The sequence below is a fragment of the Chitinophaga sp. NPDC101104 genome, assembly GCF_050277495.1.
Lineage (GTDB): Bacteria > Bacteroidota > Bacteroidia > Chitinophagales > Chitinophagaceae > Chitinophaga.
The window spans coordinates 3,547,453-3,605,123 of record NZ_JBNNSF010000001.1 but is presented as its reverse complement, the minus strand read 5'-3'; the positions used below and the strand labels follow the sequence as shown (position 1 = coordinate 3,605,123).

The following is a 57,671-nucleotide window of genomic DNA, read 5'->3' as shown; positions in this document are numbered from 1 at the left end:
TCATGATGGCGTTGGCCGCCGGGCTGTTCTTTAAAATGGAATGGTGCTGGTAATCGTGATAAATAACGAACATCCGGACGATCAGCAGGCCAGAAAGTACACTGAACGCGATCCGCAGACCCAGCCACGGCACCGCAACGGTAGCGGCGAGCGAGGCAATGAGCAGGCATAGCGTAGACAAAGTGTACCACCAGCTGAGGGCACGTTTTTCCTGGGCAAAAGGCTTGGTGGCCAAAATAAGTTGTTTTCCTTCTAACATCACGATATTTTAAACTGTGGCGGGTTCCGGTTTTCTCTTGTGTTTCCAGCGGCGGTGCGACCAGAGCCAGGTGGCGGGCTGGTCAACGATGTCGGCTTCCAGCCGTGCGGTATGAAGCGTGGTGATGTTTCCCGGCGCCTCCTGCGCGGGAGATTCCACCAAAACTTCAGCGGATACGGAATAGTAACCGCGTTTGGTCCGGGTAACGGACACATATACCACCTGGTAATTCATTTTCGACGCGATCCTTTCCGTGCCCGTGAACACCGGCGTGTCCTGGTGCAGGAAATTCACCCACTGGGCAGTGTCCGGCCTGGGGCTTTGGTCGGCGATCAGCGCCGTGGCGTTGATTTCTCCCCGGAGTTTCACCATTTCGCGGAAAGTGTCCTGCATGGCGATGAGCTTGGTGCCGAAGCGCGTGCGCATCCTGTACATCAAACCGTCATAATGCTTGTTGGCCAGCGGATGGTACACTACGTACAACTGCTGCGGGCACAAAATGCTGAACGAATTGCCCGCCCATTCCCAATTGCCCTTATGCCCCATTACCAGTACCACGCTCTTGCCTTCGGCATGCAGCCGCTTGAACAGCGCAACGGTTTCGGGCGTGAGCGCACAATGGCGCAACATGGCGGCTTTACTGATGGTCAGGGTTTTGAAGGTCTCCAGGAAAAGGTCGCAGAAATAACGATAGAAATCACGACAGATCCGGGCGCGCTCTTCCGGCGATTTGTCCGGAAAGGAATTCGCCAGGTTTTGCAGCACAACTTTCTTACGATAACCCACTACGTAGTACAGCAGACAGAAAAATACGTCTGACAAACCGTAAAGGAGCGGAAACGGAAGGATACTGATGAAGTAAACCACCGGCAATAAAAGGTAGTAGAGAAGAATACTCAAAATGGCACAAGTTGTAGGTTGCGATTAAATTGTGAAATTACCTCCCTTAAACTGAATTAAGTAATACTTTCGTGTGATAGACATGATAATATTGTGTTAAAATTGTACAAATCACGGATTTCGACGTGTAATAATTGCAACATTTATTGCGTTTACACCTTCGCTACCGCCGGATATTTTCAATTTGTCTAGTATGATAACGGATATTTTTGATCCGGCCCCTATCCAAAAAAAAATTATTTTTAGCTATTCGCCTTTCCAGATCATGAAAAAATTAGGATACTCCCTGTTCTCTTTACTGCTCGCGGCATTCCACGCTTTCGGCCAGCAAGACGCTAAACTTTCTCCCCGCCAGCTCCGCGACGATCTCGCGTACGTCAAACAACAGATTTATAACGTGCACGCATATCCTTACACGGAAATCGACAAGGCCGCATATGAACGGCTTTTCACGGAGATCGATAACAGCCTGACGGATTCCCTCACCGCCACGGCCTTCATGAAGAAGATAAAACCGCTTTTCGCCCGGCTGTGCGACGAGCACGCCCAGGTATCTTTGCCCGACAACCTGCTGGAAACGCCCTACCGGAGCGGCGGCGCATTTCTGCCCATCACCCTGGCCTTCGACGGGAAAAATTACCGGATCGATAAGATACTCAATGAAGGAAGCCCCCTTCAATCCGGAGACCTCATCACCCAAATAGACCTCATTGACATCGATAAACTGGTGGAACGTTCCGCCGGCTATGCTTCCGGGTATCCCGAACAGCGGTTGGAAAAAGCCCTCAAACAATTCGGCTACCTCTACACCTGGACGCTCCCCGACGCCCGCTTCCATTTTAAAATAACGACCCGGAACGGGAAAACGGTCCGCCTGGCCGGGGTTTCCGCAAGTACCTGGAAAGCCGAGCTCGACCGGCAATCCGGATGGAACGTGGAATGCAAGGATTATGTGTATTATGAAAAGATCGGCGACGCCGGGTACATCAATGCCTGTTCCTTCAACGTCCCGCACCAGGACCTCGACGCCGTCCAGCGCCGGATCGATACGATATACGAACAAGTGAAAGCCGATGCCCCGAAATACCTTTTCATCGATGTGAGCAAAAACAGCGGTGGACAGTCGGTCGTAGGCAACATGCTCATCGACGGGTTCAGCGGAAAACCGTACCGCGGGTACAGTGTAGATTTCAGGCGGAGCGAATCTTACATCAAGCTCCTGAAATCCTGGGGCATGGATGCGCCCGACTATTACAAGGCCGCCAAAGAAGGCGACCTGATCCATATGGGCGGAGATAACGTCAGGCCCGGGGAAAGGCCGGGACGCTTTGCCGGCAAGGTGTTCATCGTGGTAGGCAACGGCACTTTCAGCAGCGCCATGATGTTCGCGACGATCATCAAAGACAACCAGCTGGCCACGATCGTTGGGGAAACGCCTACGCTCGGGCATCCCAACAAATTCGGGGAAATGTACAATACAGAACTGCCAAATACCAAAGTACGGCTGCTCTTCGGCGTGAAAAGGTGGCTGCGGCCCAGCGGGGAAACGGAGCACAATCTGCTTGTGCCCGATCTGCCCATTCCGTTGACCGGCGATAAGGCGCAGCTCATCAAACGAATTCTCGACAAACAGGAAACCGGGACAACGGCGTCCGCACCGCAGCGGTGAGCGTTAAAATTGCAACAATGTTATTATAATAATCAGTCATCCCTTGGCAATTTGCGTTACTTTTGTTCCAGTGAGAATCATCGCCCTCATATTGAGCATCGTGATCCTGGCATTCAGTACCACTACCTGCAGCGACGAGCTGGCCGGCCATGTGACTGAGTCCAGCGGTTATCAGCTGGCGGATGCGGGAACGGAGCACCACGAGCATATGGACTTCTGCTCGCCGCTCTGCGCCTGCGGTTGCTGTGCGGCGTCCGTCATTCTGCCGATGGGGTATCTGATCCCCGTTCAATCCGACCATTCCGCTTTTCACTACTCCGAAATGCCCGCCGGCATCATTACCGATGTTTCCCCGGCAGTTTGGCAACCTCCCCAGGTTTAATTTTCTAACCAACAAGTTTGTATTTGCCGGCACCGGCAATGTGTGATCGTGTATCCGTCAACTTTCGAAGTGAAAACTTTGTTTTGGCGTTAGCTTTCCGTGACGTTGGTGCCCGTTTGCGCAGGGATGTGCTTCGATCTTTGACCGGATGCCGCTGCGTACCCCGTTTTATTCATCGATTTATTGACTATGCTCAACAGAATTATCCATTTCAGTATAAAGAACAAGCTCATCATTGGCCTGTTCACGCTGGCGCTGGTAGCCTGGGGCACCTGGAGCGCGATGCACCTGCCGGTGGATGCCGTGCCAGACATCACCAACAACCAGGTGCAGATCATCACCCAAACCCCTACTCTCGCCGCCCAGGAAACCGAACAACTGGTGACCTATCCTATCGAACAGAGCCTGGCCAACCTCCCCGACCTGGTGGAGATGCGCTCCATTTCGCGGTTCGGGCTTTCGGTGGTGACGGTCGTTTTCGACGATGAAGTCGATATTTATTTCGCGCGGCAGCTCATCGGCGAAAGATTGAAAGAGGCGGAAGAAAATATCCCCAAAGGCATCGGTTCCCCGGAACTGGCGCCGGTAAGCACGGGCCTGGGAGAAGTCTATCAATATATCCTGCACCCCAAAAAAGGGTCGGAAAACAAATACTCGGCCATGGACCTGCGCACGATGCAGGACTGGATCGTGGCGCGCCAGCTCTACGGCACCAGGGGCGTTGCGGAAGTGAACAGCTTCGGCGGGATGCTCAAGCAGTACGAAGTGTCCGTGAACCCGGCGAAGCTGAAAGGCATGAACGTCACCATCGCCGAGATCTTCAACGCACTGGCCAAAAACAACGAAAATACCGGCGGCGCCTATATCGATAAGAAGCCCAGCGCCTATTTCATCCGCGGCATCGGGCTGGTGGGCAATATGGAAGACATCCGCAACATCGTCGTGAAAACCGTCAACGGTATTCCCGTGCTGGTGCGCGACGTGGCGGAAGTGAAGCTCGGCAGCGCCATCCGGTACGGCTCCGTGACGTACAACGGCGAGAAGGAAGTGGTCGGCGGCATCGTCATGATGCTGAAAGACGCCAACAGCGCCGAAGTGGTGAACCGTGTGAAGGAGAAACTCGTCACCATCCAGAAATCATTGCCGGACGATGTGGTGGTGGAGGCTTTCCTCGACCGGACAGACCTGGTAGACCGCGCCATCAGCACGGTGAAGACCAACCTCATCGAAGGGGCGTTGATCGTGATATTCGTGCTGGTGCTGTTCCTGGGTAATTTCAGGGCGGGCATTATCGTAGCGTCGGCCATCCCGCTGGCAATGTTGTTCGCCCTGGGCATGATGCGGCTTTTCGGGGTGAGCGCCAACCTCATGAGCCTCGGCGCGATCGATTTCGGGTTGATCGTAGACGGAGCGGTGATCATCGTGGAAGCGACCCTCCATCACCTCGGCCTTCGCAAAACCACCCACCGCCTCACCCAGGCGGAAATGGACGAGGAAGTATTCGTGTCTGCCTCCAAAATCAGGAACAGCGCGGCTTTCGGGGAAATCATCATCATGATCGTTTACATCCCGATCCTCACGCTGGTGGGCATCGAGGGCAAGATGTTCAAGCCGATGGCGCAAACCGTGGCCTTCGCCATCCTCGGCGCGCTCATCCTTTCCCTGACCTACATCCCCATGATGAGCGCCCTCATCCTTCCCAAACAATTATCCCGCAAGAAGAATTTCTCCGACCGGATGATGGACTTCTTCCACCGGTTGTACCGGCCCGTCCTCGATTGGGCGATCCGCTTCAAAGTGGCCGTGGTAGCGGTAACGGTAGCTGTATTCATATTGACGGTCATGCTTTTCAACCGGATGGGCGGCGAGTTCATCCCGCAGCTCGAAGAAGGCGATTTCGCTTTCCATTGCATCCTGCCGCAGGGAACATCGCTGTCGCAAAGCATCGAAACCTCCATGCAGGCGAGCCGCATCGTCCGCCAGTTCCCCGAAGTGAAAATGGTGGTGGGCAAAACCGGCAGCGCCGAAGTGCCCACCGATCCCATGCCGCCCGAAGCCACGGACGTGATGATCCTCCTCAAGCCCAAATCCGAATGGACGACCGCCAAAACCTACGAAGGCCTCGCAGAAGCGATGCTCGAAAAGCTGGAAGTGATTCCCGGCGTGTTCTTCGAATACAACCAGCCCATCCAGATGCGGTTCAACGAACTGATGACGGGCGTCCGGCAAGACGTGGCGGTAAAGATCTTCGGCGAGAACATCGATACCCTCGCCGCCCTGGCGCCCCGGGTGGCGCAGGTAGTGCAATCGGTACGCGGTGCTACCGAGCCCCAGGTCGAGAAAACGACCGGACTGCCGCAGATCACCGTTCAGTACGACCGTGCCAAGATCGCGGCGTACGGGATGAACATCGCCGATATCAACCAGACCGTCCGCACCGCATTTGCCGGTGAAACGGCGGGCGTGGTTTTCGAGAACGAAAGGAAATTCGATCTCGTGGTGCGGCTCGACAGTGCCAGCCGCTCTTCCATCGACGATGTGCGCGATCTCTTTGTGCCCTTGCCCAACAACAACCAGGTGCCGCTCTCGCAGCTGGCGGATATTTCGTTCCGCGAAGGCCCGGCGCAGATCAGCCGCGAAGAAGGCCGCCGGCGGATCGTAGTGGGCTTCAACGTGCGCGACCGCGATGTACAGAGCGTTGTAAAGGAAATCCAGCAAAAGCTGGCCGCAGCGAATATCCTGCCCGAGGGGTACTATTATACTTACGGCGGCACGTTCGAAAACCTGCAGGAAGCTTCCGGCCGGTTGATGATCGCCGTGCCGATCGCATTGGCATTGATATTTATGTTATTATATTTTACGTTCCGCTCCGTAAAGGAATCGGTGCTGATTTTCACGGCCATCCCCATGAGTGCCATCGGCGGCGTGTTCGCGTTGCTGCTGCGCGGGATGCCGTTTAGTATTTCCGCCGGTGTAGGGTTTATTGCATTGTTCGGTGTGGCGGTGCTGAACGGGATCGTGCTGATCAGTACGTTCAACCAGCTGGAAAAGGAAGGCGTTTCCGATGTGGTGAAACGAGTGATCGAGGGCACGAAGATCCGGTTGCGGCCGGTGCTGATGACCGCCATGGTAGCCTCGTTCGGGTTTTTACCGATGGCATTGTCGAGGGGCGCGGGCGCGGAAGTGCAGCGGCCTTTGGCGACGGTAGTGATCGGCGGCCTCGTTACCGCTACTTTCCTCACATTAGTGGTGTTACCTTTGTTGTACATCCTCTTTTCCGGCAGCTGGAAGTGGAAGCTCCCTTCTGCCGTGGCCACCATCGCGGTGCTGGGGCTGTTGATGTTCCCGCGGGGCGCATCCGCCCAGGATCCCGGTAAACGGATGGGGATCGGTGAAGTGATGGGAATGGCGCAGCAGAACCAGCAATTCGGCATCAACGCCGCACAGCTCAATAAAGCCAACGTGCAGGTCAAATCCGCCGGGATGCTGCCTAAAACGGGCGTTTTCGCGGAGAATGAAGACCTCCGGCCCACAGACCATACCGGTATCCTGAAAGTCGGCATTACCCAGGCCATCGCCTGGCCAGGGCTTTACAAGGCCCAGAAGCAGCTATATGCCGAACAGGCGCGGTACTTCCAGGCCAACGGCGCATTGCTGGACATCTCCGTGAAGCGCGACATCCGGCAGGTATATTATCAGCTTTGGTACCTCAGCGACAAGGAAAACCTCTTCCACCAGCTCGACAGCATCTACAAATCCATGTCCGACGCCGCCGTGCTCCGCGTGAAAGCCGGTGAGAACCCGGGGCTGGACAGTATTTCCGCGCAGGCGAAGCTGCGCGAGCTGCAGGCACAACTGGCGCAGGTGAAAGACGATATCACGATCCAGCAGCAATCGCTCCGGCAGCTACTGAATACCGGCGAGTCCATCCTTCCCGTGGCGCAGCCGCTGGAGAAACTGGCGTTTACTTACGCGGTGCCGGGCTCCGACAGCCTGCATCCCACGCTGGCGCTGCAACAGCAGAACGTGAACATCGCGTCGGCCGGTGTGGCGGTGGCGAAAAACGAGAACAGGCCGGAGTTTTCCGGCAGGTTCTTCAGTCAACGGTTGTATGGCGTGAACGATCCGTTCAGCGGTTTTTCGGTGACGGCTTCTGTGCCGCTTTTCGGCATGGGCGCGTATCGCAACAAGGTGCGCGCAGCCCGTGCAGAGGCGGATGTGCAGCAGAAACAGCTGGAATACGACCGGCAGGTGTTTACGACGCAGCAGGCGCAAATGATGAAAGCCGTCGAGAAAAACGGGCGTATGCTGGCGTTCTACGAAGCCTCCGGGCTGAAGCAGGCCGATCAGATCATCGGCGCCGCTACTCTCGCGTACCGTTCGGGTGAGATCAGCTTCGCGGAACTTTCGCAGTTCATGACGCAGGCCATCACCATCCGCCAAAACTACCTGGACGTGCTCAACAGCTACAACCAGGCCGTTATCCAGTACAACTACTTCAATAATCTGTAAATATTCAAGCTTGCAAACTATGAGCAGCAAAATCATTATCTCCCTGCTTTGCGCTGGCGCCCTGTGGCTCGCCGCCTGTTCGCCTTCCCCTAAAAAGGAAGCGGAAAAGGAAACTGCGGGCGAACACGAAGAACATGCACACGAAAATCCCAATACCGTTTCGTTTACGGCGGAACAGGTCAAATCCATCGGGCTGACCACCGGTTCGCTGGAAACCAAACAGCTCACGGCATCCCTGAAAACGAACGGCGTGCTGCGCGTTCCGAACCAGAACAAGGCCATCGTCAATTCCCTGTACAGCGGCGTCATCCGTTCGCTGCTCGTGCAGCCGGGGAATCCGGTGAAAAAAGGACAGGTCATCGCCACCATCGGCAACCCTGCCTTCGCACAATCACAAAGTGAATACCTGACAGTGCAGACGCGGATCAAACTGGCGGAGCAGGAATTGAACCGGCAGCGCGAACTGACGGCCGGTAACGCCGGTGCGCTGAAGAACCTCCAGGCGGCGGAAGCGGAGCTCAAAACCCTGCAAACCCAGCAATCGAACCTGGGCCAGCAGCTCCGGATGATGGGCATCGAACCTTCGGCAATCTCCAACGGGAAACTGGTGTCGGAACTGGCGGTGCGCAGCCCCATCAGCGGCGTAGTGAGCAGCGTGGGGGTGCAGATGGGCAGTTATGTGGACCTGACGTCGCCCATCGCGGATATCGTCGACAACAGCCAGCTGCACCTCGATCTGTTCGTGTATGAAAAAGACCTGTCGAAGCTCCGCAACGGCCAGGTGATCCATTTCACGCTGACGAACAACCCCGGAAAGGAATACGACGCGGAAATCTTCTCGCTCGGCTCTACGTTCGAAGGCGAAGCGAAAGCGGTGTCCGTTCACGCGAAGGTGAAAGGCGACAAAACCGGATTGATAGACGGGATGAGCATTACCGCCATCATCAGCCTCGAAAAAGCCAGCGTGCCGGCCGTGCCTACGGAAGCGATCGTGAACCACCAGGGACAGGATTTCGTTTTCATCGTGACGGATGCGCACACGGAAGATGAGCATCACGACGAAAAAGACCACGGGCATTCGCACGGCGAAGGCGAAGCGCACGACCATAAAGAGGAAAAGCCCGCCGCCACCGGCGATGGCCTTACGTTCGAGAAGATACCCGTCGTGAAAGGCACTACAGACATCGGTTATACGGAAATTACCCTGCTGAAGGAAATCCCCGCCAACGCGAAAATCGTCGTGAAAGGCGCGTTTTTCGTGCTGGCGAAAATGACGAACAAGGGAGAAGCCCATGCGCACTAGCGCGTGGCTTCCCGGATTACATGACTTTAACAGCAAATCCCATGAATGAATCGAAACCGGCTGCCGTAGCGGCTAAGGAAGAATCGCACGAAGGGCACTCGCATGGCGGGGCATTCGGGAAGAACACGGAACTGATCTTCTCCCTGCTTTGCGGGGCGCTGCTGGGGATCGGCTTCGTATTGTCGCGGTTTGGGAACGCTCCGGATTTAGTGCCGATGGTGCTATATATTGGCGCGTATTTCTTCGGCGGTTTCTATACCGCGAAAGAAGCCGTGCAGACCATCGCCAAAGGGAAGTTCGAGATCGATTTTCTCATGCTGGTAGCCGCCGCCGGCGCGGGATTCCTGGGCAGTTGGGCCGAAGGCGCCTTGCTGCTGTTCCTGTTCAGCCTCGGGCATGCGCTGGAACATTTTGCCATGGAGCGCGCCCGCAAATCCATCGCCGCATTGTCTGACCTGGCGCCTAAAACGGCGCTGCTAAAACAAAACGGGGATACGAAGGAAGTGCCGATCCATGAACTGAAACTGGGAGACGTGATCGTGGTGCGCCCGAATACGAAGATCTCCGCAGACGGGTTCATCGTAAAAGGCAGCAGCAGCGTGAACCAGGCGCCCATTACCGGCGAAAGCATGCCGGTAGACAAGAAAGCCGCGCCCGACCCGGAGATGCCCGTCGAAAAGGCGGCTTCGCTGGACGCGGAATACAAGGTATTTGCGGGCACCATCAACGGCAACGAGCTGCTGGAAGTGAAAGTGACGAAGCTGGCGGCGGATTCTACGCTATCGCGGCTGATCAGGCTCGTCAATGAAACGCAATCGCAAAAATCCCCCACGCAGCTGTTCACCGATACATTCGAGAGATTCTTCGTGCCTGCCGTCCTCATCCTCGTAACGGCGCTTTGCTTCGCGTACCTGGTAGTCGACGAGCCCTTCAGCAAAAGCTTCTACCGTGCCATGTCGGTGCTCGTGGCCGCAAGCCCCTGTGCCCTGGCCATTTCCACGCCCAGCGCCGTGCTCAGCGGCGTGGCGCGCGCGGCGAAAGCCGGCGTGCTGATCAAGGGCGGCGGGCCATTGGAAGACCTCGGCGCCCTGGAAGTGCTGGCTTTCGATAAGACCGGCACGCTCACGGAAGGCAAACCCAAACTGACGAAGATCGTTCCGCTGACGGGCATGTCCGAAACGGAATTGCTGAAGATCGTGGTGGCCGTAGAATCCCTCAGCGATCACCCCATCGCAAAGGCGATTTCGCGGGACGGACGGGAACGGCTGATGGATGAACCGATCCCACCCGCGCACGACCTGGAAGCCGTACTGGGCAAAGGGATCAAAGCCGCCCTGGGCGATGATGCGATCTATATGGGCAACATGGCGCTGTTCCAGTCGCTCGACGATGCCCCGCCCGGCGCATCCGTCGCGGAGAAGGTCTCCGCTTCCGAAAAGGAAGGGAATACAACGATGCTGGTGCGCCGCAACCGGGAATACATCGGCATGATCGCGGTGATGGACACCCCGCGCCCGGAAGCCCGGCAGGCGCTGCAGGCGCTCAAGGCCGCAGGTATCCGCCGGATGGCCATGCTCACGGGCGATAACGGGGAAGTTGCAAAGGCGGTGGCGGAAGCTGTGGGCGTGACGGACGTATATGCCAACCTGTTGCCCGAGCAGAAAGTGGAAGTGATCCAGCAACTGACGAATGACGAAAGTAAGATAGCGATGGTCGGCGACGGCGTGAACGACGCGCCCGCCATGGCGAAAAGTACGGTGGGCATTGCCATGGGTGCCGCGGGCAGCGATGTGGCGCTGGAAACGGCAGACATTGCGCTCATGGGCGACAAGCTCTCGCTCCTGCCCTTCGCGATCGGGCTGAGCCGCCAGGCCCGCAAGATCATCCGGCAGAACCTGGTGATCAGCCTTGGCGTGGTGGCGGTGTTGATCCCGCTCACGATCCTGGACATCGCGTCTATCGGCCCGGCAGTGATCGCGCACGAAGGGTCTACGCTGGTGGTGGTGTTCAATGCGCTGCGGCTGCTGGCTTACAAGTGGGGCCAACATGGGCCGGAAAGTCAGCCGAAATAGCAGCTGCACGGTACACGTAGCAATAAAAGGAGATTTTTCCTGCGTTGACTATAGGAGGAACGAACGAGAAACGAACAAGAGACGAAGGAAAATACCGTCAACCTACTTTTTTTAAGGATAATTATCTTGATGGGACATAATTTGCCGGGAATGCCTGTGCAAATCAAGCCGCACTGCATCTTCATCCCAAAAATCCCTATGTTTTTCTCCTGTTTTCGGCCCATGTTTGTGACGGTGATGATATTATGGCTGACCCATCCCGCCCTTGCCCAGGCGCCCCGTTTTGCGTCGGACAACCCGATGCGCTCGGGGTTGGATTCCGCGGTGGACCAGCGCGTACAGCGGTATTTGAAGGATGAGCGGGCGGTGGGGCTTTCTCTGGGCATCCTCATCAACGATAAACCCTATTTCTACAATTACGGTGAAACCAAAGTGGGTAATCACGAGCTTCCCACGGAAAATACGATCTATGAAATCGGTTCCATCACCAAGACCTTTACCGGCATTCTGCTGGCACAAGCGGTGCTGGACGGGAAATTGGGGCTGGAAGACGATATCCGCAAATACCTCCCCGGCCAATGGCCCAACCTGGCCTTCGAGGGAGTCCCCATCCGGGTGAGGGACCTCAGTAATCATACGGCCGGCGTAACGCGGATTTTCCGCAACCTGTGGGACCGGCCCGCATATGATTCCCTCAATCCCCTGCACGACTATACCCGCGCCATGCTGTACGAAGGCCTTCACGCGATGAAGATGGATACGTTCCCCGGGAAAATATCTTCCTATTCCAACATGGGCGTCGCTTTACTGGGAACAATGCTGGAAGACGCCTATGGCCAATCCTGGTTTGCGCTGGTGTCGAAAAACATCCTGCAGCCGCTCGGCATGAAAAGCACCCGCATCGACGTAACGGGCGTTCCCGCCAGCGCCATCGCATGGCCGCACAACGACCGCCGGGAAACGGTGCCCCTGTGGGATATGGCGTACCTGCCGGCTATGGGATCGCTCCGTTCCACCATCCGCGATATGATGGCGTACCTGCAGGCCAACAATACGGCTGCTTCCCCGGCCATCGCGCTGTCCCATCAACCCACTTATACATCTGAAAAGGAAAGCCTGGGTTTGAACTGGTTCCTGCCCACTTCGCCGGATGGCCACCCCATGCTTGAACATGCCGGGGGAACAGGCGGCTCCCGCAGTTCGCTGGACTGCTTCCCAACCCTGAAATCCGGCTTTATCATCCTCACGAACAGTCTCGCCAACCGCAAAGACCTTGAGAAGGAACTTGTAGCCTTGGTGACTGAAAAGGCCCGTCCGTAACATATCCGACACTAACTGCACAACGAAAAAAGGTGGCGCTGTGGCCACCTTTTTTTATGGACCGGACCGCAGGCACCGGCCTATTCGGGTACTTATATCGTGTATAGTAATGACCGGCATTTTCGTGTAACCGTTGCCGGTGCGGCATTTACAGGGAATCAATAACTTCTGGTTATGGGGGATTGCAATTAGTCATTTCCTTTCTATGCAATTGCAATACATATTTGCAACACGGAAATCAGGAAATAAGGAAACTGACCATTCGACACGGCGCCGTTTGTTGACCATTCTTTCAGTGACCCACCTGCAATTGTATGCAACAAAAACGCAACCATGATGATGAAGCATTCTTGGCTGCCGGGCTCGATCCTACTGATCGCCACGATCGTTGCCGGCAGTGAATACGCAAAAAGCCACAGTAAACAATTAGCGATCGACCGTGAAATCGCCGCCTACAAAGCCTCCCTGCCTGCAGACACCGTCTGGAGGGGATGGAACAAATACCAGATCCCCCGCGGCACCGAGCACGGAGAACTGATATGGTACGGCGCGCAGCTTATCGAAAACACATCGAAGTACCTGGGCCCCGAGGGCACTGTACGCCGCATCACCAACGGCATGAATTGCCAGCATTGCCACCTCGCAGGCGGCACCATTCCCTTCGGCAACAACTTCGGGAAAGTGGCCGCCACCTACCCCCAGTTCCGGGCGCGCAACAACGGCGTGCAGTCCATCTACGACCGTATCAACGATTGCCTGGAGCGAAGCCTCAACGGTTCCGCGATGGATAGCTCCACCCGCGAAATGCAGGCCATCAACGCCTACATCCGCTGGCTGGGCGAAGATCTCCCGAAAGGTACCGTGCGCGGCGGCACCCGCCTGGCGAAGCTCCCCTATCTGAAACGCCCTGCATCCCCCGCCGCCGGGCAACGCGTTTACAGCGCCAACTGTCAACGCTGCCATGGCGCAAACGGAGAAGGCCAATTCAACGCTGATGCATCCGGCTACACCTATCCGCCCGTTTGGGGGCCACACAGCTTCAACGACGGCGCCGGCCTTCACCGGCTGGGCAATATGGCGGGTTTCGTGCGGAACAACATGCCCCACGGCGTCGATTACCACCAGCCATTGCTGACCGTCGAGGAAGCGTGGGACGTAGCCGCGTTCATCAACAGCCAGCCCCGTCCGCATAAAGATCAGCGGGCGGATTGGCACGACATTGAAAAAAAGCCCGTAGATTACCCGTTTGGCCCGTATGTGGATTCCTTTACGGAGGAGCAGCATAAGTACGGTCCGTTCGGCCCGATAGAGATCGCGCGGGAAGTTTGGAAAGCAAATCATCACACATCAAAATGAGAATTATGAAACAATTGGCAATGCTCTTCCTGGGTTTCGGCCTGTGTATGGGAACAGCGATGGCGCAGCAGGAAAATTCACCCGTTTTGCAGAAGAACGCGGCGTACACGGGCGCTAAGGCGAACGGCAAGAAGTACCGTGTCGTTTATCAGCTCGACAGTAACGAACCGAAGATCATCGAAAAAACGATCCGCAACATCAACAACGCCCTCACCGACCCCCGCCTCGCCGGCAAGCTGGAAGTGGAGCTGGTGGCCTTCAGCGGCGGTACGGACGCCTACCTGCTGTCTGGCAAATACCTGGAACCGATCAAGGCATTGGCGGAGAAGGGCGTTATCGTTGCCCAGTGCAGCAATACCCTCCGTGAACGCAAAATAGACCGCAACCTGTTATTCGATTTCATCGCCCTCATTCCCAGCGGCAACGGCGAACTGATCATCCGCCAGGCGGAAGGCTGGGCTGTCATCAAACCATAAAAGAAAAAACCATGCGAAAATACATACGGAAAATAACGGCGGCCGCGCTACTGACGGCCGCCGAAGGCCACGCCTTTGCCCAGGAATACCGGTTCGATCCGCCCTGGAACACGCCCCCGGAAAGCAAAGTGATGTTCACCGTGCCGGGCGTAGACAATGTGCCGGATCTGTTCGGGGACATCAACGATCCCCAGCTCGTGATCTTTTTCGCGGGGAACCAGTTTATGGTGATAGACGATCTGCTGGCGGCTTTCAAAAAAGCGCATCCGCAATACCAGCGCATTTTCGCGGAAACCCTCCCGCCCGGGATCCTCGCCAGGCAGATCGAAGGCGGATCTATCACGATCGGGAATATGCGCATCACCCTGCAACCCGACGTTTACACCGCCGGTAAAACCCGCATCGACCAGATGGCCGATAAATTCTCGGATACCGTTACCTACGCTTACAACAAACTCGCCATCATGGTGGCCAAGGGCAATCCCAAGGGCATTCACGGATGGAAAGACCTCGCCCGCAAAGACGTCCGCGTGAGCATGCCCAACCCCGCCTGGGAAGGGATCGGCCGGCGCATCGAGGAAGCGTACGTGAAAGCGGGCGGTACCACGCTGAAAGACCGGATCATGAAAGATAAGGTGGCAGACAGTTCTACTTACCTGACGCAGATCCATCACCGCCAGACGCCCATGCGCATGCTGTACGGCACCAGCGATGCGGGCCCGGTCTGGTATTCGGAAGCGCACTACCAGCGCATGATCGGCCACCCGGTAGAGATGGTTACCGTGCCCGACCAGGAAAATATCAGGGCCACTTATATGGCCGGACAGCTGAAAAACGCGCCCCATCAACAGGCGGCAGCGGATTTCATGCGGTTCCTGACCAGCGAAACCGCCCGGGGGATCTACCGGAAATACGGATTTACGTCGGGAGGACAATGACCCGAAAACAGCAAAGGGAGCCGCGTTGGCTCCCTTTGTCATTATTTTAACCGGTGACGGATTACTTGGTCAGTGAAGCGGATGCTTCGTCCAGCAATGCTTTCGCTGCGTTCAGTTCTTCGTTCCAGCGGGTGTTTTTAATGTCGCTCAGTTTGGCGATCGCGGTCTGAAGGGCTTTCAGGCGTGTGGTGTCGTTCTTTTCTTCGAGCTTTTTCTTCACGATCTGGATTTTCTCATAATCCTGGATGCCCTCGATCATGCGCTCGTAACGGATGGAGCTGCGGGCCTGGGGGTACACGATGTACGTGTCGCCTGCAGGCCATGTCCGGAACCGGGATTCCACCAGCGGATTTTCCACCCAGGAATTGAATGCCCAGCGCAATACGCCGTCGTACCCCGCTGCTTCGGCATACCAGCCCATGTAAGCGGATTCCGCGGGCGCGGAAAAGGTGAACTGGTTGGGGAAGCGGTTGCCGCAGTAAACGTAGAACGTCGTGTTCAGGCCTTTGGCGCGGCGCTCCGCGAGGTCTTTCGGATCGATGGGGTGCTGCACGGCCGTGCTTACGTTATCGCTGTTGGTGTAGCGTTTGTAGGTTTGCTGGTTGTCGGCATACGCAACGCCCAGTTCCGGTGCCACTTTGGCGATGAGGTCGAACGCGGCGCCCATTTCATCTTTATTCCGCTCGTCCAGCGCGATGTTCGTGATGTCCAGCCATCCTTTCTCTTTGAGGTGTTTGGCGAAATCTTTCAGGAACGGTTCCCACATTACCCGGAAAGTTTCGGTGCCGGGTTTGGCAACTACGTCGATGAACCTGCCGGTTTTTGCGTCTTTATAATGGATTTCGTTGTTCCAGGGCACGATGGAGTAGCAGTCGATCATCTGGCGGATGCCGAGGTCCATCATGAAGGAGATCCACCGGTCGAACACGCGGTAGTCGTACGACCAGGCGCCGTTCGCTTCTTTCGTCCAGATGATCATATCGGCATATGGATCGAGGGTTTGTACGTGCCAGGGATCTTTGTTCAGCGTGGCGGTGATCACTTTCTGCCCGGCGTCGGCGAGCATTTTCATCTGCGGTTTCATGGCTTCGAAGTGTTCGTCGCTCCACATGGGCAGGTTATTGACACGGGCCACGGCAGAGGGGTGCTGCCATTGGTCGAGGTGGAACTTCCAGTCGGAAGCTGGCGGCAGCACGAGGTCGATCACCTCGAGCGCGATGCTCAGTTCCTGTTTTTTGCCTTTGTCGGACGTGATGGCGACTTTAGCGGAATAGGTGCCTTTGTCTGCGTTCGCCGGTATGTCTATCGTGATCCAGACCGGGCGGGTTTTGTTTTTCTCGAGGCTGAAGGACGATAGATCGTCCAGCATATCGGGCGAAAGCGATGCCGGGAAGTCGCCGTTCTTGCGATAGCCGCAACCGGGGCCGTATTCGTCGGTCATCACGTACCTTTCGAACCGCGCGTACCCGATGGGCCCGAGTTGCTGGCCGTTTTTGGAGACGAAATCGCCTACCTGCACTTTCACGTTGGGAATAGAATCGCCCGTCCACAGTACGATCTGTGCGGAAATGCGCTCGCCTTTCCAGCCTTTGAGCTTGATGCTGCTGGAGGTTTTTACTGCGGGCACCTCAGATTTGGCGTATCGCTTGTCGAGCGAGGCGAAGGAGGCGTGCAGACCGGATTTTACGGAATGCCAGGCCGCTTCGTTGACCTTAACGGGGTCCGGCGCTTCGATGAATGTTTGTCCCTTATCCCATTGCTGCTGGCTGTAACCTGCTGTGGCCACCGCTGTGAGGGCGCCGAAGCAAATGAATCGGTACATCTGTCGTCTTGCGTTCATTAGATTAAATTGGTAAATAATTGGATGAAGTTTCGTTTAAAGCTAATAAAACTTGTTTTTTATTGCAATTGATTTCGATTGGCGGTAGGATTTTGCCGATGAGCGCAGATGGTTGGGATAAATTCCCGGGCATGCATCCGCTGTAAAGCATTAAAAAAGCTAACTGCCGCAAAGACAAAGCATAGTTAATACGGCCATGCCCGGAGTGTCGCGGAAAATCCTCACCTGCTCATTCCCCTGCTGTTTGATTGATAAACTTAATATGCAGGTTTACAGTTAATTGCAGCTGCAAGCCCGCCGCTGGTACTGTTTTCGCGGTGACTATTCCATCCACCAATACGCAAGCTTATGTCTGGTTACCACGAAAACAAGGAATGCATCGATCTCTGCCTGCAATGTGCGGCCGTTTGCAACCACTGTGCGAGCTCCTGCACGCAGGAACCCGATGTGGCGCATATGGCACGATGCATCCAGCTCGATATGGAATGCGCGGCCATCTGCTACGCCGCCGCACAATTGATGAGCCTTGGCAGCAGCCAGGCCACCATGATCTGTACCATTTGCGCGGATATGTGCGAAGCCTGCGCGGATGAATGCGAAAAACATGATAACGAGCATTGCCGGGAATGCGCCCGTATTTGCCGGCGTTGTGCGGAAGCCTGTCGTGCCATGAACGAACGGTAGGATGAAATAGCCCAAATTATTGTCGTCCTCCGGTTGCTTCACCGTTCCACCATCCGGTTCAGCGCGAGCAAATCCTGGATCGCATCGCCGATGGTATTGTTGAAATAAACGAATACTTCTTTCCCCTCCCGCCTCCAGGCACGGATTTGCCGGCATCGGAACCGCAGGTGCGCAGGGCCATACCCGCCTTTGTAATCACCCGCAGGGCCATGAAATCGCAGATAAACGAATGGCGCCGCGGGATTCAGTCGCTCGTTGGCCGACCGCGGCATATCGTGCAACACGATGCTGCATCCCATGTTATCCGCCATGGCAAATGTTTCTGCGTTATACCAGGACGCGTGCCGCAGTTCCAGTGCGATCTTCCAACCAGAACCTTCCGTCTGTACCAAATGGATCAACCGTTCGATTTTCTGCAAATGATCCACCCCGATCGACGGCGGCAACTGTATCAGCAAACAGCCCTTCTTCTCCCCCGCTCCCGCGATGGCCTGCATAAAACGATGCACGTCTTCATCGCTGTAGGCCAGGTCTTTCACATGCGTGATGCCGCGCCACAGTTTGAAGGTAAATGTGAAATACCGGGGAACTTCTTCCACCCAACGTTTCACCGTGCCTGCCATGGGAACGGTGTAAAAAGAACGGTTGATCTCGATACTGTTGAAGAGGGATCCGTAATATGCCAGTCTTGTTTTATCACGGAATTCCGGCGGAAATGCCTGTTTATTGGGGACGGGCAGCACAAGGCCGCTGGTGCCGGAATGGAATTTTCCTGTCTGCTTTTCCTTCATGACGGGCTGGTTTGTAGGGAATTGCAGCAAAAAGGGTTCCGGAATGAAAATCGTCATGGGAATGGAACAGCGGGGGCTTAAAAATCCGCATAATCCCTGGTACCCGTCAGCTCCGCCCACCGGGCCGACAACAGTTTCGCATAGTCCAGCGCCGGCAATCCATATGTGCCCAGTGAATACCCGTCGTTGGCTTCCACCAAAAGCGTTTCGCCCTTGTCGGTTACGCCGAAATCGAGCGCAAATGCTTTTGGTGCGTTCTGGTAACTATGCAAGGCGTTCTCAATGACGGCCGGGTCGAAATGCAGGCGCCAGTCGCCGCGGTAACGGCGGACGTCGAGAATTGTACCATACCGGACGAAGCATCGCCACTCCGCCAGGAAATGAACGGGCTCGGCGCAGAGAATGTCCATGTCTTCCTGGTAATCGTAACAGCCGATCAAATCCCTTTCGCAGGAAATCAACTTTCCTGTAAAGGACTTCGACCGGTGCAATGGTTTGATGAAAATGTTGAAAGATGGCCCTTTCGCCACCGTATGCATCGTGGAAACCCAGATCTTCCGGCCCAGGAACGCCTGCAGGGAATCGGGATAGTCCAGCGGAGCGGGCACTTCGATATTGAACTTCCGCAATGATGCATGCACATCGCTGATATTGCCTACCACTACATTGTCTGGTTCGTTATCCGCAATCGCCGCCGCATCCCTGAAAAATACAGTTTCCCATCCTAATTGTTGAAAACCATCATAAGCGGCAAATGAGTTGGAGTTGGAACATTGATGCTGTGCGGCAGTCTGGATGTATGCTTTCATGCCGCTAAGATAATGATCCTCCCTTTTGCATTCAATGTATCAACCCCTCCAGCCCAGGCCTGTTCATCAAACCGAGGAATACCGTCCTGTCGATCGTTTCCATCGCACCACTGCTGCTCCGGCGGAATTGCCGGCCGTTGAGGAAGGGGAAGATCATCGCCAGCGTATCGTCCGGCATCCCGCGGATCGTTTCCTGCACCACGGTATCGATCGTTATACCGGGCCGTTCGTTTTGCAGGAAAGCCCAGGCATGGCCGTCTTCCACCATGAAGATGTCCCGCAGCAAGCGGTTCACATGCATGCGCTGGTCTGCCCGCAACAGGAGCCCCGTGAACGTATGGGTGGCGTCCATGATGAAAGTGTGCGTGGATTCCTGCTCGTATTGCCCCCGTTCGTTGAAACCGGTGAGCCGGCTCAGGGTAAACGTGCCTGCTGTGGCGTAGATGCTGGAGCGGAGTTGCGGATCGTCGGCCGTCATGATCTGGTCGTTCTGCGGTTCGAAAAACACGTAGGAATGAATGTCTGCGGGGTTGTCGGCGATCTGTACGGCGTTGAAGGCATGTCCCGGAACGGTGGCGATGAAAATGGTGATGTGGAACTTCTGCGGCACGGTGCCCACGTCTATCTGCGCGAGCGACGACATCCGCGCCGTCGTGGCTTCGTCCATCCTGGCAGCCGATGTGTACCGGGCGTACATCTGCGTGGCAAAGCCCTGGCAGACGTTCTCGAAAGTCTGCAGCGCGGTAGCCGTAGCTTCGCAGCTCCCGCCCGAACTGGCGCCGCCGGTGCGGTACGGGCGGCAGTTCGTTTGGTCGAAATGAAGGATGAACCGGAGGAAATTGATCTTCGCGGAAGGGCCGTTCAGCACGGGCCAGATGGGCCTGCTGTCTTGCCAGGCCTGCACGGTAGCGGAATAATTGCGGGAAGTCCAGGCGTCGTGGTTCAACACGTACACAGGGTCGCTCAGGTGATAAACGATCTCGGCAGTGGATAGCCCGTCTTCATCCGTTAACCCGTGCGAGCGGCGGTATTCTTCCGCGATGCCTTCATGCATGGCGCCCGTATCTTCCGGAACGCGCTGCAGCAACTGGGCTTGTGGCGCCACCGGTGCGGCGGGCGCGAAAAAGGATGCGCCGGCGGCCGGGAAAAATGGCGCGGGCGTTTTGGGCTGTACCTGTGGTGTGGCGGTGGCGGGGTTGTTTTTCATGTCAGGAAAGATGGATGGAAAGTAATGCGGGGCTGATCCTGCCTATCTGGAAAATGGGGCTTGTTATCGGGGCTGCAACGCACAAATATTACGAAATTCCGGGCAGGCGGCCAAATCGGCTGCGGCGATACGGCAGATTTCCTACATTTGAGAAATACCTCACTAACCCTCGAACTATGGAACAGGTTGAAAAAGAAATCACCGGCATGATCGGCCAGAGCAATGAACAGGTAAAAAAGCTCCACGAAATCGTCCAGAAAACGATGGAGGAAGAAGAACTGATCGTCAATAACCTGCTGCATCCGCCGAAGGAAATCCTCACCCGCGGACAACGGATATCCGATAAAGTCGCCCGCTTCGGCGGCAGCTGGGCGTTCATCTGCTCTTTTGCGGTGATTTTGGTGCTTTGGGTGCTTTTTAATGTGCTGAGCCCGCTGTCGGACCGGTTCGATCCCTACCCTTTCATCCTCATGAACCTCGTGTTGTCGTGCATCGCGGCGCTGCAGGCGCCCATCATCATGATGAGTCAGAACCGCCAGGAGGAAAAAGACCGCATGCGGAACGAGAACGATTATCTCGTGAACCTGAAAGCCGAACTGGAGATCCGCAGCCTGCATCAGAAAATCGACATCCTCCTGGAAGAACAGGTGCAGGAACTGTACAAGTCGCAGGAAGCGCAACTCGCGTTGCTGAAGGAATTAATGACGAAAATAGAGAAGCTGGAATCGAAATCGCGCTAGCAGGAAGGGGTTGCAGCGATCATGTCGCAAAGGACCTGCATGTCGGCCGAGGTCACCCAGCCCGGAGGGTCCTGGAAACCGCATTCCCAGGTGGCCGCGCTTTTTCTGAAGGATGCGATGTAAAAGTTGTCGATCAGCAGGAACCAAAGCCCGCCCGTCCCGGAAACTTCCTTGAGTTCCACGGTTTTGATCTCATGTCCGAAAGTAGCTGAAAAACGAATGGCCGTCATGGGCCAAAAGTGCCGAAAACACTGGGGTTTTCAGCTGGATTCCGGCCCATCACGGTCCATATTTTTTCCACATTATTTAGAACGTCGGCGGTGTGGGGTCCAGATCGGAATCCAGGAAATCCGTCACCATGGGGATCAGCCAGCCGGTGCGCTGCATCATCCCGATATGCGTGGTGCCGGGGAGGATGGCGAGGCGCGATTGGGGCAGGCCGTGCATATCGCCCATCTTTCCGCCGCCTTTCGCTTTGAACAGCTCGATCGCATGCTCGTAACGGATCCCGTCCGCATCGCCGATCACGAAGAACAGCGGGGCTTTGATGTTTTTCGCATCCTTCGACCAGTCGTAAGTTGTCAGGTCTGCGCTCAGTACTTTTTTGATGTAAGTCGCGAATTTGGTGGAATCATTGCCGTAAGCGAGGTATTGCTGCTCGATGGGGCTTCCCTTGAACATATCCGCCGTCATCGTTCCGAAACTGGCTTCCACGTCGGGCCACCAGCCGTCGTGCGCATACGATCCGGAAACCACGATGAGCCGGCGCACCTGTTCGGGGTGACGGATCGCCATCTGGAACGCGACCCCTCCGCCCATGCTGTATCCCAGCACATCGGCGCTATCGATCTTCAAATGTTTGAGCAGGCCGGAAACATCGTCTGCCATGTTTTCATAGCTGAATGCGCGGTCGGTATCTTTGGTGCGGCCATGGCCCTGCATTTCGGCGACGATCACCTTGCGGTCTTTCAACAAGGGGATGATATGGCCCCAGTTCAGGGGAATATTCATGAAAGAGCCATGCAGCAGCACGATGGGCTTCCCTTCGCCATACACTTCATAATACATTTTGATGCCGTTGACGTCCGCAAATCCGCTGTCGGCGGGCTTAAGCGGTTGCTGTTGGGTAGTAGTGTCTTTGGATGTGCCGACCGGTTTTTCTTTAGTGGCCTGTTGGCAGGAGGCGGCCGCTACCGTGAGGATGAGGGCGATGCGGGCAAGGATGTGCTTGTTCATATAGTTTCGTTTAAATGATGCAACAAAACTCGTGAACAATCTTCTGTTAGCTGCTGTGCAGATGCGACAATTAGCAGGGTTGAAAACGACAGCTTTACTTGAAATCCCTCGACCCGGGGAACACTTTCCCTTTCGGCCGTTCTTCCCCGCCGCCGTCGTACACCCGTTTCCCGGATTTCGAAAGGCCGGCCAGCATTTTACTGATGTCGTGCGCCGCGCTCACCACGATGTGCATCACTTTTTGTTCCCGCTGCACTTTCCCTTCGATCAGCAATAAATCCGCCTGCAAAATCGCATGTTTGAACTTTTCGAAAACAGCTTCATACACGATGAGGTTGTAGCTCCCCGATTCATCTTCGAGCGTAATGAACGTGACGTTTTTAGCGGTGGGCGGACGCTGGCGCACCAGCACCAGGCCCGCCAGTTTAACGAAGGCGCCCTGGCCCAGGGCTTCGAGCGCGGCGGAAGTAACGGCCCCCAGCATCTCCAGCCGCGGGCGTAAAAAGTTCAGGGGATGGGCTTTGAGGGATAGTGAAGTGGTAGCGTAATCCTGCACCACATGCTGGGCGTCGGTCATCAGCGGCAGCTGCAATTGCGATTCCGGTTTCGTCTCAACGGCCTGACCGGCGAACATGCCCGTGGGCCTGTCTGTCAACGCCGCGGCCTCCCACAGCGCGCGCCGCCTGTCGATGCCGATAGACCGGAACGCGTCCGCTTCAGCGAGCTTCTCGATCATGGCCTGGCTAACACCTGCATCGCGTAGCTGGGAAACGCGCTGGTAGCCGGTTTTGCGGTGCGCTATCATTACGTCCATCTCCGCCTGCTGTACGCCTTTCACCTGCCGTAGGCCCAGGCGCATGGCGTGGTATTTTCCGTTGGAGGGCTCGAGGGTATTGTCCCACCCGGAGATATTCACGTCAACAGGCAACACCTCCACCCCATGCCGTCTTGCATCGGCGACGATCTGGGCGGGCGCATAGAAACCCATAGGCTGGGCGTTCAGCAAAGCACAGGCGAACACATCCGGGTAATGGCATTTGATCCAGGCTGAAATGTAGACCAGCAAAGCGAAAGAAGCGGCGTGGCTTTCCGGGAAACCATAACTCCCGAACCCCTTCAACTGCTCGAAGATATTCTGCGCAAATTCCCGGTCGTACCCGCGGGAAGTCATCCCATCCACCAGCTTCTTTTCAAACTTGAATAACGTCCCGTTCACCTTGAAACTGGCCATGCTGCGGCGCAACAGGTCTGCCTCCTCCGCCGTGAACCCCGCCGCCACGATCGCGATTTTCATGGCCTGTTCCTGGAAGAGCGGAATGCCGAGGGTACGCCCCAGGATCTGCTCCAGCTCCGGCGACGGATAGCTGACCGGCTCCAGGCCCATGCGCCGCCGAAGGTAGGGATGCACCATGTTGCCCTGGATGGGCCCGGGCCTTACGATCGCCACTTCCACCACGAGGTCGTAAAACGTTTTAGGCGCCAGCCGCGGGAGCATCGACATCTGCGCCCGGCTTTCGATCTGGAAAACCCCGATCGTATCCGCCGCACTGATCATTTTGTATACGGCCGGATCGTCTTGCGGAACGGTGGCCAGCGTAAGGTCGCGGCCGTAATGCGCTTTCAGCAGCTGGAACGATTTACGGATACAGGTCAGCATCCCCAGCGCCAGCACGTCCACTTTCACGAAGCCCAGTTCATCGATATCGTCTTTGTTCCATTCGATGTTGCTGCGGTTTTCCATACGCGCCGGGAAAACGGGACAGAGGTCGGACAACCTGCCGTCCGTGATCACGAACCCGCCGACGTGCTGGCCCAATTGCCGCGGAAAACCGACGTACTGCCGGGTAATGGCGAGCACTTTCTGCAAATGCGGGTCTTTGGCGTTGAGGCCCAGTTCCTTCATCGCCGCTTCGCCGGCATGTTCGTCGTCTTCTTCATGGACGAGGCTCCCGAGCTTGCTGGTCGTTTCCGTAGAAAGCCCCATCGCCTTGCCCACATCGAGAATGGCGCCTTTGGTACGTTGCTGGGTAACGGTAGCGATGATGGCGGCCCTGTGCCGGCCGTATTTGTTGTAGAGGTACTGGATCACTTCTTCGCGCCGCTCATGCTCGATGTCGAGATCGATATCGGGTGGTTCGCGTCGGGCGGCGGATGCGAACCGCTCGAACAGCAGGGAGAATTTGGTGGGGTCGACAGACGTAATGCCCGTTACGAAACAAACGGTGGAGTTGGCCGCGGATCCGCGCCCCTGGCAAAGGATCTCATTCACTTTGCAATACCGGACCACATCGTACACGGTGAGAAAAAACGGCGCGTATTCCATTCTTTCGATAAAATCCAGCTCCTTCCTGATGTCGGTCTGGATTTGTTGGGGGATGATTTGACCATACCGGTCGTGGGCGCCTTCCCAGGCCAGCACTTCCAGTTCCGCTTGCGGGGAACGCCCTTCCCGCGTGATTTCCCGGGGATAGACGTAAGTGAGCTGGTCGAGGGAAAAGCGTGCCGCTTCGGCGATCTCCTGCGTCCGCGCGATGGCGTCGGGGTATTGGCGGAACAGGCGCTCCATCTCCCGGGAAGTCTTCAAATGCCGCTCCGCGTTGGGATGCAGCAGGTAACCCGCCGTGGTGATGGTGCATTTGTTACGGATACAGGTCAGCACGTCCTGCAACTGGCGCCTTCCGGCATTATGGTAATGCACATCGTTCGTAGCCACCATAGGCGCTTTGAAGCGTTCCGCCAATTGCTGGATGCGGAAAATACGCTTGCGGTCGTCTCCCATATAACCATGGCTGGCGGCGATGTAGAGCTGATTGCCGAGGAGATCGTGGTAATCGCCCATTTGCCGCTCGAAATCGGGTTCGAAGTTGAAGGAGCGGTTGAGGGTAGCCGGGGGAATAACGATGAAGCGGCTTCCCTTCGCGTATTGTGCGAGGTCCGACCGCGAAATATCGCATCTCCCCTTTTCTGCGCGCATGTTCCCGGTAGACAGCAGCGTCGAGATATTGCCGTAAGCCGCCGCGTCCGTCGGGAATGCCAGCAAGCCTGGCCCGTCTGTCAGGTTGAGCCTGCAGCCCACGATGAGCCGGATGCCGAAAGCTTTCGCGGCCGTATGCGCCCGCACGATGCCGGCCATGGTATTGTGGTCGGTAATGGCGAGCGCGCTGTATTTCAGGATCGCCGATTCCTCCACCAGTTCATCGGGGTGGCTGGCCCCTTGCAGGAAGGAGAAGTTGCTGGTGACCTGTAATTCCGTATATGCCATACCGTTAAAGTTTTTGTTCAGGGGAAATAACCATGGACGAACCACCCGGCAGGTTTTTCCGGATCGTAATGCCCCAGCCGGAAAATCCAGAAGCGGCGGCCTTCGTGGTCTTCCACAATGTAATAATCGCGGTGTTCGCCGGTGTCTGTCCACCATGCCCGTTCGATGCGTTCCGGCCCGTCGGCTTTTTTGATGGTGTGGATTTTTCCGTTCATGATGAAAAGCATGGGCGGATAGTCCGGGATCGGGGCGGTGACGGTGATGGGCTGGGGTTTGGCGAGCAGGGAGACCGGGCGCAGTTTTTCAGGCCAGGCGATGGAGGGATTGTCGGTAAGACTGTCGGTCACCCGGTACGATTGTTCCGGCCAGTGCTGTGCCTGGGGCAAGTACCGGCCGATGACGTTCGGGCCGAGTTTGGCGGAAACCCTGTCCAGCATTTCAGCGACCGCCACGTCCTGCAAGCCGCCGTTGCTGCGCCAGATCCCTTCCTGCGTGGATGCTACGGACTGCACGCGCTCCGCCTGCAATACGAAGGTTTCGATGCCTGGGCCTGGCTCCAGCTGCGGGATGCGGATGGAAAACAGGTGCAGCAGATGCGCGGCATGGCTGGAAGCATGGTTGCTGGTGATTTGGACGGAAACGGTTTTGCCGTCGATGCGATAGGCCAGCAGCGTGGCTTTCCGGAGGCCCTGGCCTTCTGCCTGGAGGCGTGCGCAGAGGTGTTCGAGCAGGCGCTCCAGTGCAATGGTGACGCCGGTGGCGGTCATGATGGGCTCCAGGCACGGGAGGCGCTCGTTGTAGGGAACGGGAGGCTGGATGTAGGTCAGGGGCTCGGCCTCGTAGCCCAGCGCCTGGTCGATCCGGGTGAGCAGCAGCGGCCCGAACCGGCGGCGGAGCATGGGGCGCGGCATTTTGATGAAATCCTCGATCCGTTCCAGGCCCAGCTGATAGAGGCGGTTTACCGTGTGCTGCTCCAGGCGCAATGCGGCGGGAGGCAAACTGAGCAAGGCTTTGAGCTGATCTCCGTTGGGGACGATCTGTCTGGCGGAGCCGAACCGCGCTATGGCCCAGGCACTTCCGGGCGAAGGGGCCATGCCTGCGTTCAGGATGTACCCGAATGAGGTGAGCTTTTCCATCAAATCAGACAGGTAAGCTGCTTCCCCGCCCCAAAGATGCGCACAGCCGGTCACGTTCAATAGCAGTCCGTCGGGTGCGTCGAGGGCCACAGCGGGCGTGAAGCGCAGGCACCAGTTGGCGATTTTTTGGAGGATGTGCGTTTCCTGGTTTTCGGTCAATTCGAAATCCTGCAGCCCGTTCACACGTGCCCGTGCATCCGTGAGCAGCATGCCGGGCGCGATGCCGGCGGATTGGGCGGCGGCACTGGCGTGGGAAACCATGTTCCTGCCCCTGTCTTTGGTGGTGAATACGAAGGCCGTTCCGGCGAGCGCCGGGGTGCGGATGGCCATCCAGTCCGTAAGGAGGTGACGGAACCATATTGAAACGTACCGCTGTTCCATGCTACCCGATTTTTCGCCATTCGTCTGCGGTGATTGGTGTTTTGGCCGGAGTAAGGATGTGCAGGGTTTCGGGTGTCCATTCCATTTCCCACATCCCGGTTTTGCCGCCTCTCATTTTGAGGAGCTCTACTTTCCAGCGGGCGTGCCCGACGCCTGGGAGGCCGGCGGAGGGGGCGCTGGGCAGGGAGGAAATATGCCAGCGCGAAACACAGGCGTTTTGAACGAGCCTGCTGCCGAGGGGGCGTAATACCAGGCCGGTGACTTTACTTTTCTCAACCGCGAGTTGTAAGCGGCGGGAGGCGGTGAAATCGAGATCGCGCACTTCACCGACCACGGCGGCCAGCTGATCGCAGCGGAGGGCTTCTTCCATGGCCCAGAGCGCATCGCGGCCGCTGGCGGCGTCGATGAAAAGGATGCGGTCTGGCTCGATGCCGTAACCGGCCAGTGCGGGCGGGAATAAGGTGCGGTGCGTGGAGATCCAGGCGGAAACGGTGCCCCGGCGCATGAGGCGGCTCAGTAAATAACAGGCGAAGCCGCTGGCGGCGGACATGGGCGATTCGGCAGTTGTCAGTTCATGGATCACACCGGTCGGGAAAACGCCCTGCGGGAAAACATGGCTGATGGCGCCGAGGCCGAAATCTTCCGGGATTTCGGTGGTGGCTGCCTTTAAGCCCTGGAGCCGGAGGATTTCCCTCCGCAAATCCTGGATGATATCTTGTTTTGCCGGTTCCATGCGCCAATGATCGCTTGCGTAAGTCTTTAGCAAAAATACTAAAAATATTAGCATTTCAAAGTTGTTTGTGTAGTTTGGGTTTTAGCCCAGCAATGCCTTCGGAGGATTTTCGGGTTGAAGGATTGCTGTCAACAGGCAACGATTTTACAGCGTACAACCTGGGATTTCAAAGTTGTTGTGTGAATTGGGATTTAACCCATCAGTGACTTCAGTGGAATTTTCGGGCTGAAGTATTATTATCGGCAGGCAATGATCTTACAGCAGCAAAACCTGTGATTTCAAAGTTGGGTAGGCGAATTGAGTTATTGCCCAGCAATGGTTTCTGAGGATTTTGGGTTGAAGAATTGCTGTCAGCAGACAACTATCTTGCTGTATTAAAATCAGTGAAATGATTATAAACGATTGGATGTCAGCAGAAAGCAACTGAAAGACATTTGTTGTCTAATAGTTTTATCAGTTTATCCCGGGTGTCTCAGAAGAAAAAACATTATCTTAGCAACTAAGATATTAATTCAGTAAGATAAAATTATGGAAACAGGCGATATCTCCATCCTCCGGAAACTCAGCCAGCATTTTGCTTTTTCGTCGATCCAAATGCACGAAGCCGTGGCCCGTAAAGCCGGGCTGTCAGGGACAGACCATAAGTACCTGGGCTTCCTCATCCAGAAAGGGCAAATGACGGCTGGCGAACTGTCTGCCCTCACCGGGCTCACCACGGGCGCTGTAACCGGATTGATCGACCGGTTCGAGAAAAGAAAACTGGTGAAACGGCGCTTCGCTGAAAACGATCGCCGCAAAGTGATCATCGAGCCCGTCACCCAAAAGATACAGCAGCTCCTGGAGCCCCTGTACCGGGAGTTTCGGCAGGCATCCACCGCGCTACTGGCTTCGTTTTCGGAAGCGGAACAGCAAGTCATCGCCACCTATTTCGAAAAAGCGATCGCGCTCATGGAATCCACCACGCAATCGCTCAATCATCCACCTGCCAAAACCCAACAATCAAATGGAAAGTAACCTCCTCGATTTGCAGGAAGCCAACGCTTCGATGATCTCACTGGCCGGCGGCAAAGGCGCCAACCTCGGGGAACTGGGGAAAATAGAAGGGCTCGCCGTGCCGCGGGGCTTTTGCGTCACAACGGAGGCCTTTCGGGCTCTCATCGCCGGGAGTGCAGACATCCAAAAAGAAATGACGGCACTAGAACGCGTGCAACCCGGCGACCGCCCATCCATCGCCCGCATCAGCGCCGCAATACGTTCATCCATCGAAAACGCACCGCTACCCGAACATCTCATCGCTGCCATAACAAAAAAACTGGCTGGCTTTAACGCAGGAACGGCTTTCGCGATACGGTCCAGCGCAACGGCGGAAGACCTGCCCACGGCGTCTTTCGCAGGGCAGCAAGACTCGTTCCTCAATATCTCCGGCATCGATAATATCCTTACGAACATCCGCAAATGCTGGGCATCGTTGTTTACGGACAGGGCTGTCGTTTACAGGATGCAGCAGGGCTTCGGTCACCGGAAAGTGTTGCTGGCGGTAGTTGTACAGGAAATGATCTTCCCGGAAGTATCGGGGATCATGTTCACGGCCGACCCGGTTTCCGGCAACAGGAAAGTAGTGTCTATCGACGCGGGGTTCGGCCTGGGCGAAGCCCTCGTTGGCGGGAAAGTGAACCCGGATGTGTACAAGGTCAGGGATGGGCGGATTTTGGATAAGCATATTTCCGCCAAGCATCTGGGAATATTCGCTGCGGAAAACGGCGGCACCGCAGAACGGCCGGTCTCCCCCGAACGCCAGCGGGTTCAGGCTTTGACGGACGATGAAATCCTGGAACTGGCACGCACCGGCAAACAGATCGAAGCGCATTTTAAAGCGCCGCAGGATATCGAATGGTGCATGTCTGACCGGAAATACTACATCGTGCAAAGCCGGCCCATCACCACGCTGTACCCGGTCCCCGAAGAAAACGACGATTCCAACCGCGTATATCTGTCCACCGGCCACCAGCAAATGATGACGGATGCGATGAAGCCCCTCGGCATATCATTCTTCATGTTAACCGCCGGAAGGCCCATGGCTACGGCCGGCGGGAGGATTTTCGTGGATGTGATGCCCGAGCTGACTTCGCCCCGGCGCGCGTTCATGCTTAATCTTTTCGGAAAATCCGACCCGCTCATGCGCGACGCCCTTCAATCCCTCATCGACCGCGGCAATTTCATCCCCGATCCCGAAAACGAGTCCCTCCCCGCTCCCGGCCCCGGCATCCAGCCGCCCGATTACGAAACCCTCCACTCCTACGATCCCGGAATTGTGACGGCGCTCATGGAAAGCGGGAACAAAGCCATCGCCGAACTGGCGGAAACTATCGGCACGAAATCCGGCGTGGAGCTGATCGATTTTATCGTGGACGATAGCCGCCGGGCGAAAGAGCGCCGCTCCTCCCCTGATTTTTTCGGCGTCGTGATGACCGGTATGAACGCCACGCACTGGATCAACGACCATATTAAAGAATGGCTCGGGGAAACGAACGTGGCCGATACGCTCACCCAATCCGTTCCCAACAATATCACTTCCGAAATGGGGCTTGCGCTGATGGACGTGGCCGACACCATCCGTCCTTATCCGGCCATCGTCAGCTACCTCGAAAAAGGCCAGCTGGACGATTTCCCCGATTCCCTTCTGCAGTTCGAAGGCGGCGCCGGGGTACACAAAGCCCTGCTGGCTTTCCTGGAAACCTACGGCATGCGGTGCCCCGGAGAAATCGATATCACCAGGCCCAGATGGCAGGAACACCCCGCGGCGCTGGTCCCCATCCTCCTCGGCAACGTCCGCGCCTTTTCACACGGCGCAGCGCGGCAAAAGTTCCAACAGGGCCGCCGCGAAGCGGAAGAGATGGAACAACGCCTCCTCCAAAAACTGCGCGCCTTGCCTGACGGCGACAGGAAAGCCGCCGAAACGCAAAGTATGGTCCGCCTCATGCGTAACCTTATCGGCTTCCGGGAATACCCGAAATACACGATCGTGAGCCATTATGCCCTGTATAAGAAAGCTTTGCTGAAAGAAGCCGAAAAGCTGGTGCAGGCGCAGGTGATAGCTGAAAAGGAAGATATCTTCTATTGTTCGCTGGAGGAAATCCGGGAATTGGTCCGCACCCGTCAGATCGACAAAAATCTCCTCCAAAAGCGAAAGGAAGATTTCACGGGGTACGAAAAACTTATGCCGCCCCGCGTCATCACTTCCGAAGGCGAGGTGCTGCGGGGAAATTACCGTCGCGAAAACCTCCCTGCAGGCGCCATCGCCGGATTGCCGGTGTCTTCCGGTACCATCGAGGGCCGCGCCCGTGTGGTCCTCGATATGGAAGCCGCCGTCCTCGAACCGGGCGACATCCTCGTAACCACGTTCACCGATCCCAGCTGGACGCCCCTGTTCGTCGCCATCAGCGGCCTCGTCACCGAAGTTGGCGGGCTCATGACCCACGGCGCCGTCATCGCCAGGGAATATGGTTTGCCGGCCGTGGTGGGCGTAGACAACGCTACCCGCCTGATTGCGGACGAGCAGCGGATCCGCGTGAACGGAACAGACGGATTTATCGAGATATTATAATCGGTGTTTCCCTTTCTTCCGGAGATACCCGACCAGCTCGCCGGGCAGATCGGTTTGCACGATTCCGGTGCGGGGAAAGGATTGGAAGAAGCTGTCAAACCCTGCGCCTTGATGCGCCTGTTCCATTTTATCGAACTCGCCGAGCGCGTTCATCCATACCCGCGCGCCGGTAGCCCGGACGCTGTCTGCCAGGCGGTCGGAATAGAAGGTCTCGTCGAGATGAAGCGCCGGAAACTTGCCATAGCCCAGTGTTTCATGCGTACTAGCCGCATCGCGGACGCGCGGCATGATGGGGATGGAAGCATCGTGCGCATGCAGGATCGCCGCATCGGGATGGTCGTAAAGGAAGAAAAGCACATGCGGCGCCATGCCGGTTTTGTGGATGAGGGCGAAGCAGTCTTTCGCCGCATCGATCCCGTCTACCTTAAAATCCACATCGATCAATATGTTGCCTTTCGCGGCCAGCAATGCGTCGCGGAAAGTGGGGATGCGTTCTTTCGTGGGCTGGCCGTTGTGGAGCAGCGGGAATTGCTGCAGCTCGGCCAGCGTATAGTCGGCCACGGAGCCCGGCCGGCCGGTGGTGCGTGTAATGGTGCGGTCGTGCATCAAGACGAAAACGCCGTCTTTCGTGCGCTGCACATCCAGTTCGGCGATATCGACGCCGAGGCGGATGGCTTCCCGGACCGCCGGGATGGAATTTTCGGGAAAGTGCGTATGCGCGGCACGGTGGGCGGCAACCAGCACCTGGTCCGGATTTTTCCTGAAATCGGCCAGGATACTATCTGCACGGGAGGTCTGTGCGTTGGAGGTATAGGCGGCGAAAAGGGCCGCCAGGGAAAAGAGGATCGTTTTCATGATAGCGCGGAGCATTGTTTCTTTTCCCAAGATGCGGAACTTTTCCGGGAAAGTCCAGCCTGGAATGTTTTATTCCTGTTAAGAAGGATGGCCGGCGGCGTTTTGCAGCTCCAGCCGGTATTGCCGGGGACTGACGCCTTTTTTCTGTTTGAAGAATTTATTGAGGTGGCTTTCATCGTTAAACCCCAGTTCATGCACGATCTCGTTGATGCGCCGGTCGCTGTGGCGGAGGCGGTGCTCGATGAGCGTGAGTTTGTAATTGGCGGTGTAGGATTGCAGCGTTTCGTTGCAGTGCTTCTTGAAATATTTCCCCAGGTAATTTTCCGACATCCCGAAATGCTGTGCGATGGCCGCGGTGCGGAGGGCTTCCGGTTCGTAAATATGTTGCTGGATATAGCCGATGATGTCCTGGATTTTCTCTTCCGAATTGGCGTCCACTTTTTCGGGGAGGTATTTGGCGATGTTCCTGGCTACGAGTAGAATGATGCTGTTGACGAGCTGGTGGATGATTTCGCGGTCGTACAGGTCCTGGTTTACAGACTCGCGGATGATGCCCTCGATCATAGGGCGGATGAGCTGTTTGTCGGCCAGGTTTTTCAGGATACAGCCGGGTTTGTGGTTAGCGTGCTGGAGGATGAACTCCAGCCGCCGGATGTTTTCGGGGGTGAGGGCGTTCGTTTTGAGGTAGATATTGCTGAACCGGAGGATGAAGAACGTGGTGGTGGATGCGATGTCTATCCGGCTGCAATCCTGCGGGGTGATGAGGAACATATGATTGGCGCCGTATTCGAACGTATGCTGGTTGATGCAATGCCGGCCCGTTCCCGACAGGATATATACCAGTTCGAAAAAGTGCTTGTTGGGCATCAATACCGGCATTTCATCCAGCGTCTCCACCTGGAAAGCGTATGGCTCATATAATTGTTGCGTGCGCATGGAGCGAAATTATACAATATTTAGGTAGAAATATACTGGTATACATCCTGCTGACTGGTATAAATTTGCTTAAAATACAGAAACACATGAAAGCCATAGGATTCAGGCAATCGTTGCCCATTACCGAAACAGACAGTTTCATCGAATTCGATACCGATAAACCGGTACCCTCCGGCCGGCAACTCCTCGTGAAAATTGCCGCGGCCTCCGTGAACCCGGTCGATTATAAAGTACGCCGCAATTCCGCGAAAGACCAGCCCCTTCCCGTGCCGAAAATCATCGGTTGGGACGCGTACGGCACAGTAGCGGCCGTGGGCGATGCGGCATCGCTCTTTCAGCCGGGAGATGCTGTGTATTATGCCGGAGATATCCGCAAGCCCGGCAGCAACGCCGAATACCAGCTGGTGGACGAAAGGATCGTGGGCAGAGCGCCGCAGCGGCTCAGTCCTGCAGCGGCCGCCGCTATTCCCCTTACCGCGCTTACGGCCTGGGAATTGCTGTTCGACCGCATGGGGATCGGCGAGCGGGATAAAGGGAAAACCATCCTCATCATCGGCGGCGCCGGCGGCGTGGGCTCCATTGCCATCCAGCTGGCGAAAAAGATCGCCGGGCTTCATGTGATCGCTACCGCATCGCGGCCGGAATCGGCGGAGTGGTGCCGGAAAATGGGCGCCGACGTGGTGGTAGACCATACAAACCTCGTGGAAGCCGTGCGGGCCGCGGGTTTTCAAAACGTCGACTTTATCGTTGACCTGGTAGACCTCATCCGTTACTGGGAGCCCATGGCGGAGCTCATCGTGCCGCAGGGCCGCATCGGCTCCATCAGCGACCCGGCCGAAGGGGTCGATATCCGCAAGCTGAAAGGCAAATCCGTGAGCTTCCATTGGGAACTGATGTTCACCCGCGCCAGTTTCGAAACGCCCGATATGCAGGCGCAGCACGACATCCTCACCAAAGTGGCGGCACTGCTGGACGAGGGTACCCTCCTGCCCACGCTCACCGAAACCCTCCAGGGCCTCAACGCCGCCAACTTCAAAAAAGCGCACCAGCAGCTCGAAAGCGGGCGCACGATCGGGAAAATCGTCGTTCAATACTGATACCTGCAACGGATCATTCCAGAAAGCCGCATGGGCCCGCCGGCCCTGCGGCTTTTCTTATCCAGCCCCAACCCGGTTTTTCCGGCGATTGTTTTCTACCCAAACATCGGTATTTTTAACCTCCGATCATTAAAACCATGCAGCGCCCGGGACCATGTGCCCGGGGCCATCATTTTGCAGCAGCCCGACTATATGAAAACAAGCTTTTTCACTTTTTTATTAACCCTTGCCGCCGTTGCCGCCGCAGCGCAGCCGGTGGTCAACGAAACACGATATGTGGACAGTCTGCTCCAGCTGGAGAAAAACGGTGCGAACGATAGTATCCGCGCCTGCGCCAGCTTCCAGTTGTCCGACTTCTGGTCGTATTCGGATACTGCCCGCTCCCGCCAGCACCTGGAACTGGGGAAACGCTTCGCCGGGCAAAATGGCTACCTCCAGGCCATGGGCGCTTTTTTCGAAGCGGGGTTTTACTTTGACCTGGACTACGACCGGGCGTTGACGCTGTATGAGGAATCCGCCAACCGGTTCAGCCATTTCCCGACGAAAGAAAGTTACGTCTACCAGGCCAGGGCCTGGCGGAACATGGGGGCCATCTATCAGCGGAAAGACAATGAATCCGAAATGGTGCATCTCATCATCACCAAATCCATTCCCCTCGCGGAGAAAGCGGGCGAGACAGCGCGGGTCGGGAGCTATTATACGGACGTGGGGATGATCTTCATGAATATACAGGAATACGGGAAGGCCGCGCTTTACTTCAACAAAAGCTTCGAATGCTACGCGAAAAGTTCGCCCAACATGCACGACCGGCTCACGACGACGCTCTATGCCGCCAATAACTATTGCTATATGGACAGCCTCGCGCAGGCTAAAGTTATGATCGCGCGCGCCGGGGAACTGTTGCGGCCCTATCCCGCATCCGAGTTCAATATCGATTACCATATCGCCGCTATCAAATATTGCCATGCCGCAAAAGCCTGGGAACAGGGGCTGTTCCATGCGCGGCGCGGCATCCTGCTGGCCGAAAAAATGGACAAAACCTACAAGGCCGCCGAACTGCGGTTCATGCAGTATAAGATCCAGCACGACATGGGGCATTATGGCGAAGCGTTGGAAACCCTGCAGCAAGCGATCGACGAAATACCCGTGAACCTCGACGGCAACCGGATGCTGTATTTCCAAAGCATGGCAAAGACGTACGAGAAAATGGGCAACATCCCCAAAGCGCATGAATGGCTGCAACGCTATAGCGACGAGCGCGACAGCACCTATCCCGAAAAAATGAAGACCGACATCGCCCGGATAGAAACCAAATACAATACCGCTGAAAAGGAAAAACGCATCATCCAGCTGCAGGCCGAAAAACAGGATGCGCTCATGACCCAGAAGAACCAGCGCCTCTGGAACGGCTTGCTGGGCGTGGCGGGATTGCTGTTGCTGGTGGCTACGCTGTCGCTGATCGTGTTTTACCGGACCAGCAAGAAACAGGCGCGACAGCAGGTGAAGGAAATCGAACAGCGGCAGGAATTGAAAGTGGCGAATGCCTTGCTGGAAGGGGAAGAAAAGGAGCGCCGCCGCCTGGCGCGCGATCTGCACGACGGCCTGGGCGGCTCCCTGGCGGGGATCCGCATCAAGTTGGCCGGTCAACAAAAGAAGCAGGTAAACGGGCAATTGGACGAAGTCATGTACCTCCTCGAAGATTCCATGTCCGAACTGCGGCGCATCGCGCATAACATGATGCCGGAAAGCCTCCTGAAAGTGGGCCTCCGGTCGGCCATCACCGACCTGTGCGACGGGCTGGCGAACGAAGAACTGGAAATTGAATTCCAATGGTCGGGCGCAGGGGGCGATTTGCCGCATACCGCGCAGGCCAACATTTACCGCATCGTGCAGGAGGTGTTGTCGAACGCGATACGCCATGGCGGGGCAAGCAAGATCCTGCTGCAGTGCATCCATGAAGAACATATGTTCTATATCACGGCGGAAGATAACGGCCGCGGGTTCGATATGAATGCGGCTACCGGCGGGATCGGGCTGTCGAACATCCGGTCGAGGGTACAGTATATGAAGGGGCGGCTGGACATTGATTCGTCGCCCGGTGCGGGAACGGCCGTCAATATTGAATTGCAGGTTTGACGGGTTATTTCGTTTGGAAGAGATGATGTAATTTTACGGCTATGGGCTCCAAATCCTTACAGATAAAAGTTTCGCCGGAGATCGGCAAGGTTTCGGCAAAATATTATGCTCCCGCGCACCCGGTTTGCGTGATGACGCTGGCACATGGCGCGGGTGCGGGCATGGACCATCCGTTCATGGAAGCCCTCGCGGAATCGTTGTCCAAAGCCGGCATCGCTACGCTGCGGTTCAATTTCCCGTTTACGGAGCAGCAGAAAAAGCGGCCCGATTCGCCGGCCGTGGCGCAGACAACCATTGCGGCGGCCATTGAAAAAGCGGGCACCCTCGCGCCGGGGATCCCTCTTTTCGCCAGTGGCAAATCTTTCGGCGGCAGGATGACGTCCCAGTATATTTCCAACCACCCGGAATCGCCGGTGAAAGGGATCGTTTTCTTCGGATTCCCGCTCCATCCCGCCGGTAAACCCTCCATCGACCGTGCCGAACATCTCCACCACATTCACATTCCCATGCTGTTCCTGCAAGGCTCGAAAGACACGCTGGCTACCTGGGACATGATCGCGTCCGTCTGCAAATCGCTCCCCACCGCCACGCTCGAGAAATTCGAAGGGGCAGACCATTCGTTCAAAGCCGGCAAAACCGACGTCATTTCGCTGCTGACCGCCGCCACCAAAGCGTGGACCGGAAAGCTTATTTGAACTGGATTATCTTTGGTAACAATATCATAACCTGCGGTTTACATCGCGGTCATACATCTTCCCTACTCTTGCGCGGTATAAAACCTATCTGATACATGCGCACGAAAATCAAGTACATTTTGCCTATCGCGGCTATGACGGCATTTGCCGCCTGTTCGAAAGACGATGTAAAGAATGACCCCGGCACCGAAATCACCGAAGATCCATCCTCATTCGCTGCAATCGGGTCTATCGACATCGGCGAGGCCGGCGCCGCCGAAATCAGCGCCTACGATCCCGCCACCAAACGCCTCTTCGTGGTGAAGAACGACGGCACCAACATGATCAAGGTGCTCGACCTCAGCGATCCCTCCAACATCACCGACCTGAAAAAGGACATCCTCACCAATGGCGGAAACGTGAACAGTCTGGCCGTGAGCAACGGGAAGCTGGCCGCGGCCATCGAGGCTACGAATAAAACGCTGGCCGGCCGGGTAGACGTGTTCAGCACTTCCGACCTCTCCCTCATCAAAACCATCCCTACCGGCGCGCTGCCCGATATGGTCACGTTCTCGCCCGACGGTAAGCTCATCCTGACCGCCAACGAAGGCGAGCCCGCCACGGATTACTCCGCCGATCCCGCTGGTTCGGTGACCATCATCAATATTGAAAACAATTACACCGCCACGCATCTCGATTTCAGCGGTTTTGCCGCGCAGGAAGCGGCGCTTGCCGCCAAGGGTTTCCGCAACTTCGGGCCTGCCGGCAGCACTTTCACCGCAGGCATCGAGCCGGAATACATCACCGTTGCCCCGGATTCTAAGACCGCCTGGGTAACGCTGCAGGAAAACAACGCCATCGCAAAAATCGATCTCGCGTCCAAAACCATTACCGACATTTTCCCGCTGGGATTCAAGGATTACAATACGGACGCCAATGCCGTAGACCTGTCTGACAGCGACGGCGGCGTTACATTCAAAAAATGGCCCGTAAAAGGCATGTACCAGCCCGATGCCATCGCCGTGCTCGTGAATGGCGGCGTGCCGCACCTGTTCACCGCCAACGAGGGCGACGTCCGCGAATGGGGCGCGTATGCCGAAAACAAGCGCATCAAATCGCTTTCCCTCGACCCCGCCGTATTCCCCGATGCCGCCGCGCTGAAAGCGGACGCCGTGCTCGGCCGCCTCAACGTTACCAAAACCCTCGGCGACGCTAACGGCGACGGACTGTACGAAGCGCTTTATTCCTTCGGCGCCCGCTCCTTTTCCGTTTGGAACGGCAACACCGGCGCCCAACTGTTCGACAGCAAAAACGAACTGGACGTGAAAGCCAAAGAAGCCGGTATTTATGAAGATAGCCGCAGCGACGATAAGAGCATCGAACCGGAAGGCATCGCGCTGGGCGTGATGGGCAAGAAAACCGTAGCGTTCGTGGGTATGGAGCGCGTGGACGCGGTGGCCGTGTACGACGTGACCAATCCCACCCGGCCGCAATTCCTCAACATCCTGAAAGTGGGCGACGCGCCCGAGGGTGTGTTGTTTGTGCAGGCGAAAGATAGTCCTACGAAAAAGAGCCTGCTCATCGTAAGCAGCGAAGACGACGGCGTCGTGAAAGTATTTACACCGAAAAACTGATATCCATCGTTTGATCGACCTGGCCGGCTCCGCATCCTTTGCGGGGCCGGTTCTTTATGGGGCGGTCCGTTGGCGGTAGGCCTCCAGCGCGGCTTGCAGCAAGGCGGGTATGGCGGGATGATCGATATCTTCCGAAGAACGGATGCGGATGTAGCGGCTCTTTTTGCCGGTGCCTTCCAGCAGGTGGTGCGGATCGGGTAAGGAGGCGCCTTCGTTGAAGCCGAGCTTTAGTTCGGTTTTGGACGGGATGAGGACACAGACGAGCTCCGCGTACCTGGGCCCGAAGGCGTAAGCGATCATTTTGGCGGGAAGATCGGCCCGCTCCGTGACGCCGGGCAGCATGGAAAGGATGATTTTCCGCAGCCGGAGCGCGTTTTCGCGGACGGGACCGCTGTATGCGGAAAGAAATGACAGAATGGGATCGGTACTGGTCATGATCGGGTGTTGCCGGATGCCAATAATACGGTAAATTAGCCAGCGGGAAAAGCGGGTTGCCTCCCCTGCGCAATTACCGGTCCTTATAAATCCATGCCAATTGAGTAGATTCATTTTTCGTAACCCTTTCCTGCTGGCCCTTTCCGTGATTTTAGCATCGGGAGCCGGTAAAGTTTCCGCACAGCGATCAGACAACGTATATACTTCAGATATCGCTCATTTCTGGACGGCTTTCGACAGTGTGCAGGCTACGCCGGACGCAGAGCGCCAGGTTGAGATCATGCAGGTTTTGTATATCGACAAGGGGACCGCCGGGCTGAAGCGTTTCATGCAGCTGCGGAACTTCGATGCACGGAAGCTCGTGGAAACCATCCGCAAATACCCGAAATTCTGGGCATCTATCCGCCCGAACACGATGCAGGTGCAGCCCCAGGTGCCCGTGATCCAGCAATACATCGAAAAATTCCGGGAGCTGTACCCGGAACTGCGGCCGGCCAACATGTATTTCTCCATCACGGCCATCCGCGCCGCCGGCGTGGCCATCGATTCCACGGCGCTCATCGGCACGGAAATCACCATGGGCAACAAATACACCGATGTGTCGGAGTTCCCGGACAAACGGCTGGCCAATTTCTTCCAGTCGAAGGAAACGAACAACATCATCCCCGTTTCCGTCCATGAATACGTGCATACCCAGCAATCCACCGAAGGGAAATCCCTCCTCGGGCAATGCATTTACGAAGGCGCCTGCGATTTCGTGACGGAGCTGGTGATCGGTGAGCCCCTCACCCATTCCTATATCCTGTACGGCAACAAACATTTGCCCGAACTGAAAGCGCAGTTTCAAAAGGAAATGTATTCCGAAGATTATTCGAACTGGCTGTACAACGGCAATAAGGTAGCCGTGGGCGATCTGGGATATTTCATGGGGTACGCGATCAGCAAGGCCTATTATGAACAGGCGAAAGACAAGAAAAAAGCCCTCCGTGAGATCATCTCGCTGAATTATGCCGATATCAAAGCCGTGACGGGCTTTCTCAATACATCCGGGTTCTACGGGGATAGCGTGTTTTTGTTGGGCGGTCATTAATGCCCGGGAGATTTGAAATCCGCGCCAGTTCATCAGCCGGCGCGGATTTTTTATTGGAGGAAAGGGCCGTTCCGGGAGGGAAGACGAAAAACGTTGAAAATACACTTATTTGTTTTTATCTTACTTACCGCAACACAAGCCCGAAAATTCCATGTCAGTACTTTCACACATCCTCGAGCACAGGATCATCGCCATTGTGCGCGGCGTGAAGCCGGAAAACGTGCTCCCGCTCGCGGAAGCCATGTATGCCGGCGGGATCCGCCTGCTGGAGGTGACGATGAATTCAGAAGATCCGCTGAACGTTATCCGCGAAGTGTCCGCAAAAATGGGCGGCAAAATGATTATCGGCGCCGGCACCGTCCTGGAAGCGCCCACGGCCCGCGAAGCCGCCGCCGCCGGTGCAAAATTTATCCTCTCTCCCATCCTCGAACCATCTGTGATCGAAACCGCCCGTGAACTGGGGATCGTGATCATTCCCGGTGCGTACACGGCCACGGAGGTTTACGCCGCCTGGAAGCAGGGCGCGGATATGATCAAGGTATTCCCGGCCACCTCTCCCGCTTACATCAGGGATATTTCCGCGCCCCTGCCCAAAATGCACCTCCTGCCAACGGGCGGCATCACCCCGGAAAATATCGGGGAATTCCGGAAGGCGGGCGCCGCCGGTTTCGGCATCGGCAGCGCGCTCGTCAACGCCAAAGCGGCCATTACACCGGAATATCTGCGGCAACTGACGGAAAAGTCAAGGCAGTTCGTCCACGCATTACAATCCTGATCCACCATATCGCACGTTATGAAAATCAAAAGCTACGAACTCTTCCAGGTACCGCCGCGCTGGCTGTTCCTCAAAATCGAAACGGATGAAGGCATCACGGGATGGGGAGAGCCCGTCATCGAAGGGAAAGCCGCTACCGTAAAAACAGCGGTAGACGAGTTGATGGAATACCTCACCGGTAAAGATCCCATGCACATCGAAGACCACTGGAACGTGATGTACCGCGCGGGATTCTATCGCGGCGGGCCCATCCTCATGAGTGCCATCGCCGGTATCGACCAGGCCCTGTGGGATATCAAGGGGAAATACTACAACGCCCCCGTTCACCAGCTCCTCGGCGGCAAAGCGCGCGACCGCATGAAGGTCTATTCCTGGATCGGCGGCGACCGTCCCAACGAAGTCGGCGAAGCCGCCCGCAAAATGGCGGAACAGGGATTCCTGGCCGTGAAAATGAACGCCACCGAAGAACTGCAGTATATCGACAGCTACGACAAGATCGACGCGGCCATCCGGCGCATCGCCGCGGTGCGGGAAGCCGGCGGCCCCGGCCTCGGTATCGGGATCGATTTCCATGGGCGCGTTCATAAGCCCATGGCAAAAATCCTCGCTAAAGAACTGGAACCTTTCCGGCCCATGTTCATCGAAGAGCCCGTGCTGCCCGAAAACAACGAAGACCTCCGCGAGATCGCCCGGCACGTGGCCATTCCCATCGCTACCGGCGAGCGGATGTTCTCCAAATGGCAGTTCAAATCGTTGCTGACGGATGGTTACGCAGACATCATCCAGCCCGACGTTTCCCACGCCGGCGGCATCACCGAATGCAAAAAGATCATCTCCATGGCCGAAGCGTTCGACGTGGCGGCGGCGCCGCATTGTCCGCTGGGCCCCATCGCGCTGGCGGCCTGCCTGCAGGTAGACGCTACCTGCCACAACGCGTTCATCCAGGAGCAAAGTCTGGGTATCCATTACAACCAGGGCAGCGATCTGCTCGATTATCTCACCGATAAGACCGTGTTCCAGTACCGCGACGGGTACGTCGATATTCCGTCGAAGCCCGGTCTGGGCATAGAAATCAACGAATCTCACGTCAGGAAGATGGCCGAAGAAGGCCACAACTGGCGGAACCCGGTATGGCGGCACACCGATGGCAGTGTGGCCGAATGGTAAACATCGATGCGCATCCACTTTATGAAAACGATCAATTCCGGCGTTACACCCACTAAAGTCCGCTACCGCGTGCTGCTGCTCGTGTTCGTCAATGTGGTGATCAACTACATGGACCGGAGCAACCTGGCCGTGGCGGCTTCCGAAATCGATAAGGAATTCAAATTCACGCCAGTACAATTGGGGCTGATCTTCTCGGCCTTCAGCTGGACGTACCTCGCCTTCCAGGTGCCCGGCGGCATTCTCGTGAACCGTTTCGCGCCGCGCGCGCTGTACGCTTTCAGTTTGATCGCATGGTCTTTGGCGACGGTCATGCAGGGTTTTGCGCGCGGGTTCGTGACATTGTTCGGTTTGCGGATGGCCACGGGCGTGTTCGAAGCGCCGGCGTTTCCCATCAACAACCGCGTGGTGAGCAATTGGTTCCCTGATCAGGAGCGCGCTTCGGCGATCGCGGTGTATACTTCCGGGCAGTTTTTGGGACTGGCTTTTCTCATGCCGGTGCTTTCCACGATCCAGCTGGAGTTTGGGTGGCGGGGATTGTTCGTAGTGACGGGCTTGATCGGGATCGTCTGGGGCGGGGTCTGGTGGGTTTGCTACCGCGATCCTGCCGACCATAAAAGCGTGAACGCAGCGGAGCTCGCGCATATCGGGCGCGGCGGCGGATTGCTCGACCAGCAGCAGGCCGGCGAAAAGAAATCTTTCCGGTGGGCGGATTTGAAAGCGGTGCTGTCGTACCGTAAGCTCTGGGGCATTTACATCGGTCAGTTCGCTGTGAATTCGACATTGTGGTTCTTCCTGACCTGGTTCCCGAAATACCTGGTGGATTACCGCGGCATGGATTTCATCAAATCGGGATATTGGGCGGCAGTGCCTTACCTGGCGGCTTTCGTGGGGATTTTGTGCTCAGGGTTCCTGTCAGACTGGCTCGTGAAAAAAGGCGTTTCCCCGGCCAAGGCGCGCAAACGGCCCATCATCATCGGGTTGCTCGTTTCCGCCACGATTCTCGGCGCTAATTATGTTGATACGCCCGGACTGATCATCTTTTTCATGTCGCTGTCGTTTTTCGGCGTGGGGTTTGCGTCCATCACCTGGATTTTCGTGTCGACGCTGGCGCCGAAGCACTTGATCAACCTCACGGGCGGCGTATTCAATTTCATCGGGCAATTGGCGGGGATCGTGGTGCCGATCGTGATCGGGCTGCTTGCGAGCGGCGGTAATTTTGCGCCCGCGCTGGTTTTTGTGGCGGTGCTGGGACTGGTGGGCGCAGGCTCGTATTTGTTTTTGGTTGGAAATGTTGAACGGATAATAACGGAACATGAACGATAGATATTTCATCAGTTGCGATTGGGGGACGAGCGCCCTGCGGCTGCGGCTGGTCTGCTTCGACGGGTTGCGCGTGGTGGCGGAGGAAACTTCGGATACCGGCATCGCCAAAACCTACCAGCAATGGCAAAAGGACGGCGGACAGCGGGAAAGCTTTTATGCCGGTATCCTCCGCGAACACTTAAACAACCTGGCGGAAAAGTCGGGCATCGGCCTGGAGGGAAAGATAGTGATGGTGGCAGGCATGGCGACTTCCAGCATCGGGATGAAGGAATTGCCGTACGGTGCGCTGCCCATGCCGCTCGATGGCTCCGGATTGGAAACTTATGGTGCAGGGCGTTTCCTGCTCATTTCCGGCGTATCGGGAAATAACGACGTGATGCGCGGCGAAGAAACCAAAGCGATCGGGTGCGCGGCATATCTGCCGGCCATTCCGGAAGACGTGTATCTCCTCATGCCCGGGACGCATCCCAAGCACATCGTGGTCAACAATCACCGCGTAACGGGTTTCAGGACTTTTATGACCGGGGAAATATTCGGCCTGCTGAGTACGGAAAGCATCCTTTCGGCTTCCGTAAATGCGCACGGAGATGTTGAACCCGAAGCATGCCGTACAAGGTTCGCAGCTGGTGTCAGGGCCGGGTTTGCGGGGAATCTGCTGCACGAGTTGTTCATGGTGCGCACGAACCAGTTGTTGCAGCACATGGACCCGGTGGAGAACTGGTACTATCTCAGTGGTTTGATGATCGGGGCGGAACTGGCGGCACTTCCGGCCGGGGTGGCCGTTTACCTCGTTTCGGGGCCTGCTCACGAAACATTGTATTCCCTGGCCTGCGAAACCCTCCGCATCCCCATTGCTGCCACCATCGATGCGGACGAGGCGCTCATCCGCGGACAATTCACCGTACTTTCTACGATGATGCCCCATCCTCCCGAAAGCCTTTCGTCCGTCTAAACTCCTTCCCCATCGCGTAGCCAATGGTATTTATTCCGGAAACCTGCCTGGGTTTGTGTCATCCTGACCATCGAAAGCTTTATTACCAGCACCTTCCCGTCGATCAGCATGGAAATGGGGAACTGTTTGTAATACATCGCCGCGGCTTTCGCATGCGTGGCTTCGTCTTCCACCACCTCGCCTTCGAATTGAGCCCCCGCATTGAAATGCAGGGACGTTTTTTCTCCTAGAATCGTACCCGCCACAGTGGTGCCGTTTTCAAACAGGCTAACCTGCCGGCTACCGGGCGATGACTTAAACATGAGCAACCAGTTCTCAGGATCAAAACCGTAAAAGCAATTGAAGCAAAACGGCCGTCCTGCCTGCACGGCTGCGATGGTAGCTACCTGCCGCCGTTCCAGGAAAGATCGTATGATGAGCATTTCATTTTTCATGTGCGTGCCGCCTGCGGCGGATTTTGGAATTATCGGAAGTCCGGTTTTTGATGAAGGAATATCAATGGGGAAATGCTTTATCGCATCAACACCACCACAGTGCCCATCAGCCCGGCAAAGGCGATCAGCAATGCTTTCCAGCCCAGGTTGGCGGATTTCATGTCCATAAAGTAAAATGCGACCAACAGGAACTTGGCCACCGAAAAGCCCATGATGGCCGACGAAAGCCCGGGCCAATCCTTCGCGTAGCCGACGGCGAAAGTCATCAGTCCTGCCGTCAGCAGTAATACAATCCAGATCATTTGAATGCGGATCATGCGGGAAAATTTAAAAGATGAGATATAAAACAGGGAACAGCAATAACCAGATGAGATCGCAAAGGTGCCAGAACGCTGCGCCCGCTTCGAGCTGCGGCAGGGCAATATCCTTCGGTTTCTTCGGTTCCGTAACCACCCACCACAGCAGGATCACCATGCCGATCACCACATGGACCACATGAAAACCGGTCAGCATCCAGTAAAAATCGAAGAACGTTCCCGCGCCGAGCGTAAGCCCTTCTGAAAGTTTATGCGCATATTCGACGGATTTCAGTGCCAGGAACGTCATTCCCGCCAGCATGGCGAACGCCAGTTGCAGTTTGTACAGTTTTAGCCCGCGCCGGAAGAACTCTACACAGCGCGCCATGTAATACCCGCTGGTTAGCAGCACCACAGTGTTGATGGACCCGATCGTGACATCGAGCCGGCTGGCGCCGGCTGCGAATGCTGCGCGTTCCTCCCTGGCCGTGTACATGAAAACCACGATCGCGATGCCGAAAGTGAGCAGCTCCAGGAAAATGACGATCCACATAAGGATGCCGCCCGGCGGATAGTAGAAGTTTTTGTGGTCGGTAACGGCGGTGTTGTCAACGGCCGTATCGGATGCGTTCATATAACCGGATTAATTTGGTGAATAATGCGTCGGGCGATGAAAGGATTTCGTAATGATCGTGCCCGAACATCTGCGGCAGGTAGTACCGTGCCGCCGCTTCGATGGCCAGCGCATAGGTGCTGACGTTTGCCGCTGACAGCTCGCGCAGCGCCTGTTTGACGTCGCCAATTCCGTAGCGGCCTTCATAGCGGTCGAAGTCGTTGGGCTTGCCGTCAGACAGCAGCACAATCCAGCGGTTGCTTGCCGGCCGGCTTTGCAGCAGGGCCCCCGCGTGCCGAAGCGCCGGACCGATCCGTGTGTAGCCCTCAGGCCGGGGCGCCCCCACTGCATTTTTCGCCGTTTTCCATTTTTCGTCGAAATCCTTCAGTGTGAGATAGGCCGTGTAATTCCGGGTCTGGGAATAAAATCCGCAGATGGAAAAATCGATGCCGAACTCGTCCAGGATTTCGCCGAAGAGAATGGCGGTCTGTTTGGAAATATCGATTACGCGGTTGCCGGCGGCATAGCTGTCGCTGGATAGACTCAAATCCAGCAGCAGCAGGATCGACAGGTCTTTCGCTTTCTTCCTTCCGGCGATGTAAATATCGTCTGATGGCGTACGGCCTGCCAGCAAATCGGCGTACCGGTCGGTAATGCGATCGGTATCCACTTCGTCGCCATGCCATTGCCGTTTTTGCTTTGTCCATTTATTGTTGATGGCTGTGAGCATGCGCCGCAGCTGCTCCAGCACAAGGCGGTGCGTGGCCAGCGTATGCCGGCAGTAATCCGGGGCCTGCTCCGTTTGCCGGAGCGGGAAAACCTTGCTGTAGCCGCGTTTGTATTGTTTTTTGAAGCAGTCCCATTCGTCGTACGGAATGTGGTGCCCCGCTGCGGAGGCGCTTTCGCTTTCCGCCACGGTGGCATCGGCGGTGAACCCGGTTTCGTAGATGCTGTGCACGGTATCGTTCACGCGAACGGTGTATTTCATGCGAAGCTCGTCCAGCGCGTCCTGATGCTTTGCCAGTTCATCGTCCCCATCGAAATCGCGCCAGCTGCCGGAGAATTCGTCGGCCGTTTCCACTTTCTCGAAATTGTGGGTGAGCACATAATCTTCCTGCTGGCGGATATCCACGTCCAGGCGCACTATCTCCTCTACCGGCCGCGCGGTGAGGATGGTGGCGGGTTGCACTTCAGCCGGTTTGTTTTTCGGCGCATCTGGGATTGCGGAAATGCGGTCAGGGACGGTTTCCGCCGGCGTGTCGGCCATCCATTTTCCGTAGAGCCAGTTTTCGGGGGTGCCCGGCGGTAAATCCGCCAGCAGCCGGTGGAATAGCGCGAGGCTTTCGGGATAAGTTGTTTCCATGAAGGCGAGCACACGCGGGGCTGACTGTTGCGCCAATGCGATGGCTTCCGCGTCTGTCGGCGAACCCGGCTGAAACCAATTGAGCGATAAATGTTGCTGGACAGACAGGTAAAGCACCCGGAAAATGTAATAATCCACATTCCGTTCGCGCTTGTCGAACAGCCCGCATTTTTCCGGCAGAAAAAAGCTGTTTCCGCGGAAGCCGCCTTCGCGGACGGCAGGGAACAGCTCAACCGGCCTGCCCGTCAGCGCCCTGGCCAGCAGCGTGAGGCGTGGTTGCAGGGGGGCGAGATGCGCGATGCATGAAACGTCTTCCGCTTCGGCTTTGCGGTTTTTGAAGTAGCGGACTACCCTTCCAAATATCCATTCATCAAGTGCCATATCAGATCATGAGGTCGGCCAGGTCGCACAGCGCGGCCATGGTTTCATCGTCGTCGGTAAGTGGTTCGATAATCGCGGTGCGCACGCTCAGGCGGCGTGGCAATCCGCTGTGGATGAGCTTTGCGGCGTCTACAAGCAGGCGCGTCGATGCGGTTTCCGCCAGGCCCAGTTCCCGGAGGTTCCTGATCTTTCCCCCGATTTTCACCAGTTTGGTGGCGATGTCTGCATCGATGCCGGTTTCGCCGATGAGGATGTCCCTTTCGGTTGCGGCATCGGGATAACGGAACGAAATGCCGGCGAAACGCTGTCGTGTTGAAGGTTTCAGTTCCTTGTATCCGCGCTGGTAGCCCGGGTTGAAAGACGCCACGATCATGAAGCCCTCGCCGGCGCGCAGGGTTTCCCCGAGCTTGTCGATGTACAGCTCGCGCCGGTGATCGGTGAGCGGATGGATGGCTACGATGACGTCTGGACGGGCTTCGGCGATCTCATCGAGATACAGGATAGCACCGGTTTTGACGGCTGTCGTCATTGGCCCGTCGATCCATACCGTTTCCGCGCCTTTCACGATGAAGCGGCCGGTGAGGTCGGTGGCGGAAGTTTCTTCGTGGCAGCTCACGGTAATGAGCGGCCTTTCCAGTACGGCGGCCATGTATTCCACGAACCTCGACTTCCCCGTTCCCGTGGGCCCTTTGAGCAGCACGGGCACCCGGTTGCGGAAAGCGTGGGTGAAAACGGCTTCTTCCTTGCCTGTTTCCAGGTAAAAAGGCCGTGCGATATCGGCGGTAGTGATCATTTTTTGTCGGTTGTCGGTTTGAAGGAGAAGAGTTTCGGGTTCACCTGCATTTCCAGGAAGAACCAGTTGCTGGATACGCCTTTGCTGCCGCCTTTGAGGGCTTCCATGCTGGTGGTGGCCAGCATCTGGGAGTATCCGCCGTTGAGCCAAACGCTTTCTATGATGCGGTATCCGAAAGTAAGGTCGAGCTCGGTGCCGAGGTGTTTTTTCAGCTGCTGCCCGTTCCGGTACATAGCAGCGGCGGAATTGAGATAGTGTGGTGTAAACCTGGCTTTGAATGTGGGTTTTTCATAGGATAGATGGGCGTATACATCGAGCAGCCCGACGGAATTGGCATGGTTGCCCACGTAGAAATAATCCATAAAACCGTTGAACTTATGATTGGTGCCGAACCAGGGATTAAAGCTTTTGTAACCGGCAGAAAGATCGTTGTTCGCTTTTCCGGACAGGAATTCCAGTCCCGCAGCGGGCGCCCATCCGCTCTTCCAGCGGTAGCCGACATTCCCCGCGGCATACCAGGCGCTGAGATTGGCATTGGCAATATGGCCGGTTTGCGCGTAAAAGGCGCCGTCGGCGTTCCAGCCTTCCCGGGCAAGGGTGAGCCGCGTCCCGAAAGTCTGGTTCCATGCGATCTTTTCTTTTTGCGATGCGAGGTACGGCAAGCCCTGGTTCATGGCCAGTACGCTCCAGCCGAAATGCCCGCCGGTGCCGTGATACCAGCCGAATTGCAGGTGTTTGTATTGCTGCGGGACGGTATAGGGTTCCCGGGTGTTGCTTTCCCGGAGCGCGTTGATCGCCGCACCGGCGTGGATGGAATGGGCGGCGGATGGGCTGAGCTTGAACAGCAGGACGTCGTGGCTGCGGGCCTGCATCGTCCAGTCTACATTCCCGAGGATGCGGGCGTCATCGTAATTCAGTTCCTGCCTGCCGGCTTTGACGGATATTTTCGCCCCCAGTTGCAATTCCGCCCAGGCTTCGTGCAGCTGGAAATTGACGTCGGTTTTAGCGCCGGTTGCCACATCTCCCCAGGTGCGCACGTTCTGCGGGGAAATCCGCAGTTTGAGTTTGGACGTGGAATGATCGATGACGATCCGGGTGCGCTGTGTCATGAAGCTGGCGGCATTCAGCGTGTCGTGGAAGAGCGTACCGTAGCCATGACGGTTCTCGTACCGGAAACGGAGGTCGGCGCTCACGTCTGTCTGCTGCGCACGTGCCGGCAGGATGGCCAGCAGTAAAAAGGCAATTAGGATAGGTTTATTCATGGCCTGCTGATTTTTGGATGGCGGCAATGGTTTCCTTATTGTTCACGCCGAGGCCTTCCTGTTGGTGGACGAGGTCGCCGGCGGGATTGAAGACGCTGATGATATTGGAATGGGAAAAGTCCATGGGCGATATTTCCTTGTAACGGACGGCCAGCACATTGGCGAATTCGCGGACGGAAGCGGGATCCCCCTGCAGGAAGGTCCACTCCTCCCCGTCCATTTCCTTACTGATGGCGAAGGCTTTCAGGGCTTCCGGCGTATCGTGTTCCGGATCGATGCTCACGAGCACGTACTGTACTTTCCCGGCGATTTTGGCGGGCACGCCGGCGCGGATGGCGAGCATGTCGGCCACGAGCCGCGGGCAGGAAGCCTTGCAGGTCGTGTAGATCATGACCACCACCAGCGTTTTGCCCTGCAGGTCGCGCAGGTGGATGGACCGCCCTTCCTCCGTGTTCCAGGTGGATGTGAGGTGGAAGATCGAGCTTTCTGATGCGGGCGCATCTTTTGGCGGGGCGCTTTGCGTGGAGCAGGCGGCAAGCGTCAACACGAGCAACAGTGCGATGGATACTGTTTTCATCATGAAGCGGTTTAAGTCAGCGGGCATCCGGACCGGGCCCCCCCGTATGTCCGGAGCCGCTGCTTCGTTAGCATAATAGAGACTAAAAACAAACTATGATTGCGATGTGGATATGGATCGTTATTTGGCGGCCGTCACCATTTCCAGGGTGATGTCCTGCGCTTTGTTGCCCCAGCTGCCGTACACGTAGGTGAGCACATCGGCCACTTCCTTCGCGCTGAGCGTTTGGGCCGGCATGGCACTGTTATAGGTGGTGCCGTTGACGGTCACCTCGCCCGTTTTACCGTGCAATACGATGCCGATAGCGCGGTTGGCGTCTTCGTTCAGGTAATCGGATTTGGCCAGCGGCGGAAAGGCGTTCGGGATGCCGGCGCCGTTTTCCTGGTGGCAGGCCTGGCAGGTTTTGGCGTAAATCTCTTTGCCGCGGGCCATTTTGGCTTCCGGTGTTTCCGGTACTTCGGGGACGGCTTCCACCATTTCGGCAATCAGGGTGTCGGATGCGGCGATGCCGGTGATGTCGCCCTTGTTTTCTTCCGGTTCAACACCGCCTTCGCAGGAAGCAAGCAGCGCAAGGAGCGCGGCCGTCAACAGATATCTATTTTTCATTTTTCGTTTGATTTTCGGATTTGACACATCGGAACCCCTGGTTCCGGATACAATAATTCGCCTTCAGGCTTCCGCGGAATGCGAAACGCATGAACGCCGCGTAATTCATCAGATCGCTGGCGCCGACGGAGCCGCTGCCGCAGAACATGAGATCGTCGTTGCTGACGTCTCTCCGTGATTCGCCGGAAAGCATCACTTCACTGAAATCTTCCGTCCATTCCCAAACCAGTCCGTGGAGGTCATGAATGCCCCAGTAATTGGGGCGCGACTGCTGAACGGCGTTCCCTGCGGTGTTGGGCTTTTCGTACCAGGAAAGGATGTGCGCATTAAAGGCAGGCTGGGTGCGCGCATCGGCCGAATTTGTTCCTGCCATGGCCGCATATTCCCATTCCGCCACCGTCGGCAATCGCTTCCCGGCCGCGGCTGCATATGCTTTCGCCGCAAACCAGGATACGTTGGTGACGGGCGCATCGGGCAGCAGGTTTGGCCCGGGTGTGGTATCGTTTTCCCATCCTGCGAGGTAATTCCCGTCCGCGAAAATCCGCTTCACGCAAGACCGGCGCCATGGCCGGTTGTGTTGTATGAAGGTTTGAAACTGGCGGTTGGTGACGGGATGCGCGTCCATTTCGAATGTTTTTATCGCCACCGCCGAATCCTTTCCGCCGTAGAACGGGACATACTTCCCGCCCTTCACTTCCATCATCTTAACGGTGTCTGCAACTTGCACAGGTAAAGGCTCCCCGCCTGCATGGCCGGCAACCGACCACACTCTCGGAGCCGAATCCAGTTCAGTCAGGTTATTACAGGATCCAGACAACATCGCCAGCAAACATGCGGCAGAGAGCCCTGTGACTTTCATAGGTTATGGTTAATGGGATGATCTTTTTGCCTCAACCATCCCGGGTTTGATTTCCTGTTTTTTATTGCCCCAGGAGGCGTAGACGTAAGTCAGAACATTGGCGATCTCTTCGTCAGACAGTACCTGTGCGGGCATCACGCCGTTGTATTTTTGTCCGTTTACCGTGATCTCGCCCGTTTTGCCGTGCAGCACGATGTCGATGGCGCGGCCGGCGTCTGCGTTCAGGTAATCGGATTTGGCGAGCGGCGGGAAGGCGTTGGCGATGCCCAGGCCATTGTCCTGGTGGCAAGCCAGGCAGGTTTTGGCATAGACGGTTTTGCCCATGGCGATGCGCTCTTCCAGATTGGCGGCTTTGGGCGCGTCGGGCGCTTTGGCGCCGGGCATTTTCTGGATGGTGCCGCCTTCGGGTTGATAGATGCCTTCCGTTTGCTTGCCGGAATAGAGCTGTTTGTTTTCATCGCCCGAAACGGTGAGCATCCCCAGCGATCCCTTGTTGAAAGTGCGGGTGAGCGAGTGGTCCACGATCACGAAAGTGCCGGGCACTTCCACCTTGAAATCCACGATGGCCGCGCCGCCTGCGGGCACCAGCGTGGTCTGGACGTTTTTGTTGATGAGGTCGCCGCCTTCTACATGCACTTTATCGAATATCTCGCCGATGACGTGGAAAGACGAAATGAGGTTGGGGCCGCCGTTGCCGACGAAGAGCCGTACCGTTTCGCCGACGTTGGCCTTGATGGCGTTTTCGCCCGTGAGCGCGCCCACCTTGCCGTTGAACACCACGTAATCCGGATGTTCGTCTACCGCCTTCTGCATATCGAACGGCTGCAGGCCGGGCTCGCCGTTTTTGCCCTTGGTGTAGAAATCGCCCTGCATGATGTAATATTCCTTGTCCACCGGGGGCAGCCCGCCTTCGGGCTCCACGAGAATAAGCCCGTACATGCCGTTGGCGATGTGCATGGCCACGGGCGCCGTGGCGCAATGGTAAACGTACAGGCCGGGATTGATGACTTTGAAGGAGAAGACCACCTCATGCCCCGGCGCCACGAAGGACGACGCCGCGCCGCCACCGGGGCCGGTTACGGCGTGCAGGTCGATGTTGTGCGGAAGCTTGTTGTCTGGATGGTTTTTCAGGTGGAATTCCACTTCGTCGCCGATACGGGTGCGGATGAAGCTGCCGGGCACCGAGCCGTTGAACGTCCAGTAGAGATACCGTACCCCGTCCGCCATTTCGCCTTCCTTTTCCACGATTTCCATGTTCACGATGAGCTTGGTGGCGGCGCGGTTGCCGACGGGCCTGGGGACCAGCGGCGGGGCCGTCAGTTCCGCGATGCTTTCGCCGGAGACGATCATTTCAGCGGGCGGCGTGCCGGTGCCCGGGCGGCTTTCGTTTTGCGTCGTCGTACAGTTGCTGAGGAGCCCAATGCAGCATGCAGCTCCGAGCAACAATTGATTCCTTGTCATGGTATAAGATTTTAGTTCTGATCTTGTCTGGAAAGCGCCGCGCGCTGCGGGGCTTCGATGGCTTCGGGAACCGGCCGTCCGTACCGCACGAAATCCAGGATGTACAGCACGATGCCGGTGGCGAACAGGGTTGCGCAAAGGATTAGTACTACAAAATGGACTTTGATCTCGTTTTGTACGTCCCCGAAATCCATACCCATCTTACGTTCCAGGTACACCTGGGCTATGCCGGCCACTCCAAAGGCGACCGTCATCCCCAGCATGCCCGTATTGGCGAGCCAGAAGGCCCAGGAGCCGCGGGGCGTGTCGTACAGTTTACGGCCGGTGAGGTTGGGCATCGCGTAGCTGATGAATGCGAGCACGATCATGGCGTAGGCGCCCCAGAAAGCGAGGTGGCCGTGCATGGCGGTGACGAGCGTGCCGTGCGTATAAAGGTTCACCTGCGGCAACGTGTGCGCGAAGCCCAGTACGCCTGCGCCAACGAACGACATGATCGCCGTTCCGATCGTCCAGTTCAATGCGATCTTATTGGGATGCTTCTTCTCGCCCTTGCGGTACATGGCGATGGCGAAGAGCACCATGCCCAGGAAAGCCAGCGGTTCCAGCGCGGAAAAAATGCCGCCCACGATGAGCCAGGTTTTACCGGTGCCGATGAAATAATAGTGGTGCCCCGTGCCGAGGATGCCCGAGATGAAAGTAAGTCCCACGATCACGTACAGCCACTTTTCGATCACTTCGCGGTCTACGCCCGTCAGTTTAATGAGCAGGAAAGAAAGGATACCGCCAAGAATCAGCTCCCACACGCCTTCCACCCAGAGATGCACCACCCACCAGCGGAAGAAGGAGTCGATGGTCTGATTGTCGAACCAGATCATGCCCGGCAGGTACAGCAGCGCCGCGAACACCAGGCCCATCGTGAGCACCAGCGAGGTGGTGGTGCGCTTCCTGCTTTTGAACAGCGTGGCCAGGATGAGGCCCAGGAAGAGGAGGACGTTGACGACTACCAGGTAATCCAGCGGGCGGGGGATCTCAAGGAATTTCCGTCCTTCCCAGTAATTGAAATGATACCCGACGATTGCCGCCACGCCAACGAGCGCGAGGGAAATGAGCTGCACGTAAGCGAGTTTCACGTTCACGAGCTCCCGTTCCGCTTCTTCCGGAATGATGTAATACGCCGCGCCCATGAACCCCGTGAGGAGCCAGACCACCAGCAGGTTGGTATGCACGGCGCGGGCCGTGTTGAAAGGGATGAACTCGTGCAGCACATCATGGCCCACCCGCGCAAATCCCATGACGAAGCCGTACACGATCTGGAGCACGAGCAGCAGCATGGCCAGTGCGAAGAACCAGTAGGCGACCTGTTGACTTTTATATTTCATGGCGTGCGTTATTTGGTGTTGAGGGATGATTTGTAGGTAGGTTTGGGCGGGAAGCCGTTGAGGTCCGTTTCACCGACCCATTTCAGGAAGGCGGTCAGTTCCTTCGTTTCCTGCTCGCTGAAGCCGTAGGCGACCATCTTGCGGCCGCGGGGCTGCCAGGGCGTTTTGGACGTCAGTACGGCTTTGATGTATTGCTCGCCGCGGCGTTCCACCACTTTGGTGAGCTCCGGCGCGTAATAGCCGCCTTCACCCATGATGGTGTGGCAACCCATGCAGTTGTTGTTTTCCCAGAGGCGCTTGCCGGCAACCACCGCGGGTGTGAGGTTTTCTTCATGGGTTTTCTGCGGGACCTCATTACTGAGGCTGTGCCACGACAAGCCGATGAATATCACGAACGTGACGATCGTGCCGCCCAGGAAAAATATCCGGGCGCTGCTTTTTGTTAGCATATGTGGTGGATTTGTGTTGATGAAACGGTTTGGGCCGTTGCCGAAATCGGATATGTTTGTCTTGTTTATATGTCTACAGTTACATTCCCCTCAAAAGGGGGCAGCGCCTCCATCCCCACTCCATCCCAATCCGGCGCCGCCCGGTCTTTTTCGACATGCTGGCAGGTTGATTTTGTTCTAAAAAAAGGATATAAATGTCCTTTATATAGGTAAATGAATCAGATTTTGAGGACCGACAGTTTTTGCTCCACGTCGATGGTCAGGTTGGCGACCAGCGAATCGTTCAGCATCCTGATGATGTCGGCTTTGATGTGTTTATATTGATGATGCACGGGGCATGGATTTTTCTCGGAGCATTCCCGCAGGCCCAGCATACAGTTTTCGGTGATGCCGTTGCCGTCTATGGCCGACACGATCCTGCAGAGGTTGAGGTGCCGAAGCGTGGCTTCGTCGATGAAGAAGCCTCCCTTCACCCCTTTCGCGGAGCTGATCAGCCCGCTCCTCACCAGCTGTTGCAGAACTTTGGCGGTGAATGCCACGGGTGAGCCGATGGCGGTGGCGATTTCTTTCACGCTCGACAGCTCGTTGGCCTTCGCCCGCTGTGCGAGGTAAACCGCCGCCTTGATTCCGTATTCGCATGCCCTTGATAGCATCTTGCAGATTTATGACACAAATATAATCGGCCGGATAATAAAGGACAAATATATCCTCTTATTTCTTTCATGATTTTTATCATCTCCCCGATCAGGCTTGCTGCTGGTGGTTTTCGGGGGAAATGACGGTGGTCATGCCGCGGGATATTTTACGTTAATTAAGGATAATCGACTCTTTTTTGAGGTACATTTGAGGGCCCTTCAGACTTACAAGCCGGGCGGTTAATTATGGAAAGTATCATGTGTGAGCGGCGTGCGGGGAACTGGGTCCGCATCAGTCTCTTCAACCTGTTGGTGGTATCGTTGTTCGGATTGCTGATGCGGTACAAGATCGTGTTTTCGTTACCGGGACTGAACCAGAAATTCCTCCTGCATGCGCACTCCCACTTCGCGTTCGGCGGCTGGGTGAGCCTGTTGCTGATGGTGTTGATGGTGCGTGCGCTCCCGGTGTCGGTCCCGGGAAAATACGGCCGTCTTTTCCACCGCCTGCTGATCGCCTGGCTGGCGTGCGCCTACGGGATGCTGGTGATGTTTACGCTGCAGGGATACGCCTTTGCGTCGATACTGTTTTCCACGGCGGCCGTGGTATTATCTTTCGTGTTTGCCGTATCGTATTTCCGTGCATTGAAGGCGGTTCCCGGGCTTGCGGGCGCCCGTTGGCTGAAAGCTGCGCTGGTATGGAATATGCTATCGGCCATCGGCACTTCCTGCCTGAGTTTGCTCATGGCCACGCACACGGCCAACCAGGAGGCTTACCTGGCTTCCATTTACTGGTATCTCCATTTCCAATACAACGGCTGGTTTTTCTTCGCTTGTATGGGCTTGTTCATTCGCTATCTCCAAGCGCGGGGCATCGCGCTGCCGGGGGAAACGCTGATGTTCAGACTGTTTTTGGGCAGTTGTTTGCCGGCGTATGGATTATCGGTGCTTTGGCTGAAGCTACCTGCCGCCGCTATTGCGATTGCGGGTATCAGCGCCGTGGCGCAGGCGCTGGGCTGGTGTTTGCTGTTGCGGGGGATTTTAAGGTCGATGCGCCAACTCCTTCCTCAATTATCGAAACTTTCTGCCATCATGCTGGCCGTAGCGGGATTGGCGTTCACGGTCAAAATGATATTGCAGCTCGCTTCCGCCGATCCCACCCTCAGCACGATCGCTTTCGGCTCCCGGACGATCGTTATCACTTATCTGCACCTCGTTTTGCTGGTAGGGGTCAGTTTGTTTTTGATGGGGCTTGTGGTGGCGGAGGGCTTGTTGCCGGTTTTCCGGTACGTGCAGGCGGGCGCGGTAGCGTTCACAGCCGGTGTGGTGCTGAACGAATTGCTCCTGGCCGCGCAAAGCATCGGCGGATTGCTGTACTTCCCGCTGCCGGGGATTTTCGAATCGTTGCTGGGCGTGTCGGTATTGATGAGCGTAGGTTTGGGGATGATGAACGCGGGGTGGATGCGTGTTGCCCGTTTGCAGGATTTGCCTGTCCGTAGGGGAAAGCAATAAATCTGGTATCTTGGGGAATGAATAGCCCGATACCCATGGACGACGTTGATTTTTCCATTACGCTGCATAGCTACGGTTGGACGACCTTTCTTATCATCCATAACCAGCATGTCTATACTTACGACGTTTCCGGCGTATTCAGCGATCCCTTGAACGACGTTGCCGATCTGATTACGGCGCTGATCAAACAGGAAAATGAATGTTCACTGCATTGGCACGGTGAGCCTGGCGGTATCGTTCTCCATTTCAGCCGCATCATGAACGCGCGGCATTTGTTGGCCGTAGAGATCAGCGATATTGAAAATGGAAAAACAGAACTGGCATTTCAAATCATGCAAAAACAGCTGATTACCATTCTCTTCCTCCAACT

51 protein-coding genes (2 of these 51 only partly in view) are annotated in these 57,671 nt (G+C 56.4%); 24 read left to right on the top strand and 27 right to left on the bottom strand.

Features of this window, described 5'->3' with window-relative positions; genetic code table 11:
• Nucleotides 1-259 carry the 5' end (the start) of a fatty acid desaturase family protein gene (locus tag ACQKLP_RS14490; RefSeq protein ID WP_427323458.1) on the bottom strand. It extends 761 nt beyond the left edge of the window, so the window shows 259 of its 1,020 coding nt (coding positions 1-259); the start codon lies at nt 257-259; its stop codon lies beyond the left edge, outside the window.
• 9 nt (nt 260-268) lie between these two features.
• Nucleotides 269-1,159: a lysophospholipid acyltransferase family protein gene (locus tag ACQKLP_RS14485; RefSeq protein ID WP_427323457.1), complete on the bottom strand. Its 891-nt coding sequence runs from the start codon at nt 1,157-1,159 to the stop codon at nt 269-271.
• A gap of 265 nt (nt 1,160-1,424) precedes the next feature.
• On the opposite strand from ACQKLP_RS14485, the gene ACQKLP_RS14480 reads away from it, so the two are divergent.
• From ACQKLP_RS14480 to ACQKLP_RS14440, 9 genes are all read left to right on the top strand, one after another.
• Complete coding sequence (locus tag ACQKLP_RS14480; RefSeq protein ID WP_427323456.1) at nt 1,425-2,828, top strand: S41 family peptidase; 1,404 nt, start codon at nt 1,425-1,427, stop codon at nt 2,826-2,828.
• Between the two features lie 70 nt (nt 2,829-2,898).
• Nucleotides 2,899-3,210 carry a DUF6660 family protein gene (locus ACQKLP_RS14475; RefSeq protein WP_427323455.1) on the top strand — a complete coding sequence of 104 codons (312 nt, stop codon included), beginning with the start codon at nt 2,899-2,901 and terminating at the stop codon, nt 3,208-3,210.
• A gap of 189 nt (nt 3,211-3,399) precedes the next feature.
• A complete protein-coding gene (locus tag ACQKLP_RS14470; RefSeq protein ID WP_427323454.1) occupies nt 3,400-7,722 on the top strand; it encodes a CusA/CzcA family heavy metal efflux RND transporter in 4,323 nt (1,440 codons plus the stop codon).
• Between the two features lie 19 nt (nt 7,723-7,741).
• Nucleotides 7,742-9,025: an efflux RND transporter periplasmic adaptor subunit gene (locus ACQKLP_RS14465; RefSeq protein ID WP_427323453.1), complete on the top strand. Its 1,284-nt coding sequence runs from the start codon at nt 7,742-7,744 to the stop codon at nt 9,023-9,025.
• A gap of 41 nt (nt 9,026-9,066) precedes the next feature.
• The gene (locus tag ACQKLP_RS14460; RefSeq protein ID WP_427323452.1) at nt 9,067-11,097 is read left to right on the top strand and encodes a heavy metal translocating P-type ATPase; all 2,031 of its coding nucleotides are present in this window, start codon (nt 9,067-9,069) and stop codon (nt 11,095-11,097) included.
• Nucleotides 11,098-11,334: 237 nt separating this feature from the next.
• The gene (locus tag ACQKLP_RS14455; protein WP_427323451.1) at nt 11,335-12,417 is read left to right on the top strand and encodes a serine hydrolase domain-containing protein; all 1,083 of its coding nucleotides are present in this window, start codon (nt 11,335-11,337) and stop codon (nt 12,415-12,417) included.
• Between the two features lie 336 nt (nt 12,418-12,753).
• Nucleotides 12,754-13,773, top strand: coding sequence for a c-type cytochrome (locus ACQKLP_RS14450; RefSeq protein ID WP_427323450.1), 1,020 nt, complete (start codon nt 12,754-12,756; stop codon nt 13,771-13,773).
• 5 nt (nt 13,774-13,778) lie between these two features.
• Nucleotides 13,779-14,249 (top strand): DsrE family protein, encoded by a 471-nt coding sequence (locus ACQKLP_RS14445; RefSeq protein ID WP_427323449.1) that lies wholly within the window; start codon nt 13,779-13,781, stop codon nt 14,247-14,249.
• A gap of 11 nt (nt 14,250-14,260) precedes the next feature.
• Nucleotides 14,261-15,187: a molybdate ABC transporter substrate-binding protein gene (locus ACQKLP_RS14440; protein ID WP_427323448.1), complete on the top strand. Its 927-nt coding sequence runs from the start codon at nt 14,261-14,263 to the stop codon at nt 15,185-15,187.
• 61 nt (nt 15,188-15,248) lie between these two features.
• On the opposite strand, the gene ACQKLP_RS14435 is transcribed toward ACQKLP_RS14440, so the two are convergent.
• Nucleotides 15,249-17,027: a glycoside hydrolase domain-containing protein gene (locus tag ACQKLP_RS14435; RefSeq protein ID WP_427323447.1), complete on the bottom strand. Its 1,779-nt coding sequence runs from the start codon at nt 17,025-17,027 to the stop codon at nt 15,249-15,251.
• A 348-nt stretch (nt 17,028-17,375) separates the two neighbouring features.
• Between ACQKLP_RS14435 and ACQKLP_RS14430 the strand changes: the two genes are divergently transcribed.
• Nucleotides 17,376-17,711, top strand: a complete 336-nt coding sequence (locus tag ACQKLP_RS14430) for a four-helix bundle copper-binding protein (protein ID WP_427323446.1) — start codon at nt 17,376-17,378, stop codon at nt 17,709-17,711.
• A gap of 38 nt (nt 17,712-17,749) precedes the next feature.
• On the opposite strand, the gene ACQKLP_RS14425 is transcribed toward ACQKLP_RS14430, so the two are convergent.
• The 3 genes from ACQKLP_RS14425 to ACQKLP_RS14415 all read right to left on the bottom strand — a co-directional run bounded on the left by ACQKLP_RS14425 (nt 17,750) and on the right by ACQKLP_RS14415 (nt 20,518).
• Nucleotides 17,750-18,502, bottom strand: coding sequence for a DUF72 domain-containing protein (locus ACQKLP_RS14425; protein ID WP_427323445.1), 753 nt, complete (start codon nt 18,500-18,502; stop codon nt 17,750-17,752).
• Nucleotides 18,503-18,579: 77 nt separating this feature from the next.
• Nucleotides 18,580-19,311: an ATP-grasp domain-containing protein gene (locus tag ACQKLP_RS14420; RefSeq protein WP_427323444.1), complete on the bottom strand. Its 732-nt coding sequence runs from the start codon at nt 19,309-19,311 to the stop codon at nt 18,580-18,582.
• 31 nt (nt 19,312-19,342) lie between these two features.
• Nucleotides 19,343-20,518, bottom strand: coding sequence for a hypothetical protein (locus ACQKLP_RS14415; protein ID WP_427323443.1), 1,176 nt, complete (start codon nt 20,516-20,518; stop codon nt 19,343-19,345).
• Between the two features lie 176 nt (nt 20,519-20,694).
• Here ACQKLP_RS14415 and ACQKLP_RS14410 point away from each other — a divergent pair, with 176 nt between their 5' ends.
• Nucleotides 20,695-21,258 carry a DUF1003 domain-containing protein gene (locus ACQKLP_RS14410; protein ID WP_427323442.1) on the top strand — a complete coding sequence of 188 codons (564 nt, stop codon included), beginning with the start codon at nt 20,695-20,697 and terminating at the stop codon, nt 21,256-21,258.
• Here ACQKLP_RS14410 and ACQKLP_RS14405 read toward each other — a convergent pair.
• The 5 genes from ACQKLP_RS14405 to ACQKLP_RS14385 all read right to left on the bottom strand — a co-directional run bounded on the left by ACQKLP_RS14405 (nt 21,255) and on the right by ACQKLP_RS14385 (nt 28,006).
• Entirely contained in the window at nt 21,255-21,488 is a 234-nt protein-coding gene (locus tag ACQKLP_RS14405; protein ID WP_427323441.1) for a hypothetical protein, read from the bottom strand. The two genes, ACQKLP_RS14410 and ACQKLP_RS14405, sit on opposite strands and share 4 nt — an antisense overlap.
• A gap of 76 nt (nt 21,489-21,564) precedes the next feature.
• Nucleotides 21,565-22,494 (bottom strand): alpha/beta fold hydrolase, encoded by a 930-nt coding sequence (locus tag ACQKLP_RS14400; protein ID WP_427323440.1) that lies wholly within the window; start codon nt 22,492-22,494, stop codon nt 21,565-21,567.
• 94 nt (nt 22,495-22,588) lie between these two features.
• Nucleotides 22,589-25,756 carry an error-prone DNA polymerase gene (locus tag ACQKLP_RS14395; protein WP_427323439.1) on the bottom strand — a complete coding sequence of 1,056 codons (3,168 nt, stop codon included), beginning with the start codon at nt 25,754-25,756 and terminating at the stop codon, nt 22,589-22,591.
• Between the two features lie 17 nt (nt 25,757-25,773).
• Nucleotides 25,774-27,273 (bottom strand): Y-family DNA polymerase, encoded by a 1,500-nt coding sequence (locus ACQKLP_RS14390; RefSeq protein WP_427323438.1) that lies wholly within the window; start codon nt 27,271-27,273, stop codon nt 25,774-25,776.
• A 1-nt stretch (nt 27,274) separates the two neighbouring features.
• The gene (locus tag ACQKLP_RS14385; RefSeq protein ID WP_427323437.1) at nt 27,275-28,006 is read right to left on the bottom strand and encodes an ImuA family protein; all 732 of its coding nucleotides are present in this window, start codon (nt 28,004-28,006) and stop codon (nt 27,275-27,277) included.
• Between the two features lie 528 nt (nt 28,007-28,534).
• Here ACQKLP_RS14385 and ACQKLP_RS14380 point away from each other — a divergent pair.
• The gene (locus ACQKLP_RS14380) at nt 28,535-29,020 is read left to right on the top strand and encodes a MarR family winged helix-turn-helix transcriptional regulator (RefSeq protein WP_427323436.1); all 486 of its coding nucleotides are present in this window, start codon (nt 28,535-28,537) and stop codon (nt 29,018-29,020) included.
• On the top strand, nt 29,010-31,610 hold the full coding sequence (gene rph / locus ACQKLP_RS14375; RefSeq protein ID WP_427323435.1) for a rifamycin-inactivating phosphotransferase: 2,601 nt from the start codon (nt 29,010-29,012) through the stop codon (nt 31,608-31,610). Before ACQKLP_RS14380 ends, rph begins: the two co-directional genes overlap by 11 nt.
• Here the strand turns inward: rph and ACQKLP_RS14370 are convergent.
• Together ACQKLP_RS14370 and ACQKLP_RS14365 are read right to left on the bottom strand one after the other, a co-directional pair.
• The gene (locus ACQKLP_RS14370; RefSeq protein WP_427323434.1) at nt 31,605-32,495 is read right to left on the bottom strand and encodes a glycerophosphodiester phosphodiesterase family protein; all 891 of its coding nucleotides are present in this window, start codon (nt 32,493-32,495) and stop codon (nt 31,605-31,607) included. The two genes, rph and ACQKLP_RS14370, sit on opposite strands and share 6 nt — an antisense overlap.
• Nucleotides 32,496-32,543: 48 nt before the next feature.
• On the bottom strand, nt 32,544-33,401 hold the full coding sequence (locus ACQKLP_RS14365; protein ID WP_427323433.1) for an AraC family transcriptional regulator: 858 nt from the start codon (nt 33,399-33,401) through the stop codon (nt 32,544-32,546).
• 86 nt (nt 33,402-33,487) lie between these two features.
• Between ACQKLP_RS14365 and ACQKLP_RS14360 the strand changes: the two genes are divergently transcribed.
• The 4 genes from ACQKLP_RS14360 to ACQKLP_RS14345 all read left to right on the top strand — a co-directional run bounded on the left by ACQKLP_RS14360 (nt 33,488) and on the right by ACQKLP_RS14345 (nt 38,942).
• Nucleotides 33,488-34,498 carry a zinc-binding alcohol dehydrogenase family protein gene (locus ACQKLP_RS14360; protein WP_427323432.1) on the top strand — a complete coding sequence of 337 codons (1,011 nt, stop codon included), beginning with the start codon at nt 33,488-33,490 and terminating at the stop codon, nt 34,496-34,498.
• A 192-nt stretch (nt 34,499-34,690) separates the two neighbouring features.
• Nucleotides 34,691-36,634, top strand: a complete 1,944-nt coding sequence (locus ACQKLP_RS14355; protein WP_427323431.1) for a histidine kinase — start codon at nt 34,691-34,693, stop codon at nt 36,632-36,634.
• Between the two features lie 41 nt (nt 36,635-36,675).
• Complete coding sequence (locus tag ACQKLP_RS14350; protein ID WP_427323430.1) at nt 36,676-37,329, top strand: alpha/beta family hydrolase; 654 nt, start codon at nt 36,676-36,678, stop codon at nt 37,327-37,329.
• A gap of 95 nt (nt 37,330-37,424) precedes the next feature.
• A complete protein-coding gene (locus tag ACQKLP_RS14345) occupies nt 37,425-38,942 on the top strand; it encodes a choice-of-anchor I family protein (protein WP_427323429.1) in 1,518 nt (505 codons plus the stop codon).
• Nucleotides 38,943-38,996: 54 nt separating this feature from the next.
• Here ACQKLP_RS14345 and ACQKLP_RS14340 read toward each other — a convergent pair whose 3' ends face one another.
• Nucleotides 38,997-39,377, bottom strand: coding sequence for a DUF1801 domain-containing protein (locus ACQKLP_RS14340; protein ID WP_427323428.1), 381 nt, complete (start codon nt 39,375-39,377; stop codon nt 38,997-38,999).
• A 100-nt stretch (nt 39,378-39,477) separates the two neighbouring features.
• On the opposite strand from ACQKLP_RS14340, the gene ACQKLP_RS14335 reads away from it, so the two are divergent.
• The 5 genes from ACQKLP_RS14335 to ACQKLP_RS14315 all read left to right on the top strand — a co-directional run bounded on the left by ACQKLP_RS14335 (nt 39,478) and on the right by ACQKLP_RS14315 (nt 44,684).
• Complete coding sequence (locus tag ACQKLP_RS14335; RefSeq protein ID WP_427323427.1) at nt 39,478-40,467, top strand: DUF2268 domain-containing putative Zn-dependent protease; 990 nt, start codon at nt 39,478-39,480, stop codon at nt 40,465-40,467.
• A gap of 151 nt (nt 40,468-40,618) precedes the next feature.
• On the top strand, nt 40,619-41,242 hold the full coding sequence (locus ACQKLP_RS14330) for a bifunctional 4-hydroxy-2-oxoglutarate aldolase/2-dehydro-3-deoxy-phosphogluconate aldolase (protein ID WP_427323426.1): 624 nt from the start codon (nt 40,619-40,621) through the stop codon (nt 41,240-41,242).
• Nucleotides 41,243-41,260: 18 nt separating this feature from the next.
• Complete coding sequence (gene dgoD, locus ACQKLP_RS14325; RefSeq protein WP_427323425.1) at nt 41,261-42,409, top strand: galactonate dehydratase; 1,149 nt, start codon at nt 41,261-41,263, stop codon at nt 42,407-42,409.
• Between the two features lie 21 nt (nt 42,410-42,430).
• Nucleotides 42,431-43,732 (top strand): MFS transporter, encoded by a 1,302-nt coding sequence (locus ACQKLP_RS14320; RefSeq protein ID WP_427323424.1) that lies wholly within the window; start codon nt 42,431-42,433, stop codon nt 43,730-43,732.
• Nucleotides 43,722-44,684, top strand: a complete 963-nt coding sequence (locus ACQKLP_RS14315; RefSeq protein WP_427323423.1) for a 2-dehydro-3-deoxygalactonokinase — start codon at nt 43,722-43,724, stop codon at nt 44,682-44,684. Before ACQKLP_RS14320 ends, ACQKLP_RS14315 begins: the two co-directional genes overlap by 11 nt.
• On the opposite strand, the gene ACQKLP_RS14310 is transcribed toward ACQKLP_RS14315, so the two are convergent.
• The 13 genes from ACQKLP_RS14310 to ACQKLP_RS14250 form a co-directional block, all read right to left on the bottom strand.
• Nucleotides 44,681-45,106 (bottom strand): hypothetical protein, encoded by a 426-nt coding sequence (locus tag ACQKLP_RS14310; protein WP_427323422.1) that lies wholly within the window; start codon nt 45,104-45,106, stop codon nt 44,681-44,683. The two genes, ACQKLP_RS14315 and ACQKLP_RS14310, sit on opposite strands and share 4 nt — an antisense overlap.
• A gap of 89 nt (nt 45,107-45,195) precedes the next feature.
• Nucleotides 45,196-45,435: a cytochrome C oxidase subunit IV family protein gene (locus ACQKLP_RS14305; RefSeq protein ID WP_427323421.1), complete on the bottom strand. Its 240-nt coding sequence runs from the start codon at nt 45,433-45,435 to the stop codon at nt 45,196-45,198.
• Nucleotides 45,436-45,445: 10 nt separating this feature from the next.
• Nucleotides 45,446-46,048 (bottom strand): cytochrome c oxidase subunit 3, encoded by a 603-nt coding sequence (locus ACQKLP_RS14300; RefSeq protein WP_427323420.1) that lies wholly within the window; start codon nt 46,046-46,048, stop codon nt 45,446-45,448.
• Nucleotides 46,023-47,771 (bottom strand): nitric oxide reductase activation protein NorD, encoded by a 1,749-nt coding sequence (locus ACQKLP_RS14295; RefSeq protein ID WP_427323419.1) that lies wholly within the window; start codon nt 47,769-47,771, stop codon nt 46,023-46,025. Before ACQKLP_RS14295 ends, ACQKLP_RS14300 begins: the two co-directional genes overlap by 26 nt.
• A gap of 1 nt (nt 47,772) precedes the next feature.
• Nucleotides 47,773-48,564 carry an AAA family ATPase gene (locus tag ACQKLP_RS14290; RefSeq protein ID WP_427323418.1) on the bottom strand — a complete coding sequence of 264 codons (792 nt, stop codon included), beginning with the start codon at nt 48,562-48,564 and terminating at the stop codon, nt 47,773-47,775.
• On the bottom strand, nt 48,561-49,826 hold the full coding sequence (locus ACQKLP_RS14285; RefSeq protein ID WP_427323417.1) for an alginate export family protein: 1,266 nt from the start codon (nt 49,824-49,826) through the stop codon (nt 48,561-48,563). The genes ACQKLP_RS14290 and ACQKLP_RS14285 overlap by 4 nt, the downstream gene beginning before the upstream one ends.
• Entirely contained in the window at nt 49,819-50,406 is a 588-nt protein-coding gene (locus tag ACQKLP_RS14280; RefSeq protein ID WP_427323416.1) for an SCO family protein, read from the bottom strand. Before ACQKLP_RS14280 ends, ACQKLP_RS14285 begins: the two co-directional genes overlap by 8 nt.
• Nucleotides 50,407-50,523: 117 nt before the next feature.
• Entirely contained in the window at nt 50,524-51,009 is a 486-nt protein-coding gene (locus ACQKLP_RS14275; protein ID WP_427323415.1) for a c-type cytochrome, read from the bottom strand.
• Nucleotides 50,999-51,868, bottom strand: coding sequence for a formylglycine-generating enzyme family protein (locus ACQKLP_RS14270; protein ID WP_427323414.1), 870 nt, complete (start codon nt 51,866-51,868; stop codon nt 50,999-51,001). Before ACQKLP_RS14270 ends, ACQKLP_RS14275 begins: the two co-directional genes overlap by 11 nt.
• Before the next feature lie 9 nt (nt 51,869-51,877).
• Nucleotides 51,878-53,329: a copper-containing nitrite reductase gene (gene nirK / locus ACQKLP_RS14265; protein ID WP_427323413.1), complete on the bottom strand. Its 1,452-nt coding sequence runs from the start codon at nt 53,327-53,329 to the stop codon at nt 51,878-51,880.
• Between the two features lie 11 nt (nt 53,330-53,340).
• Nucleotides 53,341-54,708 (bottom strand): cbb3-type cytochrome c oxidase subunit I, encoded by a 1,368-nt coding sequence (locus ACQKLP_RS14260; protein ID WP_427323412.1) that lies wholly within the window; start codon nt 54,706-54,708, stop codon nt 53,341-53,343.
• Nucleotides 54,709-54,716: 8 nt separating this feature from the next.
• Complete coding sequence (locus ACQKLP_RS14255; RefSeq protein WP_427323411.1) at nt 54,717-55,157, bottom strand: c-type cytochrome; 441 nt, start codon at nt 55,155-55,157, stop codon at nt 54,717-54,719.
• 218 nt (nt 55,158-55,375) lie between these two features.
• On the bottom strand, nt 55,376-55,810 hold the full coding sequence (locus ACQKLP_RS14250; protein ID WP_427323410.1) for an RrF2 family transcriptional regulator: 435 nt from the start codon (nt 55,808-55,810) through the stop codon (nt 55,376-55,378).
• A gap of 228 nt (nt 55,811-56,038) precedes the next feature.
• Here ACQKLP_RS14250 and ACQKLP_RS14245 point away from each other — a divergent pair, with 228 nt between their 5' ends.
• Both ACQKLP_RS14245 and ACQKLP_RS14240 read left to right on the top strand, forming a co-directional pair.
• Nucleotides 56,039-57,301, top strand: coding sequence for a hypothetical protein (locus tag ACQKLP_RS14245; protein WP_427323409.1), 1,263 nt, complete (start codon nt 56,039-56,041; stop codon nt 57,299-57,301).
• 149 nt (nt 57,302-57,450) lie between these two features.
• Nucleotides 57,451-57,671 carry the 5' portion of a hypothetical protein gene (locus ACQKLP_RS14240; protein WP_427323408.1) on the top strand. The gene runs 130 nt beyond the window's last position, so only the first 221 of its 351 coding nucleotides appear in the window; its start codon is at nt 57,451-57,453; the stop codon falls past the right edge of the window.

Coding starts and splice junctions, on each gene's coding strand:
- ACQKLP_RS14480 (WP_427323456.1), top strand. CDS start 1,425: ATGAAAAAATTAGGATACTCCCTGTTCTCTTTACTGCTCGCGGCATTC.
- ACQKLP_RS14470 (WP_427323454.1), top strand. CDS start 3,400: ATGCTCAACAGAATTATCCATTTCAGTATAAAGAACAAGCTCATCATT.
- ACQKLP_RS14465 (WP_427323453.1), top strand. CDS start 7,742: ATGAGCAGCAAAATCATTATCTCCCTGCTTTGCGCTGGCGCCCTGTGG.
- ACQKLP_RS14460 (WP_427323452.1), top strand. CDS start 9,067: ATGAATGAATCGAAACCGGCTGCCGTAGCGGCTAAGGAAGAATCGCAC.
- ACQKLP_RS14455 (WP_427323451.1), top strand. CDS start 11,335: ATGATATTATGGCTGACCCATCCCGCCCTTGCCCAGGCGCCCCGTTTT.
- ACQKLP_RS14450 (WP_427323450.1), top strand. CDS start 12,754: ATGATGAAGCATTCTTGGCTGCCGGGCTCGATCCTACTGATCGCCACG.
- ACQKLP_RS14445 (WP_427323449.1), top strand. CDS start 13,779: ATGAAACAATTGGCAATGCTCTTCCTGGGTTTCGGCCTGTGTATGGGA.
- ACQKLP_RS14440 (WP_427323448.1), top strand. CDS start 14,261: ATGCGAAAATACATACGGAAAATAACGGCGGCCGCGCTACTGACGGCC.
- ACQKLP_RS14435 (WP_427323447.1), bottom strand. CDS start 17,027: ATGAACGCAAGACGACAGATGTACCGATTCATTTGCTTCGGCGCCCTC.
- ACQKLP_RS14430 (WP_427323446.1), top strand. CDS start 17,376: ATGTCTGGTTACCACGAAAACAAGGAATGCATCGATCTCTGCCTGCAA.
- ACQKLP_RS14425 (WP_427323445.1), bottom strand. CDS start 18,502: ATGAAGGAAAAGCAGACAGGAAAATTCCATTCCGGCACCAGCGGCCTT.
- ACQKLP_RS14420 (WP_427323444.1), bottom strand. CDS start 19,311: ATGAAAGCATACATCCAGACTGCCGCACAGCATCAATGTTCCAACTCC.
- ACQKLP_RS14415 (WP_427323443.1), bottom strand. CDS start 20,518: ATGAAAAACAACCCCGCCACCGCCACACCACAGGTACAGCCCAAAACG.
- ACQKLP_RS14410 (WP_427323442.1), top strand. CDS start 20,695: ATGGAACAGGTTGAAAAAGAAATCACCGGCATGATCGGCCAGAGCAAT.
- ACQKLP_RS14405 (WP_427323441.1), bottom strand. CDS start 21,488: ATGACGGCCATTCGTTTTTCAGCTACTTTCGGACATGAGATCAAAACC.
- ACQKLP_RS14400 (WP_427323440.1), bottom strand. CDS start 22,494: ATGAACAAGCACATCCTTGCCCGCATCGCCCTCATCCTCACGGTAGCG.
- ACQKLP_RS14395 (WP_427323439.1), bottom strand. CDS start 25,756: ATGGCATATACGGAATTACAGGTCACCAGCAACTTCTCCTTCCTGCAA.
- ACQKLP_RS14390 (WP_427323438.1), bottom strand. CDS start 27,273: ATGGAACAGCGGTACGTTTCAATATGGTTCCGTCACCTCCTTACGGAC.
- ACQKLP_RS14385 (WP_427323437.1), bottom strand. CDS start 28,006: ATGGAACCGGCAAAACAAGATATCATCCAGGATTTGCGGAGGGAAATC.
- ACQKLP_RS14380 (WP_427323436.1), top strand. CDS start 28,535: ATGGAAACAGGCGATATCTCCATCCTCCGGAAACTCAGCCAGCATTTT.
- rph (WP_427323435.1), top strand. CDS start 29,010: ATGGAAAGTAACCTCCTCGATTTGCAGGAAGCCAACGCTTCGATGATC.
- ACQKLP_RS14365 (WP_427323433.1), bottom strand. CDS start 33,401: ATGCGCACGCAACAATTATATGAGCCATACGCTTTCCAGGTGGAGACG.
- ACQKLP_RS14360 (WP_427323432.1), top strand. CDS start 33,488: ATGAAAGCCATAGGATTCAGGCAATCGTTGCCCATTACCGAAACAGAC.
- ACQKLP_RS14355 (WP_427323431.1), top strand. CDS start 34,691: ATGAAAACAAGCTTTTTCACTTTTTTATTAACCCTTGCCGCCGTTGCC.
- ACQKLP_RS14350 (WP_427323430.1), top strand. CDS start 36,676: ATGGGCTCCAAATCCTTACAGATAAAAGTTTCGCCGGAGATCGGCAAG.
- ACQKLP_RS14345 (WP_427323429.1), top strand. CDS start 37,425: ATGCGCACGAAAATCAAGTACATTTTGCCTATCGCGGCTATGACGGCA.
- ACQKLP_RS14340 (WP_427323428.1), bottom strand. CDS start 39,377: ATGACCAGTACCGATCCCATTCTGTCATTTCTTTCCGCATACAGCGGT.
- ACQKLP_RS14330 (WP_427323426.1), top strand. CDS start 40,619: ATGTCAGTACTTTCACACATCCTCGAGCACAGGATCATCGCCATTGTG.
- dgoD (WP_427323425.1), top strand. CDS start 41,261: ATGAAAATCAAAAGCTACGAACTCTTCCAGGTACCGCCGCGCTGGCTG.
- ACQKLP_RS14320 (WP_427323424.1), top strand. CDS start 42,431: ATGAAAACGATCAATTCCGGCGTTACACCCACTAAAGTCCGCTACCGC.
- ACQKLP_RS14315 (WP_427323423.1), top strand. CDS start 43,722: ATGAACGATAGATATTTCATCAGTTGCGATTGGGGGACGAGCGCCCTG.
- ACQKLP_RS14310 (WP_427323422.1), bottom strand. CDS start 45,106: ATGCTCATCATACGATCTTTCCTGGAACGGCGGCAGGTAGCTACCATC.
- ACQKLP_RS14305 (WP_427323421.1), bottom strand. CDS start 45,435: ATGATCCGCATTCAAATGATCTGGATTGTATTACTGCTGACGGCAGGA.
- ACQKLP_RS14300 (WP_427323420.1), bottom strand. CDS start 46,048: ATGAACGCATCCGATACGGCCGTTGACAACACCGCCGTTACCGACCAC.
- ACQKLP_RS14295 (WP_427323419.1), bottom strand. CDS start 47,771: ATGGCACTTGATGAATGGATATTTGGAAGGGTAGTCCGCTACTTCAAA.
- ACQKLP_RS14290 (WP_427323418.1), bottom strand. CDS start 48,564: ATGATCACTACCGCCGATATCGCACGGCCTTTTTACCTGGAAACAGGC.
- ACQKLP_RS14285 (WP_427323417.1), bottom strand. CDS start 49,826: ATGAATAAACCTATCCTAATTGCCTTTTTACTGCTGGCCATCCTGCCG.
- ACQKLP_RS14280 (WP_427323416.1), bottom strand. CDS start 50,406: ATGATGAAAACAGTATCCATCGCACTGTTGCTCGTGTTGACGCTTGCC.
- ACQKLP_RS14275 (WP_427323415.1), bottom strand. CDS start 51,009: ATGAAAAATAGATATCTGTTGACGGCCGCGCTCCTTGCGCTGCTTGCT.
- ACQKLP_RS14270 (WP_427323414.1), bottom strand. CDS start 51,868: ATGAAAGTCACAGGGCTCTCTGCCGCATGTTTGCTGGCGATGTTGTCT.
- nirK (WP_427323413.1), bottom strand. CDS start 53,329: ATGACAAGGAATCAATTGTTGCTCGGAGCTGCATGCTGCATTGGGCTC.
- ACQKLP_RS14260 (WP_427323412.1), bottom strand. CDS start 54,708: ATGAAATATAAAAGTCAACAGGTCGCCTACTGGTTCTTCGCACTGGCC.
- ACQKLP_RS14255 (WP_427323411.1), bottom strand. CDS start 55,157: ATGCTAACAAAAAGCAGCGCCCGGATATTTTTCCTGGGCGGCACGATC.
- ACQKLP_RS14250 (WP_427323410.1), bottom strand. CDS start 55,810: ATGCTATCAAGGGCATGCGAATACGGAATCAAGGCGGCGGTTTACCTC.
- ACQKLP_RS14245 (WP_427323409.1), top strand. CDS start 56,039: ATGGAAAGTATCATGTGTGAGCGGCGTGCGGGGAACTGGGTCCGCATC.